Raw genomic sequence first — 40,820 nt, 5'->3', positions numbered from 1 at the left:
AACAGATCCTTCAGCTTGGTCCACAGCGCCTGGGTGCGCGCCGTCGCCGGCACCAGGAACGCCGCATCGCCGATCCACGGCGTCACGTTCTTCTGAATGAAATCACGAACGTCGATCTCGCGGGTCCAGTTGCCGTCTTCAAAATCGCGCCAGGGATCGCTCGGGATCTCGTTGAACGTCGCTACGCCGATCGGATTTTGTACTTGGATGTTCATGATGTGACCTCGCTGGATGAAATCTCGGGAAATTCTTGCCTCGCCGTCGCGGACGCCGCAGGCCTTCGTCGAAGATGTCTGGTGTGCTTTACTCCGCAGCCTGTGCGACGACCGCCGGACGGGTGCTGGCGTCGCGCGCCTCCGCCTGGATCGCGGTCAGCGCGATGGTGTAGACGATGTCGTCGACCAGCGCGCCGCGCGACAGGTCGTTGACCGGCTTGCGCAGACCCTGCAGCATCGGGCCGACCGAGATGACGTTGGCCGAGCGCTGCACCGCCTTGTAGGTGGTGTTGCCGGTGTTGAGGTCGGGGAAGATGAAGACGTTGGCGCGGCCGTCGAGCGGGCCGCCCGGCGCCTTCTGCCGGCCGACGCTTTCCACGGTGGCGGCGTCGTATTGGATCGGGCCGTCGACGATGAGATCCGGGCGCAGCGCGCGGACCTTGTCGGTGGCGCGGCGCACCTTGTCGACGTCCTCGCCGGCGCCGGACGCGCCGGTCGAGTAGGAGATCATCGCCACCCGCGGCTCGATGCCGAAAGCCGCCGCCGAGTCGGCCGACTGGATCGCGATCTCGGCGAGTTCATCGGCGGTCGGATCGGGGTTGATCGCGCAATCGCCGTAGACCAGCACCTGATCCGGCATCAGCATGAAGAACACGCTGGAGACGATGCTCGATCCCGGTGCGGTCTTGATCAGCTGCAGCGCCGGACGCACCGTGGAGGCGGTGGTGTGAATGGCGCCGGACACCAACCCGTCGACCTCGTTCTGCGCCAACATCATGGTGCCGAGTACGACGGAGTCTTCCAGGGCAATTTCCGCCTGCAGCTTGGTGAGGCCCTTCGACTTGCGCAGCTCGACCAGCGGGTCGACGTAGCGGGCGCGTTGCTGCTCGGCATCGACGATCTCGACGTCGTCCGGCAGGTCGATGCCGTGGGCCGCGGCCACTTCGCGGATGCGGTCCGGCGCGCCAAGCAGGATGCAACGGGCGATGCGCTTCTCGGCGCAGATCGCCGCGGCACGGATGGTGCGCGGCTCTTCGCCTTCGGGCAGCACGATGCGGCGGGCGGCGGCGCGGGCGCGCGCGACGAGGCGATGCCGGAACACCGGCGGCGGCATCAAGGGATCGACCGGCAGGTTGAGACGATGCACCAGCGGCCGCGGATCGACCTTGTCGGCGATGAAGCTGATCACCCGCTCCATGCGGTCGCCGTCGGTGCGGCTGACATGGGCCGACAGGTTGGCGAGCTTCGACGCCGTGGTGAACGTATCATCCTCGGTGCTGAGCAGCGCCAGGCGATCGAGCGGCGCGGCGGCCAACACCGCCGCCACTTCGGGCGCCGGACGCCCGCCGCAGGTGAACACGAAGCCGGCGAGCGGCATGCCGCGTTGCGCAACCAGCGCGGTGGCGAGGATGGCGTCGCTGCGATCGGCCGGCGTCACCACCAGCGTGCCGGGGCGCAACTGGCCGAGCAGCTTCTCCGGCGAGCGCGCGGCAATCAGCAGCCCCTGCACGCGCCGCTCGATGTCGCCGTGATTGAGGATGCTCATGCCGAGATCGTCGGCGATGTCGATCATCCGCGGCGCCAGCAGATGTGGCGCATTCGGCACCGCGGCGAGGATCGGCACCGGCGTCGCCGAGCCCTTCAAAGTGAGGCTGCCGAGTTCGGTCAAGGCCGAGGCGGCCGCGGCGTCGGCGCAGCGGTTGATCAGGAGGCCCGCGATCGGCCGGCGGCCGTCGTCGCCATATTGCTCCGCCGCGGCGGCGGCTTTCGCAGCCAACGTGGCCGGACTATGCGCGCCGCCGGCCAGCACCGGAATGAGGTCGGCGCCGAGCGATCGGATGATCTCGATGTTGAGCCGCGTCGCGATCTGGAAATCGACGTCGGGAATGAGCCCCTCGACGATGACGACGTCGCAATCGGCGCGAACGGTTTCGACCATCGACACCACTTCTTCCATCAGCCCGCCGAGCTGACCGGAGCGCACCATCTCGGCGGCGTGGTCGAACGCCAGCGGATCCGGCGCGGCGGCGCCGCACAAGTTGCGGGCGAAATGCGCCGCGAGATCGAGATCGCCGGGATGCGCCTCGGGCTGCGCGATCGGCTTGACCACGCCGACCCGCACGCCGGAGAGCTGCAGCGACCTGACCAGCCCCAGCATCACGGAGGTCAGTCCGGCGTCGCGGGACACCGGAACGAGGTAGAAGGTGCGATGGCGGGAGAGCGTGTTCATGGCAGTGGTCCGGTAATCGATCGACGGGGCACGAGGGTCGGGCGCCTGACGATCAGGCGAAGTGGAGTTCGCGGGGCTGCGCCGCAACGCTGGTCGAGGGCGAGATGCCGACGATGCTGGCGGCGTCGTTGGCGATCAGGCCTTCTTCGTCGGTGGGAATGACGGCCGCGGTCGGTCGCCGGCTGCGGCTGATGCGGCCGGCGCGCCCGCCGAACATCCGATCATTGGCTTCGCGGTTCAGCGTGAAGCCGAACACCCGCAGGCTCTCGATGGTCTTGGCGCGGATCAGCGCCGAGTTCTCGCCGATGCCGCCGGTGAAGATCAGCGCGTCGAAATTGTCGAGCGAAGCCGCAAGCCCGCCGATGTGCCGCGCCAGCCGGTGCACGAAGACGTCGATGGCGAGGATGGCGCCGGCGTGGCCGGATTTCGCCGCCTGCTCCAGCGTGCGGCAGTCGCTGGACAATTCGGAAATGCCGAGCAGACCGCTTTGTTTGTTCAGCATGGCGTCGACGTCGTCGAGGCTCAGCCTTGCGGTGCGGGCGATATGCGCCACCGCGCCGAAGTCGATGTCGCCGGAGCGCGTGCCCATCACCAGGCCTTCGATCGGGGTCATGCCCATCGTGGTGTCGACGCTCTCGCCATTGCTGACCGCGGTGGCCGAGGCGCCGTTGCCGAGATGCGCGATAACGATGCCGTGGTCCTGCGGATCGAGCCGCAGCAGGTCGACGGCCTGGCGCGCGACGTAGCGATGCGAGGTGCCGTGGAAGCCGTAACGCCGCACGCCGTAATCGCGATAAAGGTGCTGCGGGATCGCGTAAGTATAGGCCGCGCACGGCATGGTCTGGTGGAACGCGGTGTCGAACACCACCACCTGGGGAACCGACGGCAGGCCCTGCATGCAGGCGCGGATGCCGAGCAGATTGGCCGGCCCGTGCAGCGGCGCCAGCGCCGAGACCGCCTCGATGTCGGCGAGCACTTCCGGCGTCACCAAGGCAGAGGCGGTGAAGCGCTCGCCGCCGTGGACGACGCGGTGGCCGACCACGGCGATGCGGGTGAGCAGGCTCTGTTCGTCGAGATAGCGCAGGATCGCCGCCATCGCGACGTCATGGGCGCCGCCGTGCAGCGCGTTCGTGGTCTTGCCGTCGGCGGCCTTGATGACTAGCCGGGCCTCCGGAAGCCCGAGGCATTCGGCGAGGCCGGTCACCAGCGCGCTGCCACCGAATGCCGGGATCACCGCGAATTTGATCGACGACGACCCGCAATTGATCACCAGAACGAGCTCGGACGCGTAGGACGTGCGGTCCATCTCGCTGATGACGAATGGCATGGCGGGGATCATGGCTGCGCTCTCCTCTTGAAGATGCAGCGACCCTAACGCACGGATTTACCGCCCGGACGGCGATCCCGGTGAGCGGCAGCATGCGGCCCCGAGCGGCGTTCCTCCGGCGCTGAGCGGCGGGTGGAACCGGGTGCAACCGCTGCCTCAATTGTGGCAGACGCGTTGATGCCAGCAGGAGTGGAACGACGCGGCCGACTCGCGCGAGTGCGCAGACGAATTCGTGCAGGCCGGCACCGGCACAACCCGCGCCGGCGTCAGGCCCGCAGTCTTGGTATTTGACTTAAACGTCGCGGTCAGTGCTCGGTCAGCACCGCGACATCGTCGGCATAGAGCAGCGGCGCGTCGGTCGCCGCCTGCAATTCCTCGCGCGACAGCCCCTCGGCGATGCCGCGGACCACGAAGCCGCGCGCGGGGTCGACATCGATGATCGCCATGTCGGTGTAGATGTTGGTGACGACGCCGAGGCCGGTCAGCGGATAACTACACGCCTTCATCAATTTCGGCGCGCCGCCGCGGGCCAGATGCTCCATCACCACGACGACGCGGCGCGAGCCGGCCACCAGATCCATCGCGCCGCCGATGCCGGGAATGTCGTCTTTGGCGCCGGTCGACCAGCTGGCGATGTCGCCGTTCATCGCCACCTGAAACGCGCCCAAAATGGTGGCGTCGAGATGGCCGCCGCGCATCATCGCAAACGACAGCGACTGATCGACGATCGAGGCGCCGAGGATCAGCTGCACGTGCTGCTTGCTGGCGTTGATCAGATCCTCGTCGCCGGGAAGCCCGGGCTGCAGGCCTTCGAGGCCGAGGATGCCGTTCTCGCTGTGCAGCACCACTTCCTTCTTGGGGTCGAGATATTTCGGCACCAGCGTCGGGATGCCGAGGCCGATATTGATGTAGCTGCCGGCGGCGATGTCCTGCGCGGTCAGCTGAGCGACGCGATCGCGGCTCAGTTTCTTAGCTGCGGCCATTTTGGGCATCCTTCCGTACGACGCGACTGACGAAGATTCCCGGCGTCACCACCGCTTCCGGCGCGATGCTGCCGAGCGGCACGATGTCGTCGACCTGGGCGATCGTGGTCTTGGCGGCCATGCACATCACCGGGCCGAAGCCGCGCGCCGCGAGTCGATAGGTGAGATTGCCCCAGCGGTCGGCGTGATAGGCCTTCACCAGCGCGAAGTCGGCCGCGAGCGGCTGCTCCAGCACGTAGCCCTTGCCGTCGACCACGCGCTGCTCCTTGCCGTCGGCGATGGTGGTGCCGTAGCCGGTCGGGGTGAAGAACGGCCCGAGCCCCGCCCCTGCCGCGCGCATCCGCTCCAGCAAGGTGCCCTGCGGCACCAACTCCAACTCAATACGCCCGGCGCGGTACAGTTCGGTAAACACCACCGAGCCCGACGATTTCGGATAGGAGCAGACGATCTTGCGCACCCGCCCAAGTTCGAGCAGCCGCGCCAGACCGACGCGCTCGGTGCCGGCGTTGTTGCTGATGATGGTGAGATCGGACGCGCCCTGTTCGATCAGCGCGTCGATCAGTTCGCGCGGCAGGCCGGAGTCGCCGAACCCGGTTATCATCACCGAGGACCCGTCGGTGATCGGCGCCACCGCTTCCGACAACGACGAAGCTATCTTGTTGATCATGTCGCGGCCTCGGACGCAGGTTTTGCTCGCGGGGGGAAATGCTCGATGCGGGATTCCACGTGGCTGCGTTCGGCCGGTGCGTGACCGATATAGCGTTCGCGCAGCAGCCGTGCCGGCAGGCCGATCAGCATGATCACTGTACCAAGCACCATGCCCAGCGCAATGATGTAGAAGCCCAGCGCGAAATCGCCGGTGGCCTGCTGGGTCCAGCCGATGATGTTCGGCGCGGTGAGACCGCCGCATTGGCCGATGCTGCTGATCAGCGCGATGCTGCCGGCCGACGCCTTCTTCGACAGATAGGCGGTCGGGATCGACCAGAACAGCGCGACCGAGCCGAGATAACCGACCGAGAGGATCGCCAACAGGCCGATCGCCAGCTTCCAGTTCTGCGCCACCGAGGGCAGCGCCGCGATCGCCGCCGCCGCGAGGAAGACGCAGCACGCATAGTGCCAGCGCCGCTCCAGCTTCAGGTCGGAATGCCGGTTGATCAGCACCATGCCGAGCGCGCCGGCCGCATAGGGAATCGCGGAGAGCAAACCGACCATCAGCGTATCGGAGACGCCGGAGTTGCGGATGATGGTCGGCGAGAAGTAGTTGATCACCGAGCCGCACCACGCCACGGTGAACCAGGCGATCGCCGCAGCGTACAACCTTGGATCGCGGATCGCGGTCCAGAACGTGCCGTGCTTGCTACTTTCGCGCGACGCCGCCTCGATCGCCAGATTGCCGACGACGAAGCGCTTCTCCTCGGCGTTCAGCCATTTGGCCTGCTCCGGGCCGTCGTCGAGATAGAAGTAAGCCATGATGCCGACCAGCACCGGCGGGATGCCTTCGATCAGAAACAGCCACTGCCAGCCCTTGAGCCCGCCGAAATCCGCCATCTGGCTCATGATCAGCCCGGACACCGGGCCGCCGATCACGCCAGAGACCGCGATCGCCAGCACGAACATCGCCATGATCCGGCCGCGCATCGCCGAGGGAAACCACAGCGTCAGATAGAACACCACGCCGGGAAAGAACCCGGCCTCGGCGATGCCGAGCAATGCGCGCACCACATAGAACTGCGTCGCCGAGGTGACGAACATCGTCGACATCGAGACCAGTCCCCACAGCACCATGATGCGCATCATGGTGCGGCGGGCGCCGATCCGCTGCATCAACAGATTGCTCGGGATCTCGAACAGGATGTAGCCGACGAAGAAGATGCCGACGCCGAAGCCATAGGCCGCGGCGCTGATGCCGAGATCCTGGCGGAACTGCAGGCTGGCGAAGCTGATATTGACGCGGTCGATGTAGTTCAACACGTAGCAGGCGAACAGGAAGGGAATCAGGCGCAGCGTGATCTTGCGATAGACGTGTCCTGCCGCGTCAGACGCCGGCGCATCCGTCGGCCCTGATTGTTTGATGGTCTCCATGTCCGCTCCCTTTTGTTGGTGTTGTTCTTGGTATTCGTCAGTGTGGCGCGACGCTCGCTACAGCGTCGCCGGGGCGCCGAAGATCGCGGTGCATTGACTGGACAATACCCCGCCATTGCCGTGCGCCAGCGCGATGTCGTGCTTGCCGATCTGCCGCGCGCCGCATTCGCCGCGCAGCTGCCGGATGCATTCGATCATCGCCAACAGCCCGTACATGCCGGGATGGCAATAGGACAGGCCGCCGCCATTGGTGTTGACGGCGAGGCGTCCGCCCGGCGCGATGCCGCCGTCCTGCACGAAGGCGCCGCCCTCGCCCTTGGCGCAAAAGCCGAGATCCTCGAGAAACAGGATCGGCGTGATGGTGAAGGCGTCGTACAGCAGCGCGACGTCGATGTCGGCGGGCCCGACGCCGGCCGCGGCGTAGGCGCGCGGTCCGGACACCGAAGCGGCCGTGGTGGTGAGGTCGGCCATGCCGGAGATCGAGCCGTGACCGATCGCCTCGCCGGTGCCGAGCACATGGATCGGCAATTTGCGCGCGTCGCGCGCGCGGGCTGCGGAGGTCACGATCATCGCGCCGCCGCCGTCGAGCACCAGGCAGCAGTCGCGCACGGTGAGCGGATCGGACAGCATGCGCGAGGCCAGCACCTGCTCGCGGCTGAGCGGCTCTTTCTCCCAGGCCTTCGGATTGAGCAGCGCCCATTGCCGCGCCGCGACCGCGACGTCGGCGAGCTGCTCGCGCGTGGTGCCGAATTGATACATATGCCGCGCCGCGGCCAGCGCGTAGGCGCTCGCCGGCATCAGGGGCCGAAACGGCGCCTCGTAGGGATTGATATCGGTCGGCGAGGCGGCGCTGCGCGACACCGAGCGCTGCGTGCTGCCATAGGCGATCAGCGCCACGTCGCACAGCCCGAGTTCGATCGCCGCCACCGCATGCGCGAGATGCGACATGAACGACGAGCCGCCGATCTGGGTGCCGTCCACATAGCGGGGATTGAGTCCGAGATACTCGCAGAGCATCATCGGTCCGAACCGCACCTGGGCGCTGGCGGCAAACACCGCGTCGACGTCGCTGAGCGCAAGGCCGCAGTCGTCGAGCGCGCGCATCGTCGCCTGCGCCATCAGATCGACCGGCGTCATATGCGGCCCGACGATGCCGAGATCGGATTCGGCGACGCCGATCACGGCGGCGTGGCCACGGGTCATCGCCGTCATGATGTCTGCTCCGGTTCGAGCGCATCGAACACCGGCAGCGGTTTGCCATCCGCGTCCTGGGTGATCCGGACGCGGACCCGCATGCCGATCTTCACCGCGGCGGCATCGATGCCCTCGACGCGGCTCATCAGCCGAAAGCCCTCGTCGACTTCGATCAACGACACGTTATAGGCAGGCTCGCCCTTGGGATGCAGCGTGGTCACCGAATAGACCGTGCCGAGCCCGGCGGAGACCTGCCATTGCAGATCGGTCGCGCCGGAGTGCGGCGCCACCAGCCGCGGGAAGAACACCGCGCTGCCGTCCGGCGCGCGCTGAAACGCCAGTTCGCCGCGCGCCAGATGCGCGAGATAGGTTTCCAGCGGTGCGGTTGCGGGCGCCGACATCAGCGTTGCCCCGCCTGGCCGGCCGGCAACAGCCTCAGCATGCGATCGACCATCTGCGGCGCCAGGCCGAGATAGTTCGCCGGATCGCAATGATGACGGATCGCCTCGGCGCCGCCGAGTGCATCGACGATCTTCGGCACGTCGATCAGCACGTCGGCCAGCGTCCGCTTTTCGGTCACCGCGACGCGGCAGGCGTCGTAGACCACGTCGTGCGCGACCTGGCGGCCGAGCTTCGGCGCCGCCGCCATCATCACCGCTTCGGCGACGATCAGGCCGCCGCTCATCGCGAGGTTGTGGCGCATCCGCTCGGCATCGACGATCAACCCGGCCAGCATGTACTTGGCCTGCGCCAGCGCGCCGCCGGTCAGGATAAAGCTCTCCGGGATGGCGATCCATTCGACGTGCCAGGGGCCGGTGGCGCGCTCCAGATCCTGCACCATGCCGTCGAGCATCAATGCGACGTGCTGGCGCACGGTCTTCGCCGCGGCGAGCATCAGTTCGGAGGAAATCGGGTTGCGCTTCTGCGGCATGGTCGAGGAGGCGCCGCGCCCCTTGACGAACGGCTCCGCAACTTCGGCGAATTCGGTCGCCATCAGCAGCATGACGTCGGTGCCGATCTTGCCGAGGCTGCCGGTGACGAGGCCGAGGAACGCCACCACTTCGGCGAGGCCGTCGCGCGCCACGTGCCAGGTCGCGGACGGCTGCGCCAGCTCCAGCCGCTCGCACAGCGCGGCCTGAACTTTAAGCCCGTCGGCGCCGAGCGAAGCCAGCGTGCCGGCGGCGCCGGCGAATTGCCCGAGCAGCACCCGCGGGCGCATCTGCTCCAGCCGCTCGATGTGACGCTCGATCATCGACAGCCAGACCGCGACCTTGTAGCCGAAGGTGATCGGCAGCGCCTGCTGCAGATGGGTACGGCCGGCCATCGGGGTGTCGCGGTGCTTTGCGGCCAGTGCCGCCAGAATATCGCGCAGCGCCACGAGATCGGCGCCGACCAGATCGAGCGCGGCGCGCACCTGCAGCACGGTCGCGGTGTCCATGATGTCCTGGGTGGTGGCGCCCCAATGCACGAAGCCGCCGGCTTCGCCCGCCGCTTCCGACAATTGGTGGACGATCGCCAGAATCGGATAGCCGGTGATCTCGGTCTGCTCGCGCAGCCGGACGAAATCGATGGCCATGCTGGCGGCGGCCGCGCCGATCGCCTCGGCGGCCTCGGCCGGGATTACTCCGGTCGCTGCCTCGGCGCGGGCCAGAGCCACCTCGACCTCGAGATAGCAGCGCGCCAATGACTGGTCGGAGAACACATCGCGCATCTCGGCGGTGCCGAACATATCCCGGAAAATCAGCGAGTCGGTGACGGTACTCGGCATTGAGCGCTCTCGATCCTACCCTGGTATGGCGCTCAGCGCGCCTATTGGTTCGTACCTATTCTCAAACAAAAACATATGTCAACATAGGTTCGAACTTATTCTTGGCCTTTGCGCGGGCTTTGCGTAGGGTGAAGAAAGAGCAACCATCCGCCACAGGAGCAGGACTGTGCGTACGCGCTGGGCCATCGTCGCAAAATTGCTGGCGCAGCGGATTGCCGGCGGCGAATATCCGCTTGGCACCGTGATGCCGAACGAGGTCGATCTCGCCGAACAGCTCGGCGTCAGCCGCTCGACGGTGCGGGCGGCGCTCGGCGAATTGCAGCAGGCCGGCATGATCTCGCGGCGGCGCAATGCCGGCACCCGGGTGGAATCGGTGCAGCCGCTGCGCGGTCCCGGCAGCTACAACCAGAACCTGGCGACGCTCGAAGATGTCGCGCAATACGGCGCGCAGACCAACCGTCAGGTGCAGGAGATCGCCACCGAGGTGGCCGACGCCAAGCTGTCGGCCTTGCTGGATTGCCCGCCCGGGCAATCCTGGCTGCGGGTGTCCAGCCTGCGCTCCTCGCCGATCGCGTCCTCGCCGCCGCTGTGCTGGACCGACGTCTACGTCGCGCCGATGTTCGCGCCGATCGTGCGCGAGCGCGTCGCCGACTATCCCGGGCTGATCAGCACGCTGATCGAGGATTTCGCCGGCCACCCCACCGCGGAAATCCACCAGACCATCACGGCGATCGGCGTGCCGAAGCGGCTGGTCGACCCGCTGCAGGTCAAGCCCGGCGCCCATGCGCTGGAAATCACAAGGCGCTATCTCGACGCGCGCGACCGGGTGTTCATCGTCAGCCGCAGCATCCATCCGGCCGACCGGTTCTCCTACGACAGCCGCTTGAAGCGGCAATCCGCGCCGAGCGGGGTCTATGCGCCGAGCGTTCCGCCGAAGCGGCTCGCCGGCTGAGCGCGCCGATGCCTAGCAATCGACGACGTTGACGGCGAGCCCGCCGAGGCTGGTCTCCTTGTACTTGGTGCGCATGTCGCGCCCGGTCTCGCGCATCGTCTCGATCACGGCGTCGAGCGCCGAAACGGTATATTGCCGTGCGACCCCGCACGACGCCCTCCCCTGTTTGAGAAAGACGGCCCACAGCACATCATTCGACCTGAATGTGAACGCCGCCACGCGCAGTGTGCTCGACGACGGCGTCGATACCATAGACCTGCCTTAGTATCGGCGTCGTGATCACATCACGGGGGTGGCCATGCGCGAAAAGCCGCCCCCCGCTCAAGACCGTCACCGTATCGGCCCATGATGCGGCGGCCTGGAGATCGTGCAGCACCATGATCACGATCGTGCCCTTGCGCGCCTCTTCACGCACATTGCCTATCACCTGCTGCTGATAGCGTAGATCGAGCGCGCTGGTCGGCTCGTCCAGCAGCAGCAGCCGGGGCTGCCGCACCAGCGCCTGCGCGAGGCTGGCTAACTGACGCTGGCCGCCGGAAAGCGTGTCGAACGGCTGAAGCGCGAGATACAGGATATTCAGGCGATCCAGCGTTTCGAGCGCGCGCTGCTGCGCATCGACACGCGTCTCCTCCGTATCCATCGGCGAAGCGCGCAGGGCCGCGATGACGGTCTCGACGACCGTGAGCGACAGCCGCTGCGGCGCGAACTGCGGCATGAAGGCGACCTTGCGCGCCCGCTCGCCGGTCGGAGCATCCAGCAGGTTTAAACCATCCAGCCGCACGCCGCCGCTGGCCGGCAACAGCCCCGCGAGCACACGCAGAAGCGTGGTCTTGCCCGCGCCGTTCGGCCCGACCATTGCGGTGATACACCCCTGCTCGATCGGCGGCAGCGACAAGCCCGTCAGCACCTCGCGCCCGCGATACCCTGCCCGCACATTTTCGATGTCGAGGCCGGCCATGGTCAGACCGTCCGGCGCCGACTGAAGATCAGCGAGAAGAATACGGGCAGCCCGACCATCGCAGTTACCACCCCGATCGGAAGCAGTACCCCGGGAATGATCGTCTTGGAGGCGACCGAGGCCAGCGACATGATGGCCGCTCCGGTCAAGGCGCTGGCGGGCAACAGAAGCCGGTGATCTTCACCGATCGCGAGCCGTGCGATGTGCGGGCCAGCAAGCCCGACGAAGCCGATCGTGCCGACGAAGGCGATCGCGGTCGAGGTCATCAGGCTGACGCGCAGGAGCGCCACGAGGCGTAGCCGCGTGATATCGATGCCAAGGCTGCGCGCGCGGTCTTCGCCGAGCCGCAGCGCCATCATAGGCCAGGCCGCGCGCCAGGCGAACGGCCAGGCGAGGAGGAGCGCGACGGCGAGCACGCCCACCTTGTCCCAGCTCGCGCGCGACAGGCTGCCCATGGTCCAGAACACGAGTTGCTGAAGCGCCTGCTGACTCGCCAGAAACTGCGTCAGAGCGACCAGCGCGTTGAAGGTGAAGAACAGTGCGATGCCGCAGAGCACAAGGATGTCCGTCCCCGAGCCGCGCCAGCGCACCACCAATTGCAACACCAGGACGACGATGGTCGCGAACACGAAGGCGTTGGCCGAGATCAGCCAGGCCTGCGGCACGCCGGGAATGCCGACACCGAGCACGATCGCCAGCGCCGCGCCGAATGAAGCCGACGATGACACGCCCAGGGTGAAGGGACTTGCGAGCGGATTATCGAGGATCGTCTGCATCTCGGCGCCTGCAGTCGCGAGCGCCAGCCCGACCAGGACGGCCAGGATTGCCTGCGGCAGGCGAACTTCCCAGAGGATCGCGGCCTCCGACGCGGTGAGCGAGTCCGGTCGAAGGATGCCACCGAGCGCACCGGCAAGCCCGAGCCGCGACGGGCCGGTGCTGAGATCGGCAACGAAAGCCGCGAGCGCAACCAGCGCCAATAGCGCAAGCCAGGCGAACCGGCGCCGCATCAGCACGCGATACGCGGCTGCCGTTTTCGCCTGCAGGTCGGGCGATGTGTCGCCCTGCCCCAGACCGAGATGCGGAGAAACGGCACTCATTTCTGATCGATCCAGTACACGCCTTGCAACGGTACGGCGAGGAAGCGGGCATTGAGTTCCGCAATCGTCGCATCCGGGTCAATATCGCACGCGGCTTGCGGGTCAATCCACCGCGCCAGTGCTTCGGCCGCGACGATGTTGAGCGGCGTCGCGATGATGTTGTGGAACAGGCCGTGGACGCGGCCGCTGCGCACGGCGTTGAGGCCGGCGAAGCCCGGCCGCGCCACCACCGCGGCAAGCCGGTCGCGAATGGTTGCGGCCTCGAAGCCGGGGCCGATGACAAGCCCGCCCGATGCCCTCAGGTGCGCACCGCCCGTGCCGATATAGACGTCGGGATTGGCCGAAATGACGTATTCAGGGCTGAGCTGCGCCGTCGGACCAGACGCGACGGAGGCCGAGATGCTGTCGCCGCCGGCAAAGGCGACGAAGCGGCCGATATTGCCGGCGCCCGGGGCGTGGCAGCAATCGGTGACGCCGGCATGGGCCTCGAGCAACACGCGTGGACGCGGCCCGGCGGCGCGCGCGACATGCTCCGCGATGCGCTTCATGTGCTGTTCGTAGAATTCGGCAAATTCATTGGCCCGCGCGTCCCGCCCGATCACCCGGCCAATAATGCGCACGCTCGCCACCGTATGCTCGAATGGCGCGACAAAGAAGTCGGTGAACACAACCGGAATGCCGGCGGCTTCGAGCTGCCGCGCCAAATCGTTGGCGCGCCCGCCAGGCGCAAAGCTGACGCCAAGCACGGCGACGTCGGGCTTGATCTCGATGGCGCGCTCGACAGGGAATGTGCCTTCACTGCTGATTCCGAGCACCGGGACCTGGTCGATCTCCGGGAATTTCTGGCGGTATTGCGCGTAGCTCTCGCTGTCGTTCCGGCGGAATTCGCCAAGCCACGCCGCCATGAAATCGACCGGCTTCGGATCGAGCAGCGAGAGTGCGATGATCTGGCGCCCCTCCGCGAGCAGCACGCGCTTTGCCAGACGCGGAAGCGTGACCGTCCGTCCGGTGATATCGGTGACGACGACCGGCTCGTCCGCCGCTGCTGCCGGCCTCGGCGCGAATGCGAGGAACGCGGTTGCAAGCACGCTAAGGGCGATGGTCACAAAACGGCGCATGATCTCACTTCGGCGGTAGCGCAAATCGCAGCGCGAGGCTGAGGGCGGATGGAACGACACAGGCATGATTCTCATCCCCAAACATCCGGAACGACACGTCGAGCGATGCGTCAGCGATCCGCGTAAGCGCGGCGGCCGGACAAGGATTCGAGAGTCTTGTCCGACCGTCGAGCGCATGTCGTGCACCGAAGCACCGGGCAGCTTGGCGTCGGTCATGGGCTGTTCGCTATTCCCTACCACTGGTATCGGATCGTCCCCATGGTTGAGCGGCCATTGCCATAGAAGCACTGGATCGCGGAGGCACAGGCCGACACATAGGTCTTGTCGAACAGGTTGGTGACGTTCAACGCCAGCTTCCAGCCCTTCAACTGCGGCGACAAGCCGTTGAGGTCGTAGTGCAGCATGGCGTCGGCAAGGATATAGGCCGGCACGATCATCGCCGTGGAGTTGATGTTGTCGCCGAAAGATTCACCGACGTAGCGGACGCCGCCGCCGAAGCCGAAGCCCATCATCTGACCGCTCTGGATGGTGTAGTCAGCCCACAATGAGGCGGTGTTGGCGGGCGCGCCGACCGGCACCTTGCCCTGGATCGAGATGCCACTGACCACCTGCGTGCTCTTGGTGATCTCGATCTCGTTGTGGGCAACCGCCGCGATGACGTCGAAGCCGGGGATCGGCGTCAGCTTGGCGCTGAGCTCGACGCCTTTGGAACGCACCTGTCCCTGCTGGATCTGGCAGTTGATGCCGGACTGGGTGCAGGCCGGATAGGCGGCGTAGAGATGCGCCGTATCCATGGTCAGCACGTTGTTCTGCGTGATGTCGTAAAGCGACAGCATGACGAAGCCGTCGAAGCCGTTGGGCTGATATTTGACACCGACCTCAAACTGCTCGCCGGTCGTCGGCACGAAGGCTGTGCCGGTGTAGTCCGTGCCGATGGTCGGCTCGAACGAGGTCGCATAGCTGACGTAGGGCGCGAGGCCGTTGTCGAACAGGTAGGTCAGGCCGGTGCGCCAGGTCGTCGCGGAATCGGAGGGGTGGCTGCGGTTGGTATAGACGCCGGTCGCGATCGTGCGTGTATCCGAGGTCGCATTGGCCCAATCATTGCGGACGCCGATCACGGCGGCGAGCTTGCCGAGCCGAATCTGATCCTGGAGATAGACGCCGGTCTGATCACGCTCCTGGATCGTCTGTGTCGTCAAAGCCGGCCCGGCGATCGTGCCATAGCTCGGATTGAGATAGTTGACATAGGTGGTGGCGCCGTTGCCGAAGGTAGCATCCGACGAACTCTTCTGGAAATCGACGCCAGCCAGCACGGTGTGCTGGAGCCAGCCGGTGGCGAACTTCGCTTCGGCCTGGTTGTCGATGGTGGCGGCCTGAAGGTTCTCAATGTAGTGCGTACTCTGACGGCCGATGCAAACATTGGCCGTGGTGCCCGCACCGCAAGTCGAACCCGCGCCGAAGCCGGTCACCGAGAGCGCCTTTATTTCGCTCGATAGGTTCATATAGCGGAAGTTCTGGCGGACCGTCCACGTCTCGTCGAGATGATGCTCGAACTCGTAGGCAATGGAGTCCTGCGTGCGGCTGTAGCTGTTGTAGTTCGGATGGCCCGCGAAGAAATTGCGCGGAATTTGTCCGTTGGCGTTGACCCGGAGCGTGCCGAGCGCCGGCAGCCAGTTCGGCTGGTAGGTCGAGGGATCGCGGCTGTGCACCGCGCGCACGGTGAAGGTCGTGTCGGCCGTCGGCCGCCACGTAATCATCGGCGCGATGAACTCGCGCTCGGTGCTGGTGTAGTTGACCTCGGTGTCGGCCTTGCGTCCGAGCCCGATCAGCCGATAGAGCAATTGCCCGTCCTGGGTGATGGGACCGCTGACGTCAAAGCCGCCTTCGATGCGGTTGTGATCGCCGACGCGGGCAAACACCTCGCCCTGCGGCGTCGCCGACGGTCTCTTGCTGATCAAATTGACCATCCCGCCGAGATTGTTCTGGCCGTAGAGCACCGAAGCCGGGCCGCGCAGGATCTCGACCCGCTCCAGAAGATACGGATCGACCGACGGCATCGCAAAGTTGATGCCGCGCGGCAACCGCAGGCCATCCCAAAAATGCAGATAGTTGGCGTTCGCGCCGAAGCCGCCGAAGCCGCGGATGAACACGTTGTCAAAGCGGTCACCGACGCGGGTCTCCGAGATGACACCTGGTTCGTAACGCAGGGCCTCGGCGATCGAGCGGGCGCCCTGGGACGTCATCTGCTCACGGGTCACAACCGTGATCGACTGCGGCGTCTCCATTATCGAGCTGTCGGTCTTCGATCCGGTGCCGGTGCGATGGGCGACTATGCCCCGTACCGGTCCGCCTGCCGTCTCCTTCGGTACAACCGATGCCGCGACCTGCTTCGGCTGGCTAATGGCGGCTGCGCGCTGCGCGGGCGACGTGGCGCGCACCGGACGGCGCGGAGCCCGCGGTGCGGGACTCTCGACCACGATCAGCGGGAGGCTTGCCCCATTCGTCGATTGCGCGTGAGCGACATGAAGAGCCCCGGGCCACTGGTCTGCGATAACCAGCACCGAGGTGTAGAGCATCCACTTTCCGCGAGAAAATGTCATCATCCCCATCTTCCAAAAAATCCGCCGCCGCACCCCGCGCCGCGCTGCATCCGGTGTTGCACGATGGGTAAACTGGACCTAGGGGCGGACTTTCGCTCGCCGGACTCTCGCTTTCGCTCGACGTTAGGAGACCTAAAAACTGGCAGAGGATGTGGCTGGTCCTGCCGTCAACGCAGGCTGCTCGGCGAGACGCCGAAGCGCTTGCGGAAGATGGTGGTGAAATGGGAGGCGCCATAACCGACGTGGAAGGCTGCTTCCGACACGCTCATTTCGTCGGTCGAGATCAGCTTGTAAGCCTGCTCCAGCCGGTATTCCTGGAGGAAGCCGAACACGCTCGCGCCATAGACCTGGCGGAAGCCGGACGAGAGCTTCCGCACATTGAGGCCGACCTGCTGCGCCAGCGAGTCGAGGCTTGGCGCGTCGCGCATGGAGGCCACCAGCAGTTCGCGCGCCTTGCGGATCCGCTCAATATCGCGCGCCGCGAGCCGGCCGTCGGCGTCGCTTGCCTGGGTCGTGCAGGAGGAGATCGCGAGCGCCACGAGCTGCATCGCTTTGCCGCAAAGATAGAGCTCGCGCTCGGGGCCACGGATCGGACAGTTCGTGATCTGCGACACCAGCACCTGCAGCGCGCGGTTGGCCGGACAGGAAGCAAGCTGCGCACCGCTATGGCTTGCGCCTCCAATCGCGGCAAACGACCGATCGAGCGCATCCGTCAGTTCAGCGCCGAGCACGCCCTCGTTCATCTGCACAATTAGATAGCGGATCGGCACATGGGCCGCGAAGACCTGGTCTCGGTCAGCATCCGCCGAGCTGCGGATCAGCAGCACGATCGGCCCGCGCACCTCGCGCCCGCGGCCGCCGCCGACGCTGATCTGCAAATGGCCGCTCAAGAGAACAACGGTCTTGATGCCCGCAGGCAGGGCCGTATTGACCCGCTTGGGCTGATCGAAGCGGTTGATTCCAACGGCCATGACGAAACCGCCCGACATCATGATTACCCGCTCGTTCAGATCCACTCCCTCGGTGGTCATCGGTCCCGTCACAATTCTCCCGTTCTCAAGACCACCGCATCGCAAGTCCACGATGGCGAACCTCCAACATCAGGCACAGGTTCAACTTAGACTCCTCCTCGGCAGAGGGCTATGATCGAGCGATCAGATTGAATGTTTTCTAAATTCGCTCAGGATGATCAGCTCAAGCCCGCAACGCCAGAACCGATCCTGCCATGGATACTTAGCGCCGCGAGCAGTGCCACCTCCTCGCTCATCACGACCGAAATGTTGCGTGATATCCATGAGATCGACGAGATCGACGCTTAGATCGTGACATACTCTCGTCGTCCCCCGTTTGTCAGTGTCGACGGGGCGATCTGATCGGATGCGGACGCCGACCTTGCAAATATCGGCTTTCAAGGAGCAAAAGCGGCTCCGGCGAAACGGAGAGCATGACAGAGCATTGCTGTGACGATGGTCGAATGATCATCGTTCTCGCCGAGTTCAAACCGCACATCCGCCTGCGCGCCGAACGCCGCACTGACCTCACCTGAAATTTCGCGCGCATTGTCGATCATGCGGCGAGCTTTGCGGATATCATGATACTGGTTGCCGAATTTTTCCATCACCTGCCAGGGCGCAAGTTCCTGCTCCCAGCGGCCGACCGCCGTAAAGAGGCGGATCGGCCGCGTGATGGCGTTTGCTGACGCCAACGCCCGCGATAAGCCCTTTCTGTCCCACCAGACCGAGGGGCTGAAGCTGATATAGCCGTTGAACATGTCCGGCCGCTGCGACAGCAGGTCCAGCACGAAATAGCCGGCGAGAGAGTGTCCCAGAAGAATGCGACGGTCCGGGTCGGCGTTGAACCGCGACTGGACATGCGGTAGCAACTGATTTCCCAGAAGGCGGAGGTAGGCGGCCTGGCCGCCGCAGCCACCTGCCTTGTCCGGAAATACGCTCGCATCCGCGGGCCCGCGCGTGAAGTCCAGATGGCGGCGATCGGCATTGTATCCATTCGTATTGGGATAGCCTATGCCGACGACAATCGCCGGAACGATGCCGGTCGCCATTGGACGCCGAGAGACCCGCCGCACGGTCTCCGCGACGGTGATGAAATCCGAATTGCCGTCCAGCACATAGATAACCGGAAAGCCGCCAACGGGCGGCTCTATTTCCGGGACATAGACGAATATCTCGTAATGCAGCCCCGTTTCTGACGAGCGCAATGCAAATCTTGAGCAACCCGGCATGACGAGCGATTCAGCTACCGACATGCCCGCCAGGTCGTTGCTCGTTGCCGCGCTCCCTCGGGTCTCTCTCACGGCTTTCTCAGGCATGGAGCGTTGCACCTCCGTCGACATAGATATCGGTCATCGTGATATGCCCTGCTTTCTCCGATAGGAGGAACAGGATCGAATTGGCGATATCCTCCGGCGTCGCAAGCTTGCGAAGCGGAATGCCGGTCTTGAAATTCTCGAGGGAGCCCTCGATCACCCGCTCTCCACCGCACTCGTCGCTCCACATGCCCGTCTGCATCGGCGTCAGCGTCGATCCGGGAGCTACGATATTGCAGCGAATGCCATACTCGGCCAGTTCCAGACCAAGGCAACGGGTGAACATGGTCGCAGCCGCTTTCGACGCCGCATAGGCTGCCATATTCTTGCGCGGAATACCCGCGGCATTGGAGCTCACCGTGACGAGACTGCCCTTGCGACGCGGCGCCATACGGCGGGCAAGCGCTCGGGAAACATGGAACACCCCGGCCACGTTGACAGCAAAGACTCGTTCCCATTCCGCGTCGCTCGTTTCCACGACCGCGGTCGTGGAAAGCACGCCAGCAACATTGACGCCGAAGTCGATGCCACCGCATTGCGCGGCCATCTCTCCGATAACGCGTTCCACGTCGGCGCCTTGCGTCACGTCGAGCGAGTGAGCGAAGAGATTGTCGCAGGCAAGTTCAACCAGCGCAGCCGTCGAAGTATCGGTGGCAAAGACTGTCGCGCCCTCCCGCAACAGCGCCTTGACTACCGCAAGCCCGATCCCGCCGGCTGCGCCCGTCAAGAACGCCGTCTTGCCTTCGAACTCGCTCACGGTTTATCTCCCTCTGCTCTTCCCATCTCGTGCTCCAAAAGCGCTGCCTTCAGCGCAGGCGCGACATGGAGCACGGCTTCAGAGCCAGTCATGTGTGCGTGAACGAGAGGGACATCCCGGATATCGAGTGATCCGACGTAGGGAATCCAGCTTTCCGGCCGAAGGTCTGTCCGGTCGTCGGCTTGATCTCCGGCCGCCCGAAAGTGTAACACTGGACCATCGTAGCGGCTATGGCGATGCCCACGCACCAGGCGATTGTTGAGGGCCACGACCCGGACCATGCCATCGAGCGCCGCGCCGGGCAGCCAACCGAGCGGACTTTCGCTTTCCGCAAGAAAAGTCATAACCGCCTCGCGCGTCAGCGCCAGTTCCGGCAGTCCGTCGGGATCGTGGCCGCCGATCGCAAGCAGTGCCTTCAATTCGGCACCCGGCCCGGGATCCGGCTCATCGCGCCAGCAATCACAGGGATAGGCGTCCAGCATGGCAACAACGCCGACCTTCTGCCCCATCTCTACCAAATGCACCGCGATCGCTTGCGCAAGGATACCACCGATCGACCAGCCGACGACGTGAATCATCTGTCGGTCTGAGATGAACGCGATGCGGCGCGCATAGTCGCGCGCCATATCATCAAGGCTTTCCGGCGCTTGCTCATCAGGACTGAGTGCCAGAGCCTGAACACCCCAGGCGGGCCTGTCGGCACCGAGCGCGCGGGCTAGTCCGTTGTAGCACCAGCAAAGCCCGCCGGCCGGATGGAGCATGAAGACCGGCGCCCTGCCCCGCTCCGCCGCGTTCAGCTTGACCAGCGGCTGCAGTCCCGCGCCCTCGCTCGTTGACCCTCGATCCAGATATTTGGCGAGCTTGCCGATGGTGGAATGCTCGAAGAGCACGCCGATGCCCGGTTCATGACCGGTCGTTTCACGCAGATACAGCATCAGCTCCACCGCCAGGAGCGAATGCCCGCCGAGATCAAAGAAATCATCATCCACCTGAAAGGGCCCCTCAGCCTGCAAGACCCGCTCGAACAGCATGGCAACGAGCTTTTCATTTTCCGTGGCAGGCGCGTGGCCGCGACCGCCGGCGAAGACAGGTGCCGGCAGTAGCCTGCGATCGAGCTTGCCGTTGCTGCTCACCGGCAGCGCGTGGAGCATGACGATTGCCGAGGGCATCATGTAGTCCGGTAGAAAGCGTCTGGCGTGGGCAAGAATGACATCCTCGGCTCCATTGTCCACCTCGCCACTTTCCAGGGTAGCATAGGCAACTATGCGTTGTTCTCCCGCTTGGTCCTCCCACAGGACAACCACCGCCTGTGTCACCACCGGATGAGACAGGATTGCCGCTTTAATTTCGCCGAGTTCGATGCGCAGGCCGCGCAATTTGATCTGATGATCGGAGCGTCCGAGATAGAGGACCGCGCCATCAGCGCGAACACGCGCGAGGTCGCCGGTGCGATACATCCGCTCTCCGGGATGGAAGGGATCAGCGACGAAGTGTTTCGCTGTCAGCTCTTTCTGGCCGAGATATTCGCGCGCCAGTTGAACTCCGGCAAGATAGAGATGCCCCTCGACGCCGACCGGCACAGGTCTCAGATGGTCGTCAAGCACGTAAAGGCGTGTGTTCCAGACCGGGTAGCCGATAGGGACCGGGCGCGAGGAATCGCCTGCGACGGCCGGCCAATAGCTGACGTCGACCGCGGCTTCGGTCGGACCATAGAGATTGTGGAGTTCCGCCGTCATTCGCTCAAGAAAGCGATCGCGCAAATCGGCCGTGAGCTCCTCACCGCTGCAGAACACCCGCTTCATCGCGAGACCGCGCGAACCGGGTTCCGCCAGAAAGGCCGACAACATCGAGGGCACGAAATGGATCGTCGTGATCCTCTCGTCGCGGATGATCTGCGCTATGGCCTTCGGGTCCTTGTGCGCATCGGGCGGGGCAATCACGAGGATTCCGCCAGAAAGGAAGGCAAGGAAGAATTCCCAAACGGAAACGTCGAACGTCATCGGGGTCTTTTGCAGGATGACATCGTCACAGCTGAAGTCGTAATGCTGCCGCATCCATTCGAGCCGGTTAACGATCGCCGTGTGCTCGATAACGACGCCCTTCGGCTCGCCAGTGGAGCCAGACGTATAGATCACATAGGCCGCACTCTCGCCGGTTGTCTGCCCAAGAGTGCGACCTTGCGGCTTGGTCGGCCAGGCAGGCGGCGAAAACATCTCGATCGTACCGAGTGGCTCGCTGTCCTCGGCACCAAGAACGAGAGTCGGGCGCGACGACGCCAGGATTCTGTCCAGCCGCTCCCGCGGATGGCCAAGATCGAGCGGCATATAGGCCGCACCCGCGCGCAGAATCGCGATCAGCGCCACGACAAGATCGAGCGAGCGCGGCAGCGTCACGGCCACGATCGCATTACGTCCGGCCCCGCGCTCGACAAGCGCCTCTGCCAACGCCGCGGTATGGCGATCAAGTTCGGCGTAGGTGAGAGATCTGCCACCGAAGCGTAGCGCCGACCTGTCGGCATAGGAAACGAAGCTGTCCTCAAGTAACTGCGACAGCGTCCTGTCCGTGACCGGATGCGCGGTATCGTTCAGACCCTCGAGCAGCCAACGACGTTCCTCTTCCGTGACCGTCGCAACCTCGCACAATGACCGGCCCGCAAGAGCCGCCTCGACGGCCCTGCCGACGAAATTGGCAAGCCGCTTGGCGTGGCTCTCGGTCTCGCCTGCCTCATAGAGAAGGGGATTGGTATCAACTTCAAGGCTGAGACACCGGACCGCCGGGTCGCCGCGAAAGGTGAAGTTGATGTCGTCAACCGGCCCTGTTCCCAAAGTGGTAAGTCTCGTTTCCAGTCCAGCAAGCCGTGGGAGCGCATCGAAGGGCAAAATGTTGACAAGAGGACCGAAGAGCCGTCGTTGGCCCCCAATGAGTCCAAGGTCGCGACGCATCTGTTCGCTGCGATGGCGTCCGTGGCGGCGATCTCGCGCCATTCGACCGGCTGCCTTCGCGAGCCATTGGACAAGCTCTCCCTCCTCGTCGATGTCGAGGCACAGCGGCAATATGTTCATCAATATCGTCGGAACACGAGCCGCCGGCGAGCCGAAACGCCCCATGAAGGGCACGCCGATCGTGATTTCATTGCGTCTGACATGGCGCGCGAAATAAGCTCCGGCCAGCGCGGTCAGAAGATCGGCCCAGGACAGTTGCGTCGTGCGCGCAAGGCGCAGCAGGCTGTCGCAAATATCCGGTGCAAGCATTCTTTCGACGTGGTCGTAGGATGATGCGGAGCGCGCCAGCCCCGCCTTCAGACCTGTCACCTCCGGCATATCGCGCAAGGCTTCCTGCCAATAGTTTGTATCCCGCCCGGCTCGTTCCGATCCGCGATACGTCTTCTCTTCGTCAATGGCGACATCGAGAGCGGTCAGTTCGGTGCCTGTCGGTCCGCCGGCGACCGTGGCGTTGTAGATCTCCGCAATGCGCTGGGTAACGAGACCTGTCGCGAACCCGTCCGTCACCACATGGTGCATGCGTTGATACCAGATGTAACGTTCTGCGCCGAGGCGAAAGAGCACCTGCCGCGCAAGTGGCCCGCTTGCCAGATCGAGGGGGCTGTTCATATCCGTTTGCATGGCCGTCAGGGCATCGGCCTTCGGATCGTTCCGAAGCGTCATATCTTCCACCTGAAGCAGCGGTCGATTGCGCTCCTCGACGATCTGCACATCCTTGCTGGTGATGCGAACGGACACGCCATCGGCCTCCATCGCGAGCTGCCGAACCGCAGCCTCGAATACCGCGACGTCGAGCGGTCCGTGGATTTCGACATATTGCCCAGTATTGAAGACGGGATTGGCCGGATCGATGTTCTGTGCGAACCAGATACCGGACTGCGCCTGCGTCAAGGGAAGCTCGCGCACCGGCTGGTGAGGGGCGGCCCTCAGGCTTTGCGCCATCATGATCGTGCCTCCACGACCCCGTTCACGCGCCGTTTGACGAGTTGCCACCAACCGGCGAGCGTCGGACACGTCGCCATTTGGGAGAAATCCAGATCCACCCCCCGTTCCTGCCAAATCAGCATCAAGTTCATGGCACGCATCGAGTCGAGTCCGAGGTCCATCAGATTGTCATCGTCACCGATCTCCGAAGAGTCGATATGGATCATGGCGGCGACGTCGTCGCGCATGAGGTCGAGGCTGAGCGGCTTCGTCATGCTTCCGCCCTCACATCCAGCCCGCGGATGAGCGTCTCGACCGACAAGGGAATTCCACAGGTCGCGGCGACATAGCTCAAGGCCATATCATGCTGCTCACGCGAAAAATCGGCCATCGCATCGGCGATGAAGAACGGCTCGATGTCCCGCTGGAATGCGTCGCCTGCTGTCATTAGGCAACCGATGTGCGCGTAGATCCCGCTGATGACGATTTGGTCGCGGCCGCGTACCCGCATAAGATGAGCAAGATTGCTCATCTGAAAAGCACTGTAGCGATGCTTGACGACTACGATATCGTCCGCCGCCGGGCTCAGCAGATCGATGATGGGCTGGTGTTCCGGCACGGTAGTCATGCCCGGTCCCCAAAGATCGGCTTGCAGTCCCCGGTCGCGGCGATCCTGGTTACCGTTCTGCGCTGTGTAGAAGACCGGCATTCCCGCCGTCACCGCCGCGGCTTTCAGGCGGACGATATTGGCAATGACCGGAGTAATCGGCGAAGCGTCTTGCTCGAACGCACGGACGAAGTAGTTTTGCATGTCATGAATCAACAGCGCGGCCCGATTGGGGTCTAAGGCCCATTTGGCGCGCGCGGGCGGAATCTGCGCGACGAACGGAAGCTCGTAGCTCGCTATTCTTGGCAGCCTCATATCAGGCCTCCGACGGTACGGTCTTGAGAAATCGCTCGCGAAGCTGCTGCCGCAGCACCTTGCGGTTGACTTTGCCGACCGCCGTGGTCTGGAAGGCATCGACGAAGACAATCTGGTCAGGCACCTTGAACTCGGCGAGGCCACGGCCACGCACGAATGCCTTGAGTACCACCACCCCTGGCCTCTCCCCCTTCGGTATGATGAACGCGCAACTTCGTTCGCCGAGATAGGGATCGGGGATCGAAACCACCGCCGCATCGAAGACGCCGGGATGGGCCAAAAGATTATCCTCGATCTCTTCGGCGGAAACCTTCTCGCCGGCACGGTTGATATGATCTCCCGCTCGTCCCTGCACCACCAGATATCCTGCCCTGGTGCGCGAAACGATGTCACCGGTTCGATAGTAACCATCCTCCGTGAAGGAACGCGCGTTCGCGGCATCGTCGTTATGGTAGGCCCGGATGGTATAGGGGCCGCGTGTGAGCAACAGACCAGGCTCGCCGTCGGCAAGCGGATTGCCATAATCATCGACGATCAGCACCTCATCGTCGGGGCTAATCGGCCTGCCCTGCGTGTTGACGATGATGTCGTCGGGATCGTCGAGTCGCGTGTAGTTCACCAGTCCCTCGGCCATGCCAAAGACCTGCTGCAGAGTGCAGCCGAGCGCGGCTCGGACGCCGGAAGCCGGCTCGGGACTGAATTTTGCGCCCCCGACGAGCAGGACTTCGAGACTCGAGATGTCATACTTGGACGTCGAGGCTGCTTGCATCCATAGCAGCGCCAGCGGAGGAACGACGCCGGTCATCGTCACGCGCTCCTGTTCGATCAGAGCGAAGGCCGTCTCCGCACTAGGAGACGGACACATGACGATACGGCTTCCGGCATAGAGAGCACCGAAAACGCCCGGCGAACTCATCGGAAAATTATGGGCGACCGGCAGGGCCGCCATGAAGACGCTGTTTTTGCCGAGGCCGCAGATATCGGCGCTGGCACGGAAGCTGTAAATATAGTCGTCATGAGTGCGCGGGATCAGCTTCGGCAGGCCCGTGCTCCCGCCCGATATCTGCAGAAAGGCAACTCCGGCCGGCGAAGGAAGCGGTGGAAGCGCCCCCTCGCTGCGAGGTATATCGTCAAGCGCACGAAATTCTTCAGCTTCGCCAATTACCACGACATGGCCAAGGCCGACGGTCCGTGCTCTCACCTCACGGGCAAGCACGCGGTAGTCAAAGCCTCCATCCCGGGCCGCGACCACATAGGCGCTCGCCTGCGCTTTCTCCACGAAATGCGAGATCTCGGTGACGCGATGGGCAGGAAGCGCAAAGACCGGAATGAGATTGGCGCGAAAAAGCCCGAAAACGACGGACAGGAATTCCGGTATATTGGGCAATTGCACCACGACCCGTTGGCCGGGACAAAGCCCGAGCGCGAGGAAGCGGGCGGCGTTTTCATTGGCCCGCTCAAGCAGCCCGGCATAGGTCCAGCGCTGCTCGCCGCCAATGACGGCAATACGATCGGGGATCTCACGGGCACGCTGCGCGAGAAATCCGAACATGGTTTCTCCGCGCCAATAGCCTTTCTCGCGATAGCGCAGAGCATCCTTCTCCGGCCAAACTTGCTTCAGCTCCTGCATGGCGGGCCTCACTCGTCAAACCTGCCGCCATCAATGCCAAAGGCATCCAGCATGGCGCGGAATTTGGCGGAGGTTTCGATCACCTCGCCCTCCGGCGTAGATCCCGGCACGATGCCGGCACCCGCATACAGCCGCGCCTGATTGCCGTCGAGTTCGGCGCAACGGATGGACACATGCCAGCGCCCGTCGCCAGCCGAGTCGCACCAGCCGACGGCGCCGGCGTAGAACTCCCGATCATAGGATTCGAGTTTCACGATCTGGTCGTTTGCGAGATTGCGCGGTAGACCGCAGACGGCAGGCGTCGGATGCAGGAGGCTGGCGAAATGCGCCGATGACAGCGAAGCGTCCTTGAGCTGGCCGACGATACGCGTGCCGAGATGCCACATGCTTGCCGTTGCCCGCAAGCAGGGGCCTTCAGGTGTCCAGAGATCGATGCAATACGGTGCGAGGGTATCCAGAATAGACTCGATCACCATTGCATGCTCGCGGCGATCCTTGTCGGAGGCGAGAAGTCGGACGCCAGCCTGGCGGTCCTTCTCCGTGTCACGATCGCGACGGGCCGAGCCCGCGAGTGGATGAGAAACGATATGCCCGCCCCGCTTCTCGAGAAGAAGTTCCGGCGTTGCGCCGATAAGGCTGCGGAGCCGATGCGAACGTGGCGGCAGAGGGGTCGCAAAGACCGTGACGCTTTCGTCCGCGGAAAGCTTGCGCATCAGGTCGGCCGCGGAGAAATCGCGGTTCGCCGTCACTTTCAGGCTGCGTGACAGGACGACCTTGCGCAAGGTGGCGCCCGGCGCGTTCAACTGGTCGAGAGCGACAGCAACGGCCTTGGCGAACTCGGCGGCAGCGGGGGCCGGATCGACCGACAGAATCCTGGAGGCGACCGCGTGGGATGATGCGCCGCCGCCGAGGCCGGGGATGGCGCCGATGTCATGCTTCCCCTGGACGCGAAGAACGCGTTCGGGCTGAATAAGATACGATGGCTGTGATGGATCGAATGGCAGAGCGCCAACGAGTACATCCGGCCCCTCCGTTTGCTTTTCAAAGAAGTCGGTGGTGAGTTCCGCGAGGTTGGCAAGCGCACCATCGCCCAGGGCTGCAATCTGCCCGAGCGCGAGCATGGTCTCACCGGCCGTCTTGAAGACAAAGGGAATTGGACGGGCGAGCGCGGGCTCCGCCTGCACCTCTTCGTCTATCCAGATAAGGGAGGTTGCCATGCTGCGCTCCGGTGTTCGTTGTGGATGGAATTTTTATTTCCCCTTCGATATCGCGCCGGCGATCGTCAATCGATCCGGAAGGGTCCCGGTTTGTTCATCACGATTATTCCAGCCTCGGGACCTAAGCGGCGGCTTGAGAACAACAGCCGCTCAAGATCGGCGGCGAACCAGGGTCATCCCGTCGCCAAGCGGCAACATGGACATGTCTACCCGCTCGTCATCACGGATCTTCGCATTGAGGCGGCGCAGAGCCACGGTCTCTGAGCTGTGGTCTTGAGGATCGGCGACCGATCGCCCCCAGAACACGTTATCGAAGCAAATCAGTCCGGCCGGCCGAATGAATCGCAGGCTGTACTCGTAATAGGTGTCGTAATTTTCCTTATCGGCGTCGATGTAGACAAAATCGAAAGCGCCCTCGCCTTCATCGCCAAGGAGGCGCTCAAGGGATGCGATGGCATCGCCGAGCTTAAGTGCGACGAGGTCTGCCACCCCCGCCTCCCGCCAGTGACGGCGCGCGATCGCCGTCCATTCCTCGCTGGCATCCAGCGTGATGAGCCGACCGTCCGGCGGCAACGCGAGCGCCATGGTAAGCGCGCTGTATCCGGTGTAGGTTCCGATCTCAAGCACCCGCTTCGCACCGATTGTCTTCATCAAGAAAGCGAGCAACTGGCCGGCAGGGGGCGATGTCACCATATTGGCTTCGGGCAGCGCCAGGGTTTCTTCTCGCAACTTCCGCTGGACTTCGGTCTGACGCGTGCCGAACTCGACCGCGTAGTGTCGTATCTGGATGTCCGTCACGTGCTTCATCGGAGACATATTTCTCATTGAGCAGGTTGATCGCAGTGACAGTCGTGTCCAGCGCGCGGCAAGAAGCGTCACCCAGCCCGTTACTGGCACAGTATCAGCGTGCGACCCAGGGGCAGGCTTTCGCTCGCCGGACTCTCGCTTTCGATCGAGATTAGGAGACCTACAAACTGCTTGCCATGTGCCTCCAGCCATCAACGTCGGCGATTGGGTGAGATGCCAAAACGTTTGCGAAAAATGGTCGCAAAGTGAGCGGGGCCATAAGAACGATCGTTCCTGTTCGGGCTCCCATCATGCCATGGATCTCAAGGAGGTCATGGCGATGAACCTGCGTCGGAGACGCCACGATCAGAAAATGACGCAAGAGGAACTGGCCGAACGCGCTGGCTTGAGCGCACGATATCTCGGATCGATCGAGCGCGGCGATGTGGCCGCGAGCGTCACGGTGCTCGGGCAGATCGCCGATGCGCGTAATCACGCAAATATTGCAAGAATCTGACGGGCAAGAGTGATCGCGAGCCACGATCAACGTATTCGACAATTCCGTCTTAGCCACGCAGAGTGCGACTGTGGTCTCGCACCGGAGGCGCGGCATCAATGCGATTGCGAAACGCCCCACTCGTTCCAGCGGGGCGTTCCGGTGTTTGGCAGGCTCAGTCGCCATTGGGCTTGTGACTGCGGGACCAGATCAGCGTGAAGGAGTCTTTTTGCTGCGGCATTTCCCTTGCCATGCCCCCCGCGTGGAGACCGCCACCGTTCCAATCAGGCGACCCCTTTGGTCCTTGCTGCTGATTCGTGTCCGGCGGTCGAAATTGCGACCGTCGCCTGATCCGTACTAATCCGATTACACTGGGAGCCGTTCATGCGGCGAAGACGGCGACAAATGCCATCCAGTCGAACTCGTAAGACTACGGATGCCGCAAATTGTGGCGCGAAGATTCCCGCGAATATATCTGCATTACATAGCGTTTTGCGCAAAGCACTTCCTATCGGCTGCAGCCGAGCCGCGCGTTCAAAACGCAATCTTAACTATAAGCCAGCATCTCTTAGGGAGAGTAACAATCTCTCAAGGTATCACATGTCGCGCCTCAACATCAGGAGCTTTCGCCATTTGTCGCTGCTGATCGCCTGCTCACTCGCGGCCTGCAAGACCAGCGACGGACGTCATCCTCCGGAGTTCCGACTGCCTGATCGCTTCACCACCGGGTCGATCAATCCCGTGCCGAACCCGTACCAGACGTGGTGGCGGCGGGTCGGAAACGACGAACTGAGACAACTGATCGAGCGCGGCCTCGCCAACAACCTTGATATCGCAAGAGCCGTCGACCGGATCAACGTGGCAGGTCAACGCGTGACGATCGCCGGCGCTGACGCTTTCCCTCAGGTCGGCGTCGGAGCGACAACGCAATCGTTCGGTACCATACCTGCCGGCGTGACCGGGACCACATCAACTCATTCCGCCGGCCTCAACGTCTCCTGGCTCCTCGACTTCAACGGCAAGATCGCCAAGCAGAAGTCGGCTTCGGAAGCCGAGCTGCGGGCCGCGGGTTACGACTTCGCCAATGTCCGGTTGGCCTATCTGGCTGATCTGATCGCAACCTATATCGACATGAACTACTTCGCGCGGACGATCGCGGTAACCGAGGGATCGATCAAGAACGCCGAGGACACCGTAACGCTGGTTCGCAACATGAAGGAATTGGGGACGTCCAGCGAACTCGACATCGCCCAGGCCCAAGCCGATCTCGCGACGTTGCGTGCCTCGCTGCCCGCACTGCAGCGCGACAGGACCATCGCGGCCAATCATATCGCGACGTTGATCGGCGTCGCTGCGGGCAGCCTGACGCTACAGGGAAGCCGGAGTCTTGAGCCGCTTCTCTCCCCCAATGTTGGAGCGGGAATTCCCGCGGATCTCATCCGCAACCGGCCCGATATCCGCGTCAAAGAACAACTGCTCTACGCGGCCGCAGAGCGCATCGGTGTGGCGCGGGCGGATCTGCTGCCCAGCGTGACGTTGAACGGGACGATCAATGCGGCGCTGTCGCCGACGATCTACGGGATGCTCGGTGGCGGCACCTGGGCGTTCGCCTCTTCCATCCTCGCCCCGGTGTTCGACGGCGAGCGGCGTCAGGCGACGATCCGGCTCGCCCAAGCCGACTGCCACCTGCGCTATCTGGACTGGAGGCAGAACGTGCTGGTGGCGGTCGAGGAAGTCGAGAACCTGCTCACCTCGATCAAGCGCGGCCAGCGTGAACTCGCGTCATTGCGCGACAGCGTCGCCGCCAACGAAAAGAGCCTCAGCCTGACCCGCGCCGCAATGACCGGCGGCACTGGAATCCTACTCGGCGTGATCGACGCCCAGCGCTCGCTCAATCGGTCCCGCCTGGCACTGGCGCAAAGCCAGCGCCAGCTCGCCCGGTTTCAGATATCGCTGCAAATTGCGATCGGAGCAGGCGCCGACGCTCCGGTATCGGCTCCGGTGCCGGTTGTCGCTGCGACGACGCCCGCTGCTCCCGCCGCGAACGTCGCGCAGCGCGCGGGCGCTCCGGCTCCGCAACCGACGGCCGTCAAGAAGCCGCCACGGCCGGCTGCTTGAGCAACCCCTGCGCTTCGAGTGCGTCCAGCTGTCGGAGCGTGTGCCCGAAAATCTCCTCCATCTTCTGCAGGAGCTTTCGCAACTCGGCGGGGGAACAGCCTTCACGGGTTCTGAGCCGCGTCTCCATCAAGCCCGCGAGCGCTGCCATGCCGGAGGCTCCCAATATCTTGCTGGAGCTCTTGATGGTGTGGGCTGGCAGCACGGCCTCGTCGAGCTCATCCTTGTCGATTTGCTCGCGCAGCACGTTCAGATAGTTTCGGGTGTCCGCGCGGTAGAGCGATAGCAGGGTATCCAAGTTTCGAACCAGATCGCGGGTCTGCTTCAACACCGCCAGGTCCATCAGCGGCACCTTGCCTGCGGGGATTTCGGGCGCCGGCGGATTCGGCTTGGCCGTTGCCGCAGCAGCGACGTTCGGCGCGGGAGCAACCGGCTGCGCCGCGACGACGGGCGGCCGCGGAACCAGCGGCGCCGCAACCACCGGCGCCGGAGCCGCCGGCGCGTCGTGTTGCGCCAGATCGAGCACCGCAGGTCGCGGCACCGCGGCGGTCGCGCGGCTCGCCGCCGTCGCCCGCTCCGAACCGAGAGCCGACGGCGCCTTGAGCAGCCTGGACTTGACGAGATGATCCAACGCATCGGCGATAATTCGGATCGAGATCGGCTTGAACACGACATCATCCATGCCGGCCTCGATGCAGGCCTCACGGTCGCCTTTGAGCGCGTTCGCCGTCACGGCCACGATCGGGCAATTCTTGATCTTGCCCGCCGCCATCAGCTCGCGCATTTTGCCGGTGACAACGAACCCATTCATGACCGGCATTTGGCAATCGATCAGCATGAGATCGAACGACCCCGCCTCAGCCATCCGGATCGAGCTTGCCCCTTCCGTCGTCGCCTCGACCGCGAAGCCGAACTCTTTCATGATCTCTTCGAGGATGATCAGATTGATCTGGTTGTCATCGACCAGAAGAACGGAAGAGCCGGAAAATTTCGGCAGCTCCATCACCTCGGCGGACGCCCCGCGCAAGACGCCGCCCGACGGCAGCGGCGGTGCCGCCGCCTCCGCACCGATCGACCGCAGTTCGTCAATCAGATCGACGGCGATGAACGGCTTCACCAGGAAGCCACCGAACTTTTCGTAGTGCGGACTGAATTGCGACTCGCCCAGGATCAACGCCGGAAGGCCCGGACCGATCTCCGCTTGCAGGGCCTGCCACTGGTCGCTTGCGCGCTGAATATTCCGGTCCTCGTCGAAGATCAGCGCACGCATCGGCGCAGCCTTCATCGCGGCCAGGATGCGCGGCAAGAAATCCGGACCGTATTCGAATTTCCGGCAATGGACTCCAGCATCCGAAAGCGCATGGACGATGGCCTTGAACTGCGCCTCCGATCCCGTCACCACGCCGATGCACTGGCCCCGCGCATCGTCCTCGCTGTCGGCTCGCTCCTCGATGACCGGAATCCAGAACGAGAATGTCGAGCCGACGCCCTTCTCACTCGTGACCCCGATCTCGCCCCCCATCGCGTTGCAGAGCTTCTTGCAAATCGCCAGCCCGAGCCCGGTCCCTTCGCGATGCCTCTGTCCGTCGTCCTCCGCCTGAACGAACCGACCGAACAACTTTCCCTGCTGTTCCTCGGTCAGTCCGATGCCGGTGTCCACGACCGAGATGTGAAGCCGTCCCGACTTCTCGTCCTGGTGTTGGTGCGACACGATGACGGCGACGCCACCCTTCGACGTGAATTTGAGGGCGTTGCCGATCAGGTTGCCCAGGATCTGCCTTAACCGCATCGGATCGAGCTGCACATGGCGCGGCACATCCGGCGCCATATCCAGAACCAGCTCCAGGTCTTTCTCACGTGCCTGGGCGAAATAGAAGCTGGCCGCCTCCTTGAGCTGCAACTGCAATTCGACCTTGCAGGGCTTGATCGCCAATTGCCCGCTGTCGAGCTTTGCCATGTCCAAGACGTCGTTCAGGATCGTCATCAGCAACGACCCGGATGTCACGATCAACTGGGCGTAATTGCGCTGAACCGGTGTCAGATCGGTGCGCATCAGCACGTCGGCCATTCCGAGAACGCCGTTCAAGGGCGTCCGGATCTCATGGCTCATGTTGGCGAGAAATTCGCTCTTCGCCTCATTGGCGGCCTCGGCACGCCTGACCGCGTGTTTCAGAATCCTGTTCTGCGCTCGCGCGGACCGCGCAAACATCGTAAACAGAGTGCTGGAAATCACGAAGATCCCGATCAAGCCCAACGCGAAGATGATGAGGCTTCGCGTCGCCGGAAATTGTTCGGCGAACTCGATTTCGAGCTCGACATCGCTGCTGAGCGTCACCGTTCGGCTCGACGTATGAGGCTCAACGATCAGTCCCGCCTTTTGTACGACGGCATCGGCCGACAGCTCCGATACCTTGCCGTCGATATAGACCCGAATTGCGGTGACGCGGGTGCTGGTTGCAAAGTTCGAGGCGGCCTGTGAGACGGCCGTTTTCAAATCCAGAATCACGTAGGCGATGAAGTCCTGGTCCGGCCCAGTATCGTCGGGAACGCCCTGAACGAAGACGACGAGATCCTTTGATATCGCTGCGAATGTGCGCGGATAAGCGGACGTCACGACGCCGCGGGTCAGCGCTAAATTGCGCTTGAGCTCGAGGTTGAGCGAGGCCATCTCTTGTCTGTCGATCGAAAGCGCGGTCCGATCCGTCAGGAAATATTTCTGGCTGAAATCGCCGCCGAGGCGGACGTAGCCAATTTCCCTTATGTTCGCCGATTTCTTGGCGGCCCTGCTCAATTTGCCATCGATCAGCGCCTCCTCGCCGCTCGCCACCAGGCCGATGAGGTCCTTGATGCGGACGAGCGCCACATCGCCCTCCGCGGAAGCGAGGCGTGCGATGCCATCGGATTCCAGCTTGAAGTTCTGGTGATTGAGTTCGATCGAACTTGCGGCGTAGAAATAGATCAGGCCGCTCGTCAACGCGAAAATCGCGCCGATGATCCATGCCAGCGGGACGCGGATGGTCTTGTCTTTGTGAACGATCAACATCATTACCACCCGACCGTTCGCGTCGTTTGAATGACGCCGACAACCTCGTTTCCCGCCTCATTGTAGGCGAGCTTGCTGAATGCATAGCTGTTGGCGCGCGAGATGCCGCGCCCATTGAGCGCGCCGGCGCGCGACGGATCGGCAGCGAGGAACGGACGCCAGTCGAAGCCGGCCCCGGTGTCCTTGACCGAGAGCACCAGATGCCCCTCGCGGCGAACCATCGTCGCCTCCACCTCGCCCTTGTAGGCCGCATCGGCACTGCGACTGGAGAGTTGCTCCTGCCAGCGGCCGGCCGCGAGCAAGGCGGCCTTCTGTTCGAGGCCGAAGCCCAGAACGCCGTGCTCGACGGCATTCTGAACCAGCTCGTAAATGCCCTGGATGATCGTCTCGGGTTCGGCGTGCAGGCTGGCGAGCAGGCTGCAGACGCCTTCGACCTCGTCCGGCCGCTTGAGCAACGTGCGCAACACCGTCACGTTGACAAACGCAGACTGATGGACCGAGAGCTTGGAGGCCACGTTGCGCTGACGGTCGACTTCCTTGCGCGCGGAGTCCACCACCGAACGCACGAGGTCGACCGAGGGCGGCTTGGTCAGATAGTAGAATGCTCCGGCGTCGAGACCGGCGGCGATGTCTTCCGCGACGTTCGAGCCGGTGAGCAGGATCACCGGGATGCCGCGGGTCGACGGCTCGCGCTTCAATCGCCGGGTCAGCGCAAAGCCGTCCATCACCGGCATCATGCGGTCGGTGATAACGACATCGGCGCGGCCGGGATTTTCGCGGAGCATGGCGAAGGCTTCAGCGCCATCGCCTGACGTCTCGGTGAGAAAGCCCAGGGACGACAGCATCTTTTCGAGGATCGCCAGCGAGAATCGGTCGTCATCGACGATCATCACGCGGGTTTGCGTCGGGGCAGCTTGAACGGCAGTTCGTGGCATTGATCACCGTTCGTTGAAGGCTGAGCCCAACGTCCTCTGTAAGGGGGTGAGGATATATTCCATCACCGTCTTGCGCCCGGTGATGATCTCGCAGGTCACTTCCATGCCCGGCTGGATCACAGCTCCAGGAACTTTGGGCATCCTTGTATCAAGCGGCTTGATCTTGACGCGATAATAATACTGGCCGCCGATCTGGAAGGACGACGGCGAGATGGATTCGACGACGCCTTCGAGGCTTCCAAAGCGTGTGAAGTTGTAGGCCCCCACGCGGATCTGCGCGGATTGTCCCACGCGGAGATAACCGATCTCTGACGAGCGGACGCTGGTTTCGGCGACCAGCGGCGTATTGAGAGGGACCAGCGTCGCCAGCGCCTGGCCGGACCCGACCACCTGACCGACGGAATTGACCTCGATCGATTTCACCAGCGCGGCGACGGGCGCGGTGATGGTGAGGCGTTGCTTGCGTTGGTTCTTCTTCGCGATGTTGGCATCGACGACATTGAGACTGGCCTCGAGATCGCGAACCTTCTGGGCCCGATTCGAGCGCAACTCCGCTCCGTAGCTCACCAGTTGCTTTTCGACCTCGCCCAGGCGTTCGATCGCTCCCTGCTCGCGCGACGCCGCAGCGTCCGCCGCTGACCGCGCGCGGACCACCGCCTGACGGCGCTCCTCGGCTTGCAGCCCCGTCGCCACGCCGATCCGCATCAGATCCGCGAAGCGCTTCGACACGCGCTCGGCGTTCTCGACCTCGTCGAGCGCTCCCTTCAACTGGATGGCAGTGGCCTCGCGATTGTATCTGGCCTGCGCGATCTGGCTCGAAAGGCGGGAATACTCGTTCTTCTCAAGGGTCTTGGCGGCAGCGAAGGCATTGGTGTTGGCGATTTCCTCGACCGCATAGCGGCCGTTTGAACTCGTGAAAGCCGGCTCGCGTCCCTCGAACAGAGCCACTTGGGTCTCGATCTGCGCCAACAGATCGACCCTTTGCCGTTCCAGCGCGACGTCGTCCTCCGCCGTTCCGGCGTCGCGAAGCACGATGAGCGTATCCCCTTTCTGAACCGTCGCCCCCTCGCGAACCGCGATGCGCTCGACCAAGCCGCCCTCGAGATGCTGAACCACCTGTTCCGATCCGACCGGCGTGAAGCTTCCGACGGCTTGCGTGACTTCGTTCAGTTCGGCGAAGCTGGCCCAGATGATCGCAGCCGCAGTCCCTGCCGATGCAATCAGGCCGAAGCTTCGGGCAAATCGAAACGTAGCGCTCTCCCTGCCCATCGGCGGCAGGGTGATTGCATCCATCAGACGCTTGTCGCGTTCGAAGGCGAGCCTGAAACTCTGAATGCCTGCCGCGAATTTCATGCGCGCTTCTCGCTTTTCGCTCGACTGACCGCCACGATCCGGGGAACGCCGCCATAGGAAAGTTCAACCATCCGGTCCGCCTGGCTCAGGAAGTCCGCCCGGTGCGACACGAAGACGATCGTCCGCTCGCCGCGGAAGTCGGAGATGATACGCCGCAACAGCTCGCCGAGTGAGCCCTCCATCAGGCTGTTGGGAAGCTCGTCGATCAGAATGAGCTTGCTGTTGGTGAGGAACGCCCGCGCGAACGCGACGCGCAGACGAAATTCGTCATTGAAGCCGCGAGCCTCGTCGGCCGCGATGTGATAGTCCAATCCGTTCGGCAGTTGCCTGACATCTTCATCGAGGCCTACGACCTTCAGTATCTCCTGCAGGCTCGCGTCGGAAGCCAGCGGATTGGCCAGCAACAGGTTCTCGCGAAGCGTGCCAGGGAGCAGCGCCGGCTGCTGCGGCACATAGGACACGCGCCTGCGCAGCTCCTCGACCGAGAACTGCCTGATATCGACCCCATCGAGCCGGATCACCCCGAGGCCGATCTCCATCATCCCGAGAATCATCTTGAGGATGATCGATTTGCCGGTTCCTGCCGGCCCATACAAGGCGATGACCTCGCCCGGTCGCACATCGAGATCGAGGGCGACGAACACCGGCCTGGTATCCGCCGAGCGAAATCCGACGTTGACGAGACTGAGCGCGCCCGCAAGATCCTCCATCCGCTCGCGGCCCTTCAGCCTCTCGAGTTCGGTCGGCATTTCCTTGAGCTCGTTGACCTGAGCCACGCTCTTGCGGATCTGCTCGATGCGCAGGATCGAGAGACAGAACGTGTGGAAGGGCAGCAGACACCGCAGGCCGAGGATCGTCATCGCCAGAACCTCGACCCCACCGGTAATGCTCGACTGAACGGCGAGCCCTCGCATCACCATCAGAATGATGATCGACCCGGAAAAGACGCTCGATGAGACGGCTTCGATGGCTGCGCCGAGCTTCTGCAATTGGGCCTGCGCGGCCTGATCGCGCACCAAGCTGGCGCTGAGCCGCGTCGCCCAGACATGCTGGAGCCCGACGTCGCTAATCGTCTGCAATCGGTCGAAGGTTTCGATGGCGATGCGCTGCGCTTCGGTTGCCGCGTCCGCCACCACCGAGATGTAGATCCTCGCCGCGCGCAGGCCGATCAAGAACACCAGTGCGAACATCAACATCGCGCCAACCAGGACCAGCGCGCTGCGCCAGTCGATCAAGGCGACGATCACCGCGTAGAACGGCGCCAGCACGATATCCATCGCCGCCGGACAGGCGGGACTGACGAGAAAATCCCGAATCCCCTCGAATGAGCGCATGCGCGCCGCCTGCGCCGCTGGCGACGCCCGCTCCGACAGAGACGGCGGAAGCCTCAGGATGTGTTCGAATGAGGCGGCGTTGACGATGAACTCCAGCCGGTTGGCGACCCACGACAAGATGTTCGACCGCAGGTCGGAGAGCTTGGCGTCGGCGACGACGATCAGGATCAGACCGACCGCGAGCAGCGGCAAGGTGCCGAGCGCGGCCCGCGTGATCACCTCCGAGAAAATCGTCGATATGGCCGCGGCGGAGAGCACGCCGAGCACGGCGAGCAGAAAGCTGATGCCGGCAAGCGTCAGCCACAGCCGATGAAAACGGCTGGATAGCGCGGCGATCCACCGCAGCCCGGTGTGACCGCGCCGCGTTGCCGACAACGGATCGATCACGCTGCGATATTCGAAGGTCGCGACCCGCGCGTAGGACGAGAGCCGTTTCAGATCATAGGGCACCGGCTCCGCATTCGCGTTGAGTTGAAAACGCTGTCCGGTCCGAACGTCGGTCACGACCACGTACTTGCCGCCACGGTCGTTGACGAGCACGGCCAGACCGCCGTTTTCGATGGCATCCCGCGACGCCAGCCGATCCACCACGAAAAATCCGAGATTTGCCATCCCGATGGTGACGACCGTTTGGGCCTCCGACGGCAAATTGCGCGGCAATGCCCCGAGGACGTTCTTGAGCGGAAACTCCTGGCCGCTGAATATGACCAGCGAAGCAAAGATTTCGGCCGTCTGGATGTCGACGCCGTTGCGCGCAATGATCGCCGCGGCGGCAACGCTGACTGCGCACTTCTCGCGGATGCTTGAGGGGGCCGCCGTCGCTGGCTCGACGACACCGTTCTTCGGGTCATCCGACGCCGCAAACGTTTCCAGGCGCTTCAGCAAATCCCGCGCTGTCATAGCTTCAGTCCGCGGTAGGTCGTGAGCTCTTCGGCGGCCTGTGACCGATCCAACTGCAGACCGTCCGGCCGCAGCACGTAGTGACGCGAGGCGCCGCTGGTGAGATTGCGATCTTCGGACACGATGACCACTGTGGCCCTGCCCCGCACCTGCGCTAGGAATCGATGGAGATTTGCGTAAGCAAGCTGGTCGAGCCCGCGGTCGGCATTGTCGAGCAGAATGACCCGCGGGCGATGAGCCAGAGCTCGGACGATGGCGATCTGCTGGCAGAGCGAAGCCGAGATGGATTCGACGACGTCGCCGGAGACCGCGGTCTCGACCCCTTGAGGCAGTTGATTGATCTGGGCTTCGACGCCCAGCATCGCAGCGACGGCAAGCGCCTGATCGATCGTGACCTCGCCGAAGCGCGTGATGTTGTCCCGGATCGTGCCCTTGAACATGATCGCGGTCGACGTCACCAATGCGACACCCGCATTGAGAGCGCGGCAGGAGATTTGTTCAGGCGGTATTCCCTCCAGCGCCACATCACCCGAGACGGGTTTCTCGACGCCGGCGAGGATGCGCATCAGGTGGGTCAACGCCGCTTCCGAAGAGCCAGCAATGACGACGAAATCGCCTTTCCGCAATTGCAGGTCCAGACCCGTGTAGCGCTCGGTCGACAGCCGGCTCTCGATCTGGAACGACAGTCCCACCGCGTCCAGTTTGCCGTCGCGAGACAGCTCCGGCCCCTCGCCGACAGATCGTCCCGCCTCCCTGCCCAGCAGTTCGGCGACGACGGCGCGGCTCTCGCATAGATCCTTGGCTTGAATGTACAAGAAGACTGCCCGCTGCAGGGGCGCCATCAGGCGGCCCGACAGCAAAATCACCGCCGCAACCGCGCCGATCGACATCGAGCCGGCAGCGACGCCATAGGCGCCGCAAAGCAGGGCGACGATGGTGAGCCATTGATTGGAGACCGCCACCTCGTTCATCAGGCGTCCCATGGCGATCGCCATTCTGTAGTTGCATCGCGCGAGGTCGGCCTGGAACACCTCGTATTGGCGCGCCACCCGTCCCTCGACGCCGAGCGCCTTGATGGAGTGGATCGCACCCAGCACGCTGAGAAGAAAATTGTAACGGCGCTCGGTCTTTCGCGAAACGATCCGCGCCAGCCGGTTCATCTTCCATCCGTCTGCCATGGTCATGGCAAGTCCGATGACGACGCTCACCGTGACCGCCACCCCGGAGAGCGGCGATATAAAGAAGATGAGCCCAAGGACCACGGGAACGAACGAAAGTTCAGCAAGCGCGATGACGGTCTTGCCGCCGAGATCCTCGGCGACCTGGCCGACCCGACCGAAATAGACGATCGCCTGCGCCGCCCCGGCCTTGGCTGATCCGGCGGCTCCGCCGCGGACGAGCTGTTCGAACACCGGCGTGATAAGCGTCTGATTATACTTGAGCGTCTCTTCGATAGATAGGATATTGCGGGCAAATCGTAGCGAGGCCTCGAGCAACGTGACCGCGAGCGCCACGAACACGATCACCGGCAGGGTGGTCGTGTTCGGCGCCGGCAAGATCCGGTTGAAGATGATCTGCGCCGTCAACGGCACGCATAGTCCGAGGACGTTCAGCGCCAACGTCGTTGCGATGAGCGTCGAATAAATTCCGATGCCTCTCCTTTCCTTGGCGTGGGCGCTGATCATGTCACTCGGGCTTCATCCAATCAGAAGTGAAAACCGAAACTGCTCACCGTCTTCGCGGTCAGTGCAGCGAGCAGCGACGTCGATCCTGTCGGCGTCGGAGCGGTGGGCATCGAGATGACCGGCGCCACCGACACGCTTGGCGTCGACGTGGTTGGGCTGTGGCTGCTCGTCAGCAGGCTGGTACTGGCCGCAATCACCGAGCTGCTTCCCAGCACGGAATGCGTGTCCGTCGTTGCAATCGCCGACGGCGTCGAGATCGACGGCGCCACGAGGGACAACCCCGAAATGGAGAAATTGCCTCCGTTCAGGGTCGAGAGCGTGCTCGACAGCGACGACGACAAGACGCTTGTCGTGCTCGCCACGTGACTGTCGATCGCACTCATGGTCTCGATCGCTCCGGAGACGACCTTCGCAAGCACGTCAGTCGTTGCGGTCGTCGCGGAGGACGTTGCCGCGACCGGTGACATCGGCGCGATGCTGGTTAGGACCGACGAGGCGATCGTCGATGTGGCTGCAGGCGTCACCGCACCGATGCCGGCCGACGACGGTGTGGCCGACGTCAGTCCGCTTGCGATATCGACGATGCTTGCAATCGGTGCGGCAGCAGCGGCGAGCAGCGGGGCTGCGACTGGGACGCTGGTGGCGGCCATGGTCGCAGAAGAATCCAAGTCGGCCGCGGAGATCGCCGCGGCTGAAGAGGGAGTGAAGCCAGAAGACAGGACATCGAGATTGGCAAGAAGGCCGACATCGATGTCGATATCGCGGCCGAGCAGCGTCTCCACCGGATCGAGCGGCACCGCAACGGCAGCGCCGAGCGTGTTCAGCAGCGGCACGTTGGTCGCACCGAGCGCAACGTTGAGATCGGTGTCCG

General features: G+C 63.7%; 31 protein-coding genes and 2 pseudogenes. 4 read left to right on the top strand and 29 right to left on the bottom strand.

Annotated features, from left to right (window positions below):
- The 9 genes from HNR60_RS21680 to pcaB all read right to left on the bottom strand — a co-directional run.
- A partial coding sequence (locus HNR60_RS21680) for a hypothetical protein (RefSeq protein ID WP_184262029.1) occupies window positions 1-215 on the bottom strand: 215 nt, incomplete at its 3' end.
- Between the two features lie 88 nt (window positions 216-303).
- Entirely contained in the window at window positions 304-2,445 is a 2,142-nt protein-coding gene (gene pta, locus HNR60_RS21675; protein WP_184262027.1) for a phosphate acetyltransferase, read from the bottom strand.
- Window positions 2,446-2,497: 52 nt separating this feature from the next.
- Window positions 2,498-3,772, bottom strand: coding sequence for an acetate/propionate family kinase (locus tag HNR60_RS21670; RefSeq protein ID WP_246433052.1), 1,275 nt, complete (start codon window positions 3,770-3,772; stop codon window positions 2,498-2,500).
- Between the two features lie 305 nt (window positions 3,773-4,077).
- A complete protein-coding gene (locus HNR60_RS21665; RefSeq protein ID WP_184262025.1) occupies window positions 4,078-4,755 on the bottom strand; it encodes a 3-oxoacid CoA-transferase subunit B in 678 nt (225 codons plus the stop codon).
- Window positions 4,742-5,419, bottom strand: a complete 678-nt coding sequence (locus HNR60_RS21660; RefSeq protein WP_430695023.1) for a 3-oxoacid CoA-transferase subunit A — start codon at window positions 5,417-5,419, stop codon at window positions 4,742-4,744. Before HNR60_RS21660 ends, HNR60_RS21665 begins: the two co-directional genes overlap by 14 nt.
- Window positions 5,419-6,837 (bottom strand): MFS transporter, encoded by a 1,419-nt coding sequence (locus HNR60_RS21655; RefSeq protein ID WP_184262021.1) that lies wholly within the window; start codon window positions 6,835-6,837, stop codon window positions 5,419-5,421. Before HNR60_RS21655 ends, HNR60_RS21660 begins: the two co-directional genes overlap by 1 nt.
- 57 nt (window positions 6,838-6,894) lie before the next feature.
- On the bottom strand, window positions 6,895-8,049 hold the full coding sequence (locus HNR60_RS21650) for a thiolase (protein ID WP_184262019.1): 1,155 nt from the start codon (window positions 8,047-8,049) through the stop codon (window positions 6,895-6,897).
- Window positions 8,046-8,432: a Zn-ribbon domain-containing OB-fold protein gene (locus HNR60_RS21645; RefSeq protein ID WP_184262017.1), complete on the bottom strand. Its 387-nt coding sequence runs from the start codon at window positions 8,430-8,432 to the stop codon at window positions 8,046-8,048. Before HNR60_RS21645 ends, HNR60_RS21650 begins: the two co-directional genes overlap by 4 nt.
- Window positions 8,432-9,799, bottom strand: a complete 1,368-nt coding sequence (gene pcaB / locus HNR60_RS21640; protein ID WP_184262007.1) for a 3-carboxy-cis,cis-muconate cycloisomerase — start codon at window positions 9,797-9,799, stop codon at window positions 8,432-8,434. Before pcaB ends, HNR60_RS21645 begins: the two co-directional genes overlap by 1 nt.
- A gap of 166 nt (window positions 9,800-9,965) precedes the next feature.
- On the opposite strand from pcaB, the gene HNR60_RS21635 reads away from it, so the two are divergent.
- Complete coding sequence (locus tag HNR60_RS21635; protein ID WP_184262005.1) at window positions 9,966-10,751, top strand: GntR family transcriptional regulator; 786 nt, start codon at window positions 9,966-9,968, stop codon at window positions 10,749-10,751.
- Between the two features lie 12 nt (window positions 10,752-10,763).
- On the opposite strand, the pseudogene HNR60_RS21630 reads toward HNR60_RS21635, so the two are convergent.
- The 6 genes and pseudogenes from HNR60_RS21630 to HNR60_RS21605 form a co-directional block, all read right to left on the bottom strand.
- Window positions 10,764-10,868: pseudogene (locus HNR60_RS21630) on the bottom strand (L-serine ammonia-lyase, iron-sulfur-dependent, subunit alpha); the annotation flags it as partial.
- A gap of 73 nt (window positions 10,869-10,941) precedes the next feature.
- Window positions 10,942-11,709: an ABC transporter ATP-binding protein gene (locus HNR60_RS21625; RefSeq protein ID WP_184262003.1), complete on the bottom strand. Its 768-nt coding sequence runs from the start codon at window positions 11,707-11,709 to the stop codon at window positions 10,942-10,944.
- Between the two features lie 2 nt (window positions 11,710-11,711).
- Window positions 11,712-12,716, bottom strand: a complete 1,005-nt coding sequence (locus HNR60_RS21620) for a FecCD family ABC transporter permease (protein ID WP_430695022.1) — start codon at window positions 12,714-12,716, stop codon at window positions 11,712-11,714.
- A gap of 86 nt (window positions 12,717-12,802) precedes the next feature.
- A complete protein-coding gene (locus HNR60_RS21615) occupies window positions 12,803-14,140 on the bottom strand; it encodes an ABC transporter substrate-binding protein (RefSeq protein WP_246433051.1) in 1,338 nt (445 codons plus the stop codon).
- Window positions 14,141-14,157: 17 nt separating this feature from the next.
- Window positions 14,158-16,500 (bottom strand): TonB-dependent siderophore receptor, encoded by a 2,343-nt coding sequence (locus tag HNR60_RS21610; RefSeq protein WP_246433050.1) that lies wholly within the window; start codon window positions 16,498-16,500, stop codon window positions 14,158-14,160.
- A gap of 191 nt (window positions 16,501-16,691) precedes the next feature.
- Window positions 16,692-17,555, bottom strand: a complete 864-nt coding sequence (locus tag HNR60_RS21605) for a helix-turn-helix transcriptional regulator (protein WP_184261999.1) — start codon at window positions 17,553-17,555, stop codon at window positions 16,692-16,694.
- 132 nt (window positions 17,556-17,687) lie between these two features.
- On the opposite strand from HNR60_RS21605, the gene HNR60_RS21600 reads away from it, so the two are divergent.
- Window positions 17,688-17,843 (top strand): hypothetical protein, encoded by a 156-nt coding sequence (locus tag HNR60_RS21600; RefSeq protein ID WP_184261997.1) that lies wholly within the window; start codon window positions 17,688-17,690, stop codon window positions 17,841-17,843.
- A gap of 89 nt (window positions 17,844-17,932) precedes the next feature.
- Here HNR60_RS21600 and HNR60_RS21595 read toward each other — a convergent pair whose 3' ends face one another.
- The 8 genes from HNR60_RS21595 to HNR60_RS21560 all read right to left on the bottom strand — a co-directional run bounded on the left by HNR60_RS21595 (window position 17,933) and on the right by HNR60_RS21560 (window position 28,100).
- Window positions 17,933-18,853, bottom strand: a complete 921-nt coding sequence (locus HNR60_RS21595; protein ID WP_184261995.1) for an alpha/beta hydrolase — start codon at window positions 18,851-18,853, stop codon at window positions 17,933-17,935.
- Window positions 18,846-19,607 (bottom strand): 2,3-dihydro-2,3-dihydroxybenzoate dehydrogenase, encoded by a 762-nt coding sequence (locus tag HNR60_RS21590; protein WP_184261993.1) that lies wholly within the window; start codon window positions 19,605-19,607, stop codon window positions 18,846-18,848. The genes HNR60_RS21595 and HNR60_RS21590 overlap by 8 nt, the downstream gene beginning before the upstream one ends.
- Window positions 19,604-23,554, bottom strand: a complete 3,951-nt coding sequence (locus tag HNR60_RS21585; protein ID WP_246433049.1) for an amino acid adenylation domain-containing protein — start codon at window positions 23,552-23,554, stop codon at window positions 19,604-19,606. The genes HNR60_RS21590 and HNR60_RS21585 overlap by 4 nt, the downstream gene beginning before the upstream one ends.
- Entirely contained in the window at window positions 23,551-23,808 is a 258-nt protein-coding gene (locus tag HNR60_RS21580) for a phosphopantetheine-binding protein (protein WP_184261991.1), read from the bottom strand. Before HNR60_RS21580 ends, HNR60_RS21585 begins: the two co-directional genes overlap by 4 nt.
- Window positions 23,805-24,455, bottom strand: coding sequence for an isochorismatase family protein (locus tag HNR60_RS21575; protein WP_184261989.1), 651 nt, complete (start codon window positions 24,453-24,455; stop codon window positions 23,805-23,807). Before HNR60_RS21575 ends, HNR60_RS21580 begins: the two co-directional genes overlap by 4 nt.
- A 1-nt stretch (window position 24,456) precedes the next feature.
- Window positions 24,457-26,085 (bottom strand): (2,3-dihydroxybenzoyl)adenylate synthase, encoded by a 1,629-nt coding sequence (locus HNR60_RS21570; RefSeq protein ID WP_184261987.1) that lies wholly within the window; start codon window positions 26,083-26,085, stop codon window positions 24,457-24,459.
- 8 nt (window positions 26,086-26,093) lie between these two features.
- Window positions 26,094-27,302: an isochorismate synthase gene (locus HNR60_RS21565; protein ID WP_210313722.1), complete on the bottom strand. Its 1,209-nt coding sequence runs from the start codon at window positions 27,300-27,302 to the stop codon at window positions 26,094-26,096.
- A 150-nt stretch (window positions 27,303-27,452) separates the two neighbouring features.
- On the bottom strand, window positions 27,453-28,100 hold the full coding sequence (locus HNR60_RS21560; RefSeq protein ID WP_210313721.1) for a class I SAM-dependent methyltransferase: 648 nt from the start codon (window positions 28,098-28,100) through the stop codon (window positions 27,453-27,455).
- Window positions 28,101-28,404: 304 nt separating this feature from the next.
- Between HNR60_RS21560 and HNR60_RS21555 the strand changes: the two genes are divergently transcribed.
- The gene (locus tag HNR60_RS21555) at window positions 28,405-28,605 is read left to right on the top strand and encodes a helix-turn-helix domain-containing protein (RefSeq protein WP_184261983.1); all 201 of its coding nucleotides are present in this window, start codon (window positions 28,405-28,407) and stop codon (window positions 28,603-28,605) included.
- Between the two features lie 579 nt (window positions 28,606-29,184).
- Entirely contained in the window at window positions 29,185-30,702 is a 1,518-nt protein-coding gene (locus HNR60_RS21550; RefSeq protein ID WP_184261981.1) for an efflux transporter outer membrane subunit, read from the top strand.
- Here the strand turns inward: HNR60_RS21550 and HNR60_RS21545 are convergent.
- The 6 genes and pseudogenes from HNR60_RS21545 to HNR60_RS21520 all read right to left on the bottom strand — a co-directional run.
- Window positions 30,674-33,742, bottom strand: a complete 3,069-nt coding sequence (locus HNR60_RS21545; protein WP_184261979.1) for a hybrid sensor histidine kinase/response regulator — start codon at window positions 33,740-33,742, stop codon at window positions 30,674-30,676. The genes HNR60_RS21550 and HNR60_RS21545 overlap by 29 nt on opposite strands.
- Window positions 33,743-33,744: 2 nt before the next feature.
- The gene (locus HNR60_RS21540) at window positions 33,745-34,632 is read right to left on the bottom strand and encodes a response regulator (protein WP_246433053.1); all 888 of its coding nucleotides are present in this window, start codon (window positions 34,630-34,632) and stop codon (window positions 33,745-33,747) included.
- Between the two features lie 48 nt (window positions 34,633-34,680).
- Window positions 34,681-36,030, bottom strand: coding sequence for an HlyD family type I secretion periplasmic adaptor subunit (locus tag HNR60_RS21535; protein ID WP_184261975.1), 1,350 nt, complete (start codon window positions 36,028-36,030; stop codon window positions 34,681-34,683).
- Window positions 36,027-38,264 carry an ATP-binding cassette domain-containing protein gene (locus HNR60_RS21530; RefSeq protein ID WP_184261973.1) on the bottom strand — a complete coding sequence of 746 codons (2,238 nt, stop codon included), beginning with the start codon at window positions 38,262-38,264 and terminating at the stop codon, window positions 36,027-36,029. The genes HNR60_RS21535 and HNR60_RS21530 overlap by 4 nt, the downstream gene beginning before the upstream one ends.
- Window positions 38,261-39,949: an ABC transporter transmembrane domain-containing protein gene (locus HNR60_RS21525; protein WP_184261965.1), complete on the bottom strand. Its 1,689-nt coding sequence runs from the start codon at window positions 39,947-39,949 to the stop codon at window positions 38,261-38,263. Before HNR60_RS21525 ends, HNR60_RS21530 begins: the two co-directional genes overlap by 4 nt.
- A 20-nt stretch (window positions 39,950-39,969) precedes the next feature.
- A pseudogene (locus HNR60_RS21520) lies at window positions 39,970-40,820 on the bottom strand (hypothetical protein); the annotation flags it as partial.

The organism is Rhodopseudomonas rhenobacensis (assembly GCF_014203125.1).
GTDB classification, from domain to species: Bacteria; Pseudomonadota; Alphaproteobacteria; order Rhizobiales; family Xanthobacteraceae; genus Rhodopseudomonas_A; species Rhodopseudomonas_A rhenobacensis.
This window is presented reverse-complemented; position numbering and strand designations above follow the sequence as displayed.

Excerpts from the sequence above, each read along its gene's own strand:
- pta (WP_184262027.1), bottom strand. The coding sequence starts at position 2,445 with ATGAACACGCTCTCCCGCCATCGCACCTTCTACCTCGTTCCGGTGTCC.
- HNR60_RS21670 (WP_246433052.1), bottom strand. The coding sequence starts at position 3,772 with ATGCCATTCGTCATCAGCGAGATGGACCGCACGTCCTACGCGTCCGAG.
- HNR60_RS21665 (WP_184262025.1), bottom strand. The coding sequence starts at position 4,755 with ATGGCCGCAGCTAAGAAACTGAGCCGCGATCGCGTCGCTCAGCTGACC.
- HNR60_RS21655 (WP_184262021.1), bottom strand. The coding sequence starts at position 6,837 with ATGGAGACCATCAAACAATCAGGGCCGACGGATGCGCCGGCGTCTGAC.
- HNR60_RS21650 (WP_184262019.1), bottom strand. The coding sequence starts at position 8,049 with ATGACGGCGATGACCCGTGGCCACGCCGCCGTGATCGGCGTCGCCGAA.
- HNR60_RS21645 (WP_184262017.1), bottom strand. The coding sequence starts at position 8,432 with ATGTCGGCGCCCGCAACCGCACCGCTGGAAACCTATCTCGCGCATCTG.
- pcaB (WP_184262007.1), bottom strand. The coding sequence starts at position 9,799 with ATGCCGAGTACCGTCACCGACTCGCTGATTTTCCGGGATATGTTCGGC.
- HNR60_RS21625 (WP_184262003.1), bottom strand. The coding sequence starts at position 11,709 with ATGGCCGGCCTCGACATCGAAAATGTGCGGGCAGGGTATCGCGGGCGC.
- HNR60_RS21620 (WP_430695022.1), bottom strand. The coding sequence starts at position 12,716 with ATGCGGCGCCGGTTCGCCTGGCTTGCGCTATTGGCGCTGGTTGCGCTC.
- HNR60_RS21615 (WP_246433051.1), bottom strand. The coding sequence starts at position 14,140 with ATGACCGACGCCAAGCTGCCCGGTGCTTCGGTGCACGACATGCGCTCG.
- HNR60_RS21610 (WP_246433050.1), bottom strand. The coding sequence starts at position 16,500 with ATGCTCTACACCTCGGTGCTGGTTATCGCAGACCAGTGGCCCGGGGCT.
- HNR60_RS21605 (WP_184261999.1), bottom strand. The coding sequence starts at position 17,555 with ATGACCACCGAGGGAGTGGATCTGAACGAGCGGGTAATCATGATGTCG.
- HNR60_RS21600 (WP_184261997.1), top strand. The coding sequence starts at position 17,688 with ATGTTTTCTAAATTCGCTCAGGATGATCAGCTCAAGCCCGCAACGCCA.
- HNR60_RS21595 (WP_184261995.1), bottom strand. The coding sequence starts at position 18,853 with ATGCCTGAGAAAGCCGTGAGAGAGACCCGAGGGAGCGCGGCAACGAGC.
- HNR60_RS21585 (WP_246433049.1), bottom strand. The coding sequence starts at position 23,554 with ATGATGGCGCAAAGCCTGAGGGCCGCCCCTCACCAGCCGGTGCGCGAG.
- HNR60_RS21580 (WP_184261991.1), bottom strand. The coding sequence starts at position 23,808 with ATGACGAAGCCGCTCAGCCTCGACCTCATGCGCGACGACGTCGCCGCC.
- HNR60_RS21575 (WP_184261989.1), bottom strand. The coding sequence starts at position 24,455 with ATGAGGCTGCCAAGAATAGCGAGCTACGAGCTTCCGTTCGTCGCGCAG.
- HNR60_RS21570 (WP_184261987.1), bottom strand. The coding sequence starts at position 26,085 with ATGCAGGAGCTGAAGCAAGTTTGGCCGGAGAAGGATGCTCTGCGCTAT.
- HNR60_RS21565 (WP_210313722.1), bottom strand. The coding sequence starts at position 27,302 with ATGGCAACCTCCCTTATCTGGATAGACGAAGAGGTGCAGGCGGAGCCC.
- HNR60_RS21555 (WP_184261983.1), top strand. The coding sequence starts at position 28,405 with ATGGATCTCAAGGAGGTCATGGCGATGAACCTGCGTCGGAGACGCCAC.
- HNR60_RS21550 (WP_184261981.1), top strand. The coding sequence starts at position 29,185 with ATGTCGCGCCTCAACATCAGGAGCTTTCGCCATTTGTCGCTGCTGATC.
- HNR60_RS21545 (WP_184261979.1), bottom strand. The coding sequence starts at position 33,742 with ATGTTGATCGTTCACAAAGACAAGACCATCCGCGTCCCGCTGGCATGG.
- HNR60_RS21540 (WP_246433053.1), bottom strand. The coding sequence starts at position 34,632 with ATGATCGTCGATGACGACCGATTCTCGCTGGCGATCCTCGAAAAGATG.
- HNR60_RS21535 (WP_184261975.1), bottom strand. The coding sequence starts at position 36,030 with ATGAAATTCGCGGCAGGCATTCAGAGTTTCAGGCTCGCCTTCGAACGC.
- HNR60_RS21530 (WP_184261973.1), bottom strand. The coding sequence starts at position 38,264 with ATGACAGCGCGGGATTTGCTGAAGCGCCTGGAAACGTTTGCGGCGTCG.
- HNR60_RS21525 (WP_184261965.1), bottom strand. The coding sequence starts at position 39,949 with ATGATCAGCGCCCACGCCAAGGAAAGGAGAGGCATCGGAATTTATTCG.